Source organism: Muriicola sp. Z0-33 (genome assembly GCF_026126425.1).
Taxonomy (GTDB): Bacteria; Bacteroidota; Bacteroidia; order Flavobacteriales; family Flavobacteriaceae; genus JAFMPW01.
The window spans coordinates 57,672-115,342 of sequence record NZ_JAFMPW010000011.1 but is presented as its reverse complement, the minus strand read 5'-3'; the positions used below and the strand labels follow the sequence as shown (position 1 = coordinate 115,342).

Annotated in this window: 51 protein-coding genes and 1 other RNA gene (2 of these 52 cut by a window edge); 29 read left to right on the top strand and 23 right to left on the bottom strand. The window is 40.8% G+C overall.

The genetic code is table 11. From position 1 onward, the window contains the following. The 3 genes from J1G40_RS14700 to J1G40_RS14690 form a co-directional block, all read left to right on the top strand. Positions 1–1,854: the 3' portion of a TIM-barrel domain-containing protein gene (locus tag J1G40_RS14700; RefSeq protein ID WP_265243411.1), read on the top strand. It extends 546 nt beyond the left edge of the window; only the last 1,854 of its 2,400 coding nucleotides appear in the window; the start codon falls outside the window, past its left edge; it ends in the stop codon at positions 1,852–1,854. Positions 1,855–1,893: 39 nt separating this feature from the next. Then, the gene (locus tag J1G40_RS14695) at positions 1,894–2,703 is read left to right on the top strand and encodes a M48 family metallopeptidase (RefSeq protein ID WP_265243410.1); all 810 of its coding nucleotides are present in this window, start codon (positions 1,894–1,896) and stop codon (positions 2,701–2,703) included. A gap of 79 nt (positions 2,704–2,782) precedes the next feature. Continuing rightward, entirely contained in the window at positions 2,783–4,111 is a 1,329-nt protein-coding gene (locus J1G40_RS14690) for an MFS transporter (protein ID WP_265243409.1), read from the top strand. A gap of 43 nt (positions 4,112–4,154) precedes the next feature. Here J1G40_RS14690 and J1G40_RS14685 read toward each other — a convergent pair whose 3' ends face one another. Genes J1G40_RS14685 through J1G40_RS14670 form a run of 4 tightly spaced genes read right to left on the bottom strand, consistent with a single transcriptional unit; the run spans position 4,155 to position 7,096 of the window. Next, positions 4,155–4,877: a head GIN domain-containing protein gene (locus tag J1G40_RS14685; protein ID WP_265243408.1), complete on the bottom strand. Its 723-nt coding sequence runs from the start codon at positions 4,875–4,877 to the stop codon at positions 4,155–4,157. A 37-nt stretch (positions 4,878–4,914) separates the two neighbouring features. Further along, positions 4,915–6,003, bottom strand: coding sequence for a hypothetical protein (locus tag J1G40_RS14680; RefSeq protein ID WP_265243407.1), 1,089 nt, complete (start codon positions 6,001–6,003; stop codon positions 4,915–4,917). Next, entirely contained in the window at positions 5,984–6,541 is a 558-nt protein-coding gene (locus tag J1G40_RS14675; protein WP_265243406.1) for a hypothetical protein, read from the bottom strand. The genes J1G40_RS14680 and J1G40_RS14675 overlap by 20 nt, the downstream gene beginning before the upstream one ends. A 3-nt stretch (positions 6,542–6,544) precedes the next feature. Continuing rightward, positions 6,545–7,096, bottom strand: coding sequence for an RNA polymerase sigma factor (locus tag J1G40_RS14670; protein WP_265243405.1), 552 nt, complete (start codon positions 7,094–7,096; stop codon positions 6,545–6,547). 218 nt (positions 7,097–7,314) lie between these two features. Here J1G40_RS14670 and lon point away from each other — a divergent pair, with 218 nt between their 5' ends. Together lon and cmk are read left to right on the top strand one after the other, a co-directional pair. Beyond that, a complete protein-coding gene (gene lon / locus J1G40_RS14665; protein WP_265243454.1) occupies positions 7,315–9,765 on the top strand; it encodes an endopeptidase La in 2,451 nt (816 codons plus the stop codon). Between the two features lie 85 nt (positions 9,766–9,850). Continuing rightward, on the top strand, positions 9,851–10,546 hold the full coding sequence (cmk, locus tag J1G40_RS14660; RefSeq protein WP_265243404.1) for a (d)CMP kinase: 696 nt from the start codon (positions 9,851–9,853) through the stop codon (positions 10,544–10,546). 62 nt (positions 10,547–10,608) lie between these two features. On the opposite strand, the gene J1G40_RS14655 is transcribed toward cmk, so the two are convergent. Next, positions 10,609–10,989 carry a LysM peptidoglycan-binding domain-containing protein gene (locus J1G40_RS14655; protein ID WP_265243403.1) on the bottom strand — a complete coding sequence of 127 codons (381 nt, stop codon included), beginning with the start codon at positions 10,987–10,989 and terminating at the stop codon, positions 10,609–10,611. A 258-nt stretch (positions 10,990–11,247) separates the two neighbouring features. Here J1G40_RS14655 and rpsA point away from each other — a divergent pair, with 258 nt between their 5' ends. Continuing rightward, complete coding sequence (gene rpsA / locus J1G40_RS14650; protein WP_265243402.1) at positions 11,248–13,077, top strand: 30S ribosomal protein S1; 1,830 nt, start codon at positions 11,248–11,250, stop codon at positions 13,075–13,077. A 164-nt stretch (positions 13,078–13,241) separates the two neighbouring features. On the opposite strand, the gene J1G40_RS14645 is transcribed toward rpsA, so the two are convergent. Continuing rightward, complete coding sequence (locus J1G40_RS14645; protein WP_265243401.1) at positions 13,242–14,051, bottom strand: energy transducer TonB; 810 nt, start codon at positions 14,049–14,051, stop codon at positions 13,242–13,244. A 133-nt stretch (positions 14,052–14,184) separates the two neighbouring features. Here J1G40_RS14645 and J1G40_RS14640 point away from each other — a divergent pair, with 133 nt between their 5' ends. Continuing rightward, positions 14,185–15,063 (top strand): winged helix-turn-helix domain-containing protein, encoded by an 879-nt coding sequence (locus tag J1G40_RS14640; RefSeq protein WP_265243400.1) that lies wholly within the window; start codon positions 14,185–14,187, stop codon positions 15,061–15,063. An 89-nt stretch (positions 15,064–15,152) separates the two neighbouring features. On the opposite strand, the gene J1G40_RS14635 is transcribed toward J1G40_RS14640, so the two are convergent. From J1G40_RS14635 to J1G40_RS14625, 3 genes are read right to left on the bottom strand one after another with little or no spacing between them, the layout of a single operon-like run. After that, on the bottom strand, positions 15,153–16,202 hold the full coding sequence (locus J1G40_RS14635; RefSeq protein ID WP_265243399.1) for a glycosylase: 1,050 nt from the start codon (positions 16,200–16,202) through the stop codon (positions 15,153–15,155). A 56-nt stretch (positions 16,203–16,258) separates the two neighbouring features. Further along, positions 16,259–17,221, bottom strand: coding sequence for an MBL fold metallo-hydrolase (locus J1G40_RS14630; protein WP_265243398.1), 963 nt, complete (start codon positions 17,219–17,221; stop codon positions 16,259–16,261). 16 nt (positions 17,222–17,237) lie between these two features. Next, a complete protein-coding gene (locus J1G40_RS14625; protein WP_265243397.1) occupies positions 17,238–18,359 on the bottom strand; it encodes an FG-GAP repeat domain-containing protein in 1,122 nt (373 codons plus the stop codon). A 199-nt stretch (positions 18,360–18,558) separates the two neighbouring features. On the opposite strand from J1G40_RS14625, the gene J1G40_RS14620 reads away from it, so the two are divergent. Beyond that, complete coding sequence (locus J1G40_RS14620) at positions 18,559–19,401, top strand: GLPGLI family protein (protein ID WP_265243453.1); 843 nt, start codon at positions 18,559–18,561, stop codon at positions 19,399–19,401. A gap of 44 nt (positions 19,402–19,445) precedes the next feature. Beyond that, positions 19,446–22,160 (top strand): TonB-dependent receptor, encoded by a 2,715-nt coding sequence (locus J1G40_RS14615; protein WP_265243396.1) that lies wholly within the window; start codon positions 19,446–19,448, stop codon positions 22,158–22,160. Here the strand turns inward: J1G40_RS14615 and J1G40_RS14610 are convergent. The 6 genes from J1G40_RS14610 to J1G40_RS14585 all read right to left on the bottom strand — a co-directional run bounded on the left by J1G40_RS14610 (position 22,155) and on the right by J1G40_RS14585 (position 26,912). After that, complete coding sequence (locus tag J1G40_RS14610; protein ID WP_265243394.1) at positions 22,155–23,579, bottom strand: anion permease; 1,425 nt, start codon at positions 23,577–23,579, stop codon at positions 22,155–22,157. The genes J1G40_RS14615 and J1G40_RS14610 overlap by 6 nt on opposite strands. A 460-nt stretch (positions 23,580–24,039) precedes the next feature. Next, complete coding sequence (locus J1G40_RS14605; RefSeq protein WP_265243393.1) at positions 24,040–24,582, bottom strand: DUF4287 domain-containing protein; 543 nt, start codon at positions 24,580–24,582, stop codon at positions 24,040–24,042. Positions 24,583–24,585: 3 nt separating this feature from the next. Then, the gene (locus J1G40_RS14600; RefSeq protein ID WP_265243392.1) at positions 24,586–25,173 is read right to left on the bottom strand and encodes an SRPBCC domain-containing protein; all 588 of its coding nucleotides are present in this window, start codon (positions 25,171–25,173) and stop codon (positions 24,586–24,588) included. A gap of 59 nt (positions 25,174–25,232) precedes the next feature. Beyond that, complete coding sequence (locus J1G40_RS14595) at positions 25,233–26,063, bottom strand: helix-turn-helix domain-containing protein (RefSeq protein WP_265243391.1); 831 nt, start codon at positions 26,061–26,063, stop codon at positions 25,233–25,235. Further along, positions 26,053–26,481: a DoxX family protein gene (locus tag J1G40_RS14590; protein WP_265243390.1), complete on the bottom strand. Its 429-nt coding sequence runs from the start codon at positions 26,479–26,481 to the stop codon at positions 26,053–26,055. The genes J1G40_RS14595 and J1G40_RS14590 overlap by 11 nt, the downstream gene beginning before the upstream one ends. Positions 26,482–26,567: 86 nt before the next feature. Next, positions 26,568–26,912, bottom strand: coding sequence for a putative quinol monooxygenase (locus J1G40_RS14585; protein ID WP_265243389.1), 345 nt, complete (start codon positions 26,910–26,912; stop codon positions 26,568–26,570). A 518-nt stretch (positions 26,913–27,430) separates the two neighbouring features. Here J1G40_RS14585 and J1G40_RS14580 point away from each other — a divergent pair. Genes J1G40_RS14580 through J1G40_RS14570 form a run of 3 tightly spaced genes read left to right on the top strand, consistent with a single transcriptional unit; the run spans position 27,431 to position 33,853 of the window. Beyond that, on the top strand, positions 27,431–30,973 hold the full coding sequence (locus J1G40_RS14580) for a hypothetical protein (protein ID WP_265243388.1): 3,543 nt from the start codon (positions 27,431–27,433) through the stop codon (positions 30,971–30,973). Then, positions 30,966–32,714, top strand: a complete 1,749-nt coding sequence (locus tag J1G40_RS14575; RefSeq protein WP_265243387.1) for a hypothetical protein — start codon at positions 30,966–30,968, stop codon at positions 32,712–32,714. Before J1G40_RS14580 ends, J1G40_RS14575 begins: the two co-directional genes overlap by 8 nt. Then, on the top strand, positions 32,714–33,853 hold the full coding sequence (locus tag J1G40_RS14570) for a hypothetical protein (protein WP_265243386.1): 1,140 nt from the start codon (positions 32,714–32,716) through the stop codon (positions 33,851–33,853). The genes J1G40_RS14575 and J1G40_RS14570 overlap by 1 nt, the downstream gene beginning before the upstream one ends. Before the next feature lie 148 nt (positions 33,854–34,001). On the opposite strand, the gene J1G40_RS14565 is transcribed toward J1G40_RS14570, so the two are convergent. The 3 genes from J1G40_RS14565 to J1G40_RS14555 all read right to left on the bottom strand — a co-directional run bounded on the left by J1G40_RS14565 (position 34,002) and on the right by J1G40_RS14555 (position 37,468). After that, positions 34,002–34,430: a GNAT family N-acetyltransferase gene (locus tag J1G40_RS14565; protein ID WP_265243385.1), complete on the bottom strand. Its 429-nt coding sequence runs from the start codon at positions 34,428–34,430 to the stop codon at positions 34,002–34,004. Between the two features lie 154 nt (positions 34,431–34,584). Beyond that, positions 34,585–35,685, bottom strand: coding sequence for an adenylate/guanylate cyclase domain-containing protein (locus tag J1G40_RS14560; protein WP_265243384.1), 1,101 nt, complete (start codon positions 35,683–35,685; stop codon positions 34,585–34,587). 109 nt (positions 35,686–35,794) lie between these two features. Further along, the gene (locus J1G40_RS14555; protein WP_265243383.1) at positions 35,795–37,468 is read right to left on the bottom strand and encodes a serine hydrolase domain-containing protein; all 1,674 of its coding nucleotides are present in this window, start codon (positions 37,466–37,468) and stop codon (positions 35,795–35,797) included. 210 nt (positions 37,469–37,678) lie between these two features. On the opposite strand from J1G40_RS14555, the gene pyrR reads away from it, so the two are divergent. The 8 genes from pyrR to ppk1 all read left to right on the top strand — a co-directional run bounded on the left by pyrR (position 37,679) and on the right by ppk1 (position 44,519). Further along, complete coding sequence (gene pyrR / locus J1G40_RS14550) at positions 37,679–38,218, top strand: bifunctional pyr operon transcriptional regulator/uracil phosphoribosyltransferase PyrR (protein ID WP_265243382.1); 540 nt, start codon at positions 37,679–37,681, stop codon at positions 38,216–38,218. Positions 38,219–38,270: 52 nt separating this feature from the next. Further along, complete coding sequence (locus tag J1G40_RS14545) at positions 38,271–39,197, top strand: aspartate carbamoyltransferase catalytic subunit (RefSeq protein WP_265243381.1); 927 nt, start codon at positions 38,271–38,273, stop codon at positions 39,195–39,197. An 11-nt stretch (positions 39,198–39,208) separates the two neighbouring features. Continuing rightward, positions 39,209–39,541 (top strand): ribonuclease Z, encoded by a 333-nt coding sequence (locus tag J1G40_RS14540; protein ID WP_265243380.1) that lies wholly within the window; start codon positions 39,209–39,211, stop codon positions 39,539–39,541. Between the two features lie 110 nt (positions 39,542–39,651). Continuing rightward, the gene (locus J1G40_RS14535) at positions 39,652–40,116 is read left to right on the top strand and encodes a DUF3291 domain-containing protein (protein ID WP_265243379.1); all 465 of its coding nucleotides are present in this window, start codon (positions 39,652–39,654) and stop codon (positions 40,114–40,116) included. Positions 40,117–40,209: 93 nt separating this feature from the next. Further along, on the top strand, positions 40,210–41,115 hold the full coding sequence (locus tag J1G40_RS14530) for a ribonuclease Z (RefSeq protein WP_265243378.1): 906 nt from the start codon (positions 40,210–40,212) through the stop codon (positions 41,113–41,115). A gap of 74 nt (positions 41,116–41,189) precedes the next feature. Next, a complete protein-coding gene (pdxH, locus tag J1G40_RS14525) occupies positions 41,190–41,837 on the top strand; it encodes a pyridoxamine 5'-phosphate oxidase (RefSeq protein WP_265243377.1) in 648 nt (215 codons plus the stop codon). Between the two features lie 115 nt (positions 41,838–41,952). Then, positions 41,953–42,438, top strand: a complete 486-nt coding sequence (locus tag J1G40_RS14520) for a SixA phosphatase family protein (RefSeq protein WP_265243376.1) — start codon at positions 41,953–41,955, stop codon at positions 42,436–42,438. Beyond that, positions 42,438–44,519, top strand: a complete 2,082-nt coding sequence (gene ppk1 / locus J1G40_RS14515; protein WP_265243375.1) for a polyphosphate kinase 1 — start codon at positions 42,438–42,440, stop codon at positions 44,517–44,519. The genes J1G40_RS14520 and ppk1 overlap by 1 nt, the downstream gene beginning before the upstream one ends. 83 nt (positions 44,520–44,602) lie before the next feature. Here ppk1 and J1G40_RS14510 read toward each other — a convergent pair whose 3' ends face one another. Continuing rightward, positions 44,603–45,184: a tRNA-(ms[2]io[6]A)-hydroxylase gene (locus J1G40_RS14510; RefSeq protein WP_265243374.1), complete on the bottom strand. Its 582-nt coding sequence runs from the start codon at positions 45,182–45,184 to the stop codon at positions 44,603–44,605. A 211-nt stretch (positions 45,185–45,395) separates the two neighbouring features. Here J1G40_RS14510 and J1G40_RS14505 point away from each other — a divergent pair, with 211 nt between their 5' ends. From J1G40_RS14505 to J1G40_RS14475, 7 genes are read left to right on the top strand one after another with little or no spacing between them, the layout of a single operon-like run. Beyond that, a complete protein-coding gene (locus tag J1G40_RS14505) occupies positions 45,396–46,262 on the top strand; it encodes an EboA domain-containing protein (protein ID WP_265243373.1) in 867 nt (288 codons plus the stop codon). Beyond that, complete coding sequence (locus tag J1G40_RS14500; RefSeq protein WP_265243372.1) at positions 46,259–47,167, top strand: TatD family hydrolase; 909 nt, start codon at positions 46,259–46,261, stop codon at positions 47,165–47,167. Before J1G40_RS14505 ends, J1G40_RS14500 begins: the two co-directional genes overlap by 4 nt. A gap of 1 nt (position 47,168) precedes the next feature. Next, complete coding sequence (gene eboC, locus J1G40_RS14495; RefSeq protein WP_265243371.1) at positions 47,169–48,071, top strand: UbiA-like protein EboC; 903 nt, start codon at positions 47,169–47,171, stop codon at positions 48,069–48,071. Positions 48,072–48,078: 7 nt separating this feature from the next. After that, entirely contained in the window at positions 48,079–49,248 is a 1,170-nt protein-coding gene (locus J1G40_RS14490) for a 3-dehydroquinate synthase (protein WP_265243370.1), read from the top strand. A 3-nt stretch (positions 49,249–49,251) separates the two neighbouring features. Continuing rightward, positions 49,252–50,445, top strand: a complete 1,194-nt coding sequence (eboE, locus tag J1G40_RS14485) for a metabolite traffic protein EboE (protein ID WP_265243369.1) — start codon at positions 49,252–49,254, stop codon at positions 50,443–50,445. 4 nt (positions 50,446–50,449) lie between these two features. Then, a complete protein-coding gene (locus J1G40_RS14480) occupies positions 50,450–51,838 on the top strand; it encodes an alkaline phosphatase family protein (RefSeq protein ID WP_265243368.1) in 1,389 nt (462 codons plus the stop codon). Positions 51,839–51,857: 19 nt separating this feature from the next. After that, positions 51,858–52,211, top strand: a complete 354-nt coding sequence (locus J1G40_RS14475; protein ID WP_265243367.1) for a transmembrane 220 family protein — start codon at positions 51,858–51,860, stop codon at positions 52,209–52,211. Here the strand turns inward: J1G40_RS14475 and J1G40_RS14470 are convergent. Continuing rightward, positions 52,206–53,993 (bottom strand): DNA polymerase III subunit gamma/tau, encoded by a 1,788-nt coding sequence (locus tag J1G40_RS14470; protein ID WP_265243366.1) that lies wholly within the window; start codon positions 53,991–53,993, stop codon positions 52,206–52,208. The two genes, J1G40_RS14475 and J1G40_RS14470, sit on opposite strands and share 6 nt — an antisense overlap. Positions 53,994–54,126: 133 nt before the next feature. Between J1G40_RS14470 and rnpB the strand changes: the two genes are divergently transcribed. Beyond that, positions 54,127–54,446: RNase P RNA component class A (rnpB, locus tag J1G40_RS14465), an RNA gene on the top strand. 22 nt (positions 54,447–54,468) lie between these two features. On the opposite strand, the gene rsmD is transcribed toward rnpB, so the two are convergent. The 3 genes from rsmD to J1G40_RS14450 are packed head-to-tail and all read right to left on the bottom strand — an operon-like array spanning position 54,469 to position 56,472. Continuing rightward, complete coding sequence (gene rsmD / locus J1G40_RS14460; RefSeq protein ID WP_265243365.1) at positions 54,469–55,011, bottom strand: 16S rRNA (guanine(966)-N(2))-methyltransferase RsmD; 543 nt, start codon at positions 55,009–55,011, stop codon at positions 54,469–54,471. After that, positions 55,011–55,844 carry a DUF3822 family protein gene (locus tag J1G40_RS14455; RefSeq protein ID WP_265243364.1) on the bottom strand — a complete coding sequence of 278 codons (834 nt, stop codon included), beginning with the start codon at positions 55,842–55,844 and terminating at the stop codon, positions 55,011–55,013. Before J1G40_RS14455 ends, rsmD begins: the two co-directional genes overlap by 1 nt. Continuing rightward, positions 55,822–56,472, bottom strand: a complete 651-nt coding sequence (locus J1G40_RS14450) for a hypothetical protein (RefSeq protein WP_265243363.1) — start codon at positions 56,470–56,472, stop codon at positions 55,822–55,824. The genes J1G40_RS14455 and J1G40_RS14450 overlap by 23 nt, the downstream gene beginning before the upstream one ends. A gap of 103 nt (positions 56,473–56,575) precedes the next feature. On the opposite strand from J1G40_RS14450, the gene J1G40_RS14445 reads away from it, so the two are divergent. After that, positions 56,576–57,671: the 5' portion of an ATP-dependent DNA helicase gene (locus J1G40_RS14445; protein ID WP_265243362.1), read on the top strand. Its footprint extends 344 nt past the window's final position; 1,096 of the gene's 1,440 nt are visible here — the first part of the coding sequence; its start codon is at positions 56,576–56,578; its stop codon lies off the right edge, out of view.

The following is a 57,671-nucleotide window of genomic DNA, read 5'->3' as shown; positions in this document are numbered from 1 at the left end:
GCGGTGCCCTTCTATATTGGCTTGCACCATAACCAGGCGTATGGACTCTTTTTTGACAATACTTTCAGGACCTATTTTGATTTTGCCCATGAACGAAGAAATGTAACCAGCTTCTGGGCAGATGGGGGAGAGATGAATTATTATTTCTTTTATGGCCCGGAGATGTTAGAGGTGGTTAAACTCTATACCAACCTCACAGGAACACCAGAACTTCCTCCAATGTGGGCGCTGGGATATCACCAATCTAAATGGAGCTATTTTCCAGAGAGTAATGTAAAGGAAATTGCAGCTCAGTTCAGAAAACTCAAGATCCCCTGTGATGCCATTTACCTGGATATTGATTATATGGATGAGTTTCGTTGTTTTACCTGGGACAAAAAGAAATTCCCGGATCCCAAGCGGATGATAGACGAACTTAATGATGACGGGTTTAAAACGGTGGTCATGATAGATCCCGGAATTAAGATAGACCGTGATTATTGGGTGTATAATGAGGCTGTTGAAAACGATTATTTCTGCAAGCGTGGAGACGGCCCTGCAATGCGAGGCAAGGTTTGGCCAGGCCAGTGTAATTTTCCCGATTTTACCAATCCGAAAGTTAGAGAATGGTGGGCAGAACTCTATAAGGAATTCATGACCGAAACAGGCGTACATGCAGTTTGGAATGATATGAATGAACCGGCTGTGATGGAAGTACCCACAAAGACGGCACCTCTGGATACACGACACAATTTTGACGGGCATCCCTGCACCCATAGAAAGGCCCATAATATTTACGGGATGCAGATGGTTAGAGCCACTTATGAGGGCGTAAAGAAGTATGTTTACCCAAAAAGGCCTTTTGTTATTACCAGAGCGGCTTTTGCTGGTACTCAAAGGTATTCCTCTACCTGGACAGGTGATAATGTGGCCACCTGGGAACATTTATGGATAGCCAATGTGCAGGCACAAAGAATGTGTATGAGCGGGTACTCTTTTGTTGGTTCAGATATTGGAGGCTTCGCCGAACAACCCAATGGGGAACTCTTTGCCAGATGGATTCAGTTGGGGATTTTTCATCCATTTTGCCGTGTGCATTCCAGTGGCGACCACGGGGATCAGGAGCCATGGTCTTTTGGGAAAGAAGTTACAGATGTAGTCCGGAAATTTATCGAGATTCGCTATCAGTTATTGCCTTATTTATATACGATGTTCTGGAGGTATTCCAATGCCGGAACTCCAATGCTACAATCATTGTTTCATTATGATCAGGAAGATACACAGACCCATTTCAGGACGGATGAGTTTATTTTTGGAAAACAAATTTTAGTCTGCCCAATTCAGGAACCCAATTCCCAGGGGAGAAGAATGTATATCCCAAGAGGCAACTGGTTTAATTACTGGACCGAGGAAGTTGTAAATGGAGGTGTAGAAAAATGGGTGGCGGCCGACCTTGATAAAATTCCAATTTTTATAAAAGAAGGTGCAATTATTCCCAAATATCCTATTCAGCAATATGTTGGCGAAAAGGAAATTAATGAGATGATCCTGGATATATATTATAAATTGGGCGAAGAAAAATCCCTGGTATATGAAGATGCCCAGGACGGTTATGACTACAAAAAAGAAGGCTATAGTCTAAGAAGGCTTAAACTCCTTGGAAAAAAGAAGGAATTAATAATTCAGCAGTTTAAGGATGGTTCTTTTATTACCCCTTATGAAAACTTTAAAATAAAATTACACGGCCTCCCTTTTAAAATTTCTGGCATAGAAGTTGACAATGTTAAAGTAGCGCTCAAGGATGTAAAACTGAATGGCAATAACACTATTGAGGTCAAAAAGGATTTCACGGAATTGCACATAACAGGAAAATAAATTTTGTATTTTACATAGCGAAACACTAACACATTTGATATGAAAAAAATAGTATTATTACTGGCCCTGGTCCTTGTGGTATCGGCCTGTAAAGTAAACCCGTTTACCGGTAAAAAGGTGCTGAACTTTTACCCCAATAGCCAGATCTTTCCAATGGCATTTGCACAGTACGATCAATTCCTTGGAGAGAACAAAGTACTGGAAGGTACAACAGAAGCAAAAATGATCACCAACGTTGGGCAGCGCATCTCATCGGCTGCAGAACGATGGCTAACTGCCAATGGCTATCCCGGCTACTTAAAGGATTATAAATGGGAATACAACCTGGTTAAGGATACTTTGGTGAATGCCTGGTGTATGCCTGGCGGTAAAATTGTCTTTTATACAGGGATATTACCCATTACACAAACAGAAACTGGAGTGGCAGTGGTTATGGGTCATGAAGTTGCACATGCCCTTGCAGACCATGGAGCTCAGCGGATGAGCGCGGGCACATTGCAGCAATTGGGTGCCGTGGCCGGGAATGTGGCCATTCAGGATCCACAAAAACGAAATACTTTTAATCAGGCCTATGGAATAGGTTCAACGGTTGGGTTGATGTTGCCATTTAGCAGAGGGCACGAAAGTGAAGCGGACAGGATTGGGTTGCAGATAATGGCCATTGCAGGTTACAACCCCGATGAAGCTGCTGAATTATGGAAAAGGATGAAAGCAAATGCAGGGGGCAATGCCCCTCCGGAGTTTTTAAGCACTCACCCGTCTAACGATACCAGAATTCATAATCTGACCAAATGGGCGCCGCTGGCAAAGCAGGAAGCCGCTAAATTTGGTGTAACTTCATTTCAATAAAAAATTGAAAATTATCAAGAACTTTTAAAATCGTACTTTGAAAGCTGTCTGTTAACCATGGGCAGCTTTTATTTTTTATATGGCCAAAGCAATAGCAATTAAGGGAAGTAAGAAATTATTAAATGCATGGGCGTTCTACGACTGGGCAAATTCTGTTTACAGCCTTGTGATTGCCTCAGCCATCTTCCCCATTTTTTATGGTGCCTTATTCAGAGTAGCCGAAATAGATAAAGTTGCCGTGTTTGGCGGAGAAATTGCCAGGGCCCCACTAATTAGTTATGTAACTTCAGCCGCCTTCTTATTTATAGCCATTATTACACCGCTTTTGTCCGGGATTGCCGATTATTTGGGCAATAAGCGCATTTTTATGAAATTCTTCTGCTATTTGGGAGGGCTTTCCTGTATGGGCCTGTACTGGTTCTCACTAGAACATATTTATCTGGGACTTACCTGCTATTTCTTTGGCCTTGTTGGTTTCTGGGTAAGTTTTGCAATCAACAATTCATATCTGCCGGATATCGCCTTTCCTGAACAGCAAGATGGCATTAGTGCAAAGGGATTTTCGATGGGATACATCGGTAGTGTGCTGCTATTGCTATTTAACCTGGCTATGGTTCTGAACCCGGGCGCCTTTGGTATTGAATCGGATGCCGGTGAGGTGGCAGAAATTAAAGCCATGAAATACTCCTTTCTCTCCGTGGGTATCTGGTGGATTGTATTTAGCCAGTATACTTTTTATCACCTTCCTAAAGGGTTTAAAAAAGAAGGTGAGCGCAAGAACATTGTTCTCAATGGTTTTAAAGAGTTAAAGGGAGTCTGGTATCAGTTGGGTGAACAGTTGCGCCTGAAGCGATATTTAGGGGCCTTTTTTGTCTACAGTATGGCGGTGCAAACGGTTATGCTTATCGCCACTTACTTTGGTGAAGAAGAAATTAACTGGGGCTCCGATGGGGAGCGTACTACTGGCCTAATTGTAAGTATTCTTGTCATACAAATTGTCGCCATATTCGGGGCAACGTTAACGGCGAGGGCATCCAGGGCTTTTGGGAATATTAAAACCTTGATTGTTATCAACCTGCTTTGGATTTTTATCTGCATATATGCCTATTTTGTAGTAAGTCCGTTAGATTTTTATATCGCTGCAGCCTGTGTTGGGGTGGTAATGGGCGGTATTCAGGCCCTCTCCAGATCTACTTATTCCAAGTTTATCCCGGAGACAAAGGATACCACTTCCTTTTTTAGTTTTTATGATGTAGCGGAGAAAATAGGGATAGTTATTGGTACTTTTCTTTATGGTTTTGTCGCCCAATTTACGGGAAGCATGCGCAATGCCACCATCTTTCTGGGACTCTTTTTTATAATTGGGGTGCTGCTTTTGACCAGAGTGAATAAAAAAACCCTGTCCTAAAAAGAACAGGGTGCTGATTGTGCTCGTTTTTTGATGTTAATTTTTATCCTCTGGAAATATCTCCAGATCCTGAAGCTTTACTATCTATTTTAGTAGGGTTACCTCTGTAGTGAATATCCCCTGAACCAGAAACCCTGGCTTTCAATATACCGTTAACAGTTACCTTAATATCTGCAGAACCAGAAACCTGGGCTTCAACGTTTTCTGCTTCAAGCTCATATGCCTTAATATCACCCGAACCAGAAATGCTTACGTCAAAATCTCCAGCTTTTCCACTTAGTGATATATCTCCGGATCCAGACATTGAAGTAGATAAATTATCTGCTTCTACCTCAAGGGTGATATCTCCTGAGCCAGACATGCTGGTACTGAAATCATCAGCTTTCAATTTTGTTTTACCTACTATGTCGCCAGATCCTGACAGAGAGACTCCATTAATGCTTTCTACAGGCACTGTGATAAGAATACCATCTTTCCAATTAGAGGGTTGGAGGTTTTTACCTTTTTCGGCTTTAATCACCAATTTGCCATTTTTTACTTCGGTGATGATATGGTCCAGAAGGTTTTCTTCACCTTTTAATGTAAGTTCCCCTTCATTCCCATCAACCAGTTCTACATCAAAGAACCCGGATACAGCCACAGCCTCATAATCTCCTGTAGATCTTTCTATGGTTACTACATTCCCGTTTCCTTTTACTTTCTTCCACTGTGCGTTGGTTACTACTACCACCAACATTGCCACAGCTAGAGTTATTACTTTTTTCATTTTTTTCATTTTTAGGCCCAAATTTTAGGGAGGTTAATTAATATTGACTAAATGATACGCTACCGTAATCGCTGGTGATATATACCTTGTTACCACTACCAGACTTTCCGTAATAGCCTTTATAGTAACGATCACTGGATTTTTCTTTACTTATGCTCATCTCGAAGGCGTCTTTTCCGCTAACCCCGGCATGCTCTGTTGTGATCTCAAAATCAAAATGATATTGGGAATCGTATCCTATTTTAATTCCGGTATAGTCTGTGCGCAAATTGATATTGCCGGCGTCAGAAGCCATTCTTTTTATTCTAACGGATCCATAATCTGCATTCACATCCACATTGCCGTGTACTGTTCCTAATTTTACATTGATGTAATCCCCATTACCGTTAACATTCTCCACTTCTTCTACCTCCAGGTTACCATAATCGGCAGAGTATTCTAAATTTTCCATTTTCTCGATGGTAGAGTTGGTATAGTCAGCACTGACTTCTAAATTACCCGCTTTCTCTATTGTAAAACCAGAATAGTCTGCAGAGATCTTACCACTGTTGATATAACCAATAGTAGATTTAGAGGTATAGTCAAAACTCAATTGATTGTTTCTACCGTGCAACTCTCCAATATCTAATCTGCCGTAATCACAACTAATCTTGGCATGCCCGTCTATACGGTCAAGATTAATATTTCCATAATCATTGCTGAGGTGTACACTGTTTTTTACAGGGAGTTTAATAGTGTAGTTAATTTGCATATTTACATTGTTGCTCTTACCACCCCATCCCCAGCTACTTTTTTTATTATTAAAATTGGTTTTGGCAGAAACCATGCTGCTGCTGGCTTCAAAATCTATGGTAATATTATCGAGCTTTTTCTGTACTTTCTCCTCGTTATTGCCATTGGTCTTAACATGAACCTCTATTACCACTCTGTTTTCATTCCAGGAAGTAATATTGAGGTTACCATAGCTGTTACTTACCTTTAAAAGGGCATCAGAGTTCACGTTAAATTCTTTCTTTATGGTCTTTTCCTTGGTATGCTTTCCTTTTAGCTCCCCGTTATGAGCCATCATTAGCCCAGGTACGGTCAGCATCAGCATTAATGTATATTTAAATAGTAAAGTTTTCATCATTTAGAGTATTAAAGTTGTTTATATTATCAATTCTGTTCATTACATCTTGTAAAAGATCTATTCTGGTCTGGAAGTTGGTTATCATTGCGCTTAAGATCAGTTTGCTATTACCACCGCCTAAGAGGTCTTGCTCCAATTTGGTATAATTTGCTTCTAACTTTTCTAATTGAAGCATAGCATCTTCTATCATTTTTTTAGTCTCAGGGCTGCTTTTACTTTCCAACTCCTGTACTTGCTGCTCTATAAGACTTGCAAAGTAAAAATGAGATTGCGATGCCTCGGGTGAGATATCCGCTACTTGCTGTTCAATACTAGGATTAGAATTTACAATTCCCATACCCACCGCAAATAATACTGCGATAGAAGCGGCGATGGAAAGCGGTTTCCACCAGGACTTTTTCTTTTTCCCAATACTGACTACTCCAGAGGGTTGTAATTTTTCAAGGAATCTTTCCTTGTGCCCTGCGGCCGGTGTAGCCGTATCAAAATTACCTTCCAGTGCTTTAAAAAGCGCATCTATGTTTTCTTCTTTCATAATTCAGGCATTTATCATTTTCTTTCTCAAACTTTCTTTTGCTCGCGATATCGTTGTTCTGCAATTGGCATAACTGATATCCATTATCTGACTCACTTCTTCATAGTCGTATCCTTCGATTAAATGTAAGGTCAAAGAAATTCTGTAATTGTCTTTTAATCGTTTCATAGTTTCCAGCACTTTTTGAGCCTTCAGTTCTGTACCGCTATGATCCCTTCCAACTTCATCATTATCTTCGACCTTGTACATTATGTCATCAAGATTAACTTCCTGCTTCTTTTGTTGCTTTCGGTAATGGTAAATACTATTGTTGATAACAATCCTCTTTAACCAGGCTCCGAAGGTGACATCTCCTTTGAATGTGCTCAGTTTCGTAAACGCATTTAAAAACGATTCCTGCATCACATCCTCGGCTTCCGCACTGTCTTTTACAATCCTTACAGCTGTATTATACATGGCCTTGTAATAGCGATTGTAAATTTCTAATTGCGCAGTCTGCTTTCCTTCCAGACACAATTGCAACAGGTCTTCAGTATGTGTTAAACTTTGGCTCAAAAAGTAAATGGTTTGTCTTATAGATGAATCAATTTAGGGATTGTTACAGTTTTTAGGAAAATATTCCCTGAAATGGCACAACAATTGTCTAAATAGACAGAAGAAACAGGGCAAGTGGTAATTTTAAACACTGGAAACCAGCTTCTTATAAAAATTGAATTATAATTTAAAGTGATAGAATTCTGTCTGTAAATGACAGAATGACTGATAATATTGATATGGGAGATGCTAAATTTTCAAATTTTGACAATATGTCGCTAGGGGGCATTGAGGAAGATGCAGAATTAATTCCGCTTTTAACCCCTGAAGATGAAGAGGAAATGAACAATGAAGGCCTGCCCGAGACCTTACCTATCTTGCCACTGCGCAATACCGTATTGTTTCCGGGGGTGGTTATTCCAATAACCGCCGGTCGGGATAAATCTATTAACCTGATCAAGGATGCCAATAACGGTTCTAAAGTCATTGGGGTGGTTTCCCAAAAGGATGAGGAAGTTGAAAATCCGGGGATCAAAGACATCAATACTTTAGGTACCGTAGCCAGAATTCTCAGAGTTTTGCAAATGCCTGATGGTAATACCACGGTAATCATACAGGGGAAAAAGCGTTTCGAGATAGCTGAAGTGCTTACAGAACAACCCTATATGAGCGCAACCATCCGTGAGGCTGCCGAAATCAGACCAGAAAGGCAAGACAAAGAGTTTACAGCAATCATAGATTCAATTAAAGAGCTAGCCCTGCTAATTATAAAGAAAAACCCCAATATCCCATCTGAGGCTTCCTTTGCCATCAAGAATATTGAGAGTAATTCTTTCCTGGTCAATTTTGTTTCCTCTAACCTTAACTTAAGTGTTAAAGAAAAGCAGGAGTTGTTAGAAATTGGCAACCTGCAGGAGCGTGCACTAACCGCACTGAAGTATATGAATGTGGAACTTCAACAGTTAGAGTTGAAAAACGACATCCAGTCTAAGGTACGCACGGATATGGATCAACAGCAGCGTGAATACTTCTTGCATCAGCAGATGAAAACCATCCAGGAAGAACTGGGCGGGGTCTCCTATGATGAAGAGATCCAGGAAATGCAGCTCAAAGCCAAGGACAAGAAATGGGGTAAAAAGGAGAAGGAGCATTTTGAAAAGGAACTGTCCAAACTGCAGCGTATGAACCCCCAGGTAGCCGAATATTCTATTCAGCGCAATTACCTGGACCTGTTTTTGGAGCTTCCCTGGAATGCCTATTCTAAAGATAAATTTGATCTTAAGCGCGCTGAGAAAATATTAAACAGAGACCATTACGGACTAGAGGATGTCAAGCGCAGGATTATAGAATATCTGGCGGTACTAAAACTTCGCAACGATATGAAATCTCCTATTCTTTGCCTTTACGGTCCTCCTGGAGTGGGTAAGACCTCCCTGGGTAAATCTGTTGCTGAGGCTTTGGGCAGAGAATATGTTAGGGTGTCCCTAAGTGGGCTGCGCGATGAAGGTGAAATAAGAGGACACCGCAAAACTTATATTGGTGCCATGCCAGGACGAATTATTCAAAGTATCAAGAAAGCCGGGACATCTAACCCGGTATTTATACTTGATGAAATAGATAAACTAACTGCCAGTCACCAGGGAGATCCGTCTTCGGCTATGCTGGAAGTACTGGACCCTGAGCAAAACAGTGAATTTTACGATAACTTTCTGGAAATGGGCTATGACCTTTCTAAAGTAATGTTTATTGCTACGGCCAATAATTTATCTACCATACAACCCGCCTTGTTAGACAGGATGGAAATTATTAACGTGACTGGGTACACCATTGAGGAAAAGGTAGAGATTGCCAAGCGTCATTTATTGCCAAAACAATTAGAGGAACACGGGCTCACCTCCAAACATCTTAAAATTGGTAAAAGGCAACTGGAAAAGATTGTAGAGGGGTATACCCGGGAATCTGGTGTGAGGGGATTAGAAAAGCAGATCGCCAAAACAGTGAGATATGCAGCAAAATCTATAGCTACAGAAGAAGAATACAATATTACCATTACCAATGAAGATGTTGAGAAGATTCTGGGCCCTGCAAGAATGGAACGCGATAAATATGAGAATAACGATGTTGCAGGCGTAGTCACCGGACTCGCATGGACCCGCGTGGGTGGAGATATTCTTTTTATAGAGTCTATATTATCCAGAGGAAAGGGAACCCTGAACATTACCGGAAACCTTGGAAAGGTAATGAAAGAGTCGGCCACCATTGCGATGGAGTTTATCAAATCTAATGCAGAGAAATTTGGGATAGACCCGGAAGTTTTTGATAAATACAATGTGCATATCCACGTACCTGAAGGAGCAACTCCAAAAGATGGCCCCAGTGCGGGTATTACTATGCTTACTTCCCTGGTTTCCTTATTTGCCCAGAAAAAGGTAAAGAAAAGCCTTGCTATGACTGGTGAGATCACCCTTAGGGGAAAGGTACTTCCGGTAGGGGGCATCAAGGAGAAAATCCTTGCAGCCAAAAGAGCAAGGATAAAAGAGATCATCTTGTCTGAAGATAACAGGAAAGACATTATGGAGATTAAACAAGAGTACCTAAAAGGACTGAAGTTTCATTTTGTGTCTGATATGAGGGAGGTAATAGATATCGCCATAACCAATCAAAAAGTAAAAGACGCTAAACAATTATAAGGGGTAAAGACCGATTATGGGTGGATGGCAGCAATATTATCCTTAATCTATTTCCCAAACCAGCAATTCTCTCTATTTTTAACTAATGGGAAAGATTACGGTAGCTATCGATGGATTCTCTTCTACTGGTAAGAGCACATTGGCAAAGCAACTTGCTAAGGCTTTAGGCTACGTATATGTGGATACCGGCGCGATGTACCGGGCTGTTACCTTATTTGCGCTTCGAAATGGATTTATAGGCGGGAAACAAAATAATATTTCCGCCCTTATTAAATTGCTCCCAAGATTACAACTGAAGTTTATTTATAACAAAGAACTGGGCTTTTCCGAAATGTATCTTAATGATGAAAATGTGGAGAAGGAAATCAGGTCTCTGGAAGTCTCCAAGTATGTAAGCCAGATAGCCACAGTAGAACAGGTGCGTTACAAGCTGGTAGATATGCAAAAGAAAATGGGCAGGGAAAAGGGTATTGTTATGGATGGCCGGGACATTGGCACTGTGGTTTTTCCGGATGCGGAATTGAAAATATTTATGACGGCTTCTCCAGAGGTAAGGGCACATAGAAGATATAAAGAGCTACTTGAAAGAGGTGAAGAAGTAAAATATGAAGAGGTACTTAAGAATGTTCAGAACAGGGACTATATAGATTCGCATCGCGAGATATCGCCATTATTAAAAGCAGACGACGCTATTGAGTTTGATAATGGAGATATGGGCCTGGAAGAGCAATTTGAAAGGATCTACAACTTTGCACTAAGGGTGATAGCAAAGCATAAATAAAGGCCTTGAATAGCAATGTTTTATCGCTTTCAAGGCCTTCGAGTATTGTATACTATAAATGCTTATAGGTTAGGAATAACCAATACCTGATCTGGATGAATTACATCCGGATTACTAAGAATGTTGGTATTGGCAGAAAAAATCTGCTTGTATTTCATAGGATCGCCATAATAGTGCTTGGCTATTTTACTAAGCGATTCTCCACTTTGAACCACATGCCTGTGATAAACAGACTCGTCCTCAACCGTGATATTTGCTTTAATGTCTGACGGATGATCTCCTCCAATTTCTTTTATTTTATCCCAGATGAGGTTCTTTTCGTACTGGGTTCCGGCCTGTCCTTTTACTTTTAAAATGCCATTTTCTTCAGTTACATTCCCATCTTTGATCCCCAATTGTTCTCCAAGAGACAATACTGGTTGATACTTTCCTTTTACACTCATATTTGTTTATTTAATGGTTAATATTTACGGCATGGAATATACAAATTCTCATAAGATTTTACCACTTTTTAATAGAAATTGGGAAGGATGTCTGTACGAAGTAAGATTGCTATTGTTAAAACAATAATTTAATTGTATTTTTGCACTCCTTTTTTGCGAATAATCAAGAGGTAAAAGGGAAAAGACATAAACTAATAACAGCTTCTGCGGTAATCGTTTAACTCTTGTACAACTGCAGAATACAAATTAATATCAGCAATGGCTGAAGAAAAAACAACAACTGAGGTAGCAGAAACTGCCGAGGTAAAACAAGAAGTAAAAGAAACTGCACCTAAACAAGATCCTAAGGAGTTTTTGGAAAACTTTGACTGGGATAAGTATGAAGAAGGTATAGAGCGGGTTGACGAATCCAAGTTGGAAGAGTTTGAAAAACTCGTTGCCGAAAATTTTGTGGATACCGCTGATGAAGAAGTGGTTGAAGGTACAGTTACTCATCTTACAGACCGTGAGGCTATCATTGATATCAATGCAAAGTCTGAAGGGGTTATTTCTCTAAATGAATTCAGATACAATCAGGATCTTAAAATTGGTGACAAGGTTGAGGTACTTATTGATATCAGAGAGGACAAAAGTGGTCAGTTGGTACTTTCTCACAGAAAGGCCAGAACCATTATGGCATGGGACAGAGTAAATGCAGCTCATGATAATGAGGAAGTAGTTACAGGGTTTGTTAAATGCAGAACTAAAGGAGGTATGATTGTAGATGTCTTTGGCATTGAGGCCTTCCTTCCAGGTTCACAGATTGATGTTAAGCCTATTCGCGACTACGATCAATATGTTGGTAAGAACATGGAGTTTAAAGTAGTGAAGATTAATCACGAATTTAAAAACGTGGTGGTTTCACACAAAGCCCTGATCGAAGCCGATATCGAAGAACAGAAGAAAGAGATCATCAGCCAGTTAGAAAAAGGACAGGTACTGGAAGGTGTTGTGAAAAACATCACTTCTTATGGGGTATTTATAGACCTTGGAGGAGTAGACGGCCTTGTACATATTACAGACCTTAGCTGGAGTAGAATAAACCACCCTAACGAAGTTGTGGAATTAGACCAGAAACTCAATGTGGTTATTCTTGATTTTGATGATAACAAATCCAGAATTCAGCTTGGACTTAAGCAATTGGAGAAACACCCTTGGGATGCCCTTGGAGATGAGATCAAAATTGGTGATAAGGTAAAAGGAAAAGTGGTAGTCATTGCTGACTATGGTGCTTTCCTTGAAGTTGCTGAAGGAGTTGAAGGACTTATCCACGTTTCTGAAATGTCCTGGTCTACACACTTGAGATCTGCACAAGATTTTGTAAAAGTTGGAGATCAGTTAGAGGCGGTTGTATTAACACTAGACAGAGAAGATCGTAAGATGTCTCTTGGTATTAAGCAACTTACTCCTGATCCATGGACAGATATCACAACAAAATATCCTGTAGGTTCTAAACACAAAGGAATTGTAAGGAACTTTACCAATTTTGGGGTATTCGTTGAATTGGAAGAGGGTATAGACGGATTAATTTATATCTCTGACCTTTCCTGGACCAAGAAGATTAAGCACCCATCAGAATTTGTAACTGTAGGAGATACTTTAGAAGTTGAAGTACTAGAGTTAGATGTTGAAGGCCGTAAACTTAGTTTGGGTCACAAACAAACTACAGACAATCCCTGGGATAAATACGAAAAAGAATTTGCTCTTGGAACCACTCATAAAGCTGCTATTACAGAAATAGTAGATAAAGGGGCGGTGATAGATTTTAACGAAGATATTACTGCATTTGTACCACAACGTCATTTAGAAAAAGAAGATGGTAAGAAGTTGGGCAAAGGTGAAGAAGCTGAATTTAAGATCATTGAATTCAATAAGGAATTCAAGAGAGTGGTAGCGAGTCATACCGCTATCTTCAGAGAAGAGGAACAACGTAATGTAAGAGCAGCCAAGAAGAAGGCCGCTTCATCTGCCGAGGAAAACAAACCTACGTTAGGTGATGCCAATGAGCAATTGCAGGCGTTGAAAGATAAAATGGAAGGGAAGAAATAAGCCCCTTTTGTTTACATAATAAAAAGCCCTGGTATTTCTACCGGGGCTTTTTTGTTCTAAAACGGCCATTGGAGTTGACAGCTGTTTCTACCGTGTTTAAATCACAGTTAATAGCATCATATTTTCCAATCTTAAGGCCTTTAAAAATTTAAAATACGGTAGAATTAACAGCCTATTATTCCATAGAAAAAGACCAGTTTTTGAGCTACTTTTTCTCCTTTGGCATTTTCCGCTGGTTCCCATTCCCCAGGCATATTGGTGATCAGGGCTTTCATGGTTTTATCTATCACGGGATAGCCAGAAGTAGATTCTAATTCAACTGCAGAAATGGTCCCATTTTTAGAAACTGTAAAATTTAACCTCCCAGGCTGCAATTTTCCCTTTTCCACATTGGAGGTAAACTCCCGACTGTTTTCTTTGAGGTATTTGATAAGGGCATCCTTACCATCTAGATATACCGCTTGTTGTGTGGGTACAACCGTCATATGTGGGGTAAAATAATTGGAGGTTAATTCCCCGCTTTCTTCATGTTTCTCCATATAGTCCGCCCTGATTAATATATTGGTCGAGTAGTCCGCAGATTGCAAAAGTTGCAACTGGTCCTGGGTAAGTACCTCACTGGTGCCGGTAGCTCTGATTTCTGTCCGCTCATTATTTTCAATAATATTTACACTTACCTTTTTGTAAGACACTACAAAATCTGTCCAGTCATAAGGAAGAATATCTTTTATTGATTTCGCCTGTTGCAGCTTCTTTTTTGATACGGTCATTAAATATCTGGTATTGATATCATAACGGAAGTCTGGCCGATCCTTTTCCACAACAGGTCCTTCAACAGCCGCTCCGGGAGCAATTGCTTTTTTGTTTGTTATTACTTCTGCTACGGTCACCGTATTGGTGGTGTTGATAAAACCAAAAGCCGTGAGTCCCAGGGCTGCTAATACTGTACTAAAAACTAGAATGCGTTTTTTCATATCTCTGAATATTTTAAATTATTACTACCAAATGTATTGTGGATAAACGCTCTGGTTTGTAGTTCCTATGTAAAATAGTGTAAATCTTCTGTAAAACATTTCCTATTGATCCAGATTGAAATAGATTTGTAATATGAGTTTCAAACAATTCAAAATCCTGGTATTGATCCTGGCAGGATATTTAGCGGTTCCAAATCATAGCTGTGCACAATCGCCTCAGGAGGAGCAACATATAGAAGTCTCCTTAAGAATGATAGGGCATCAGCTGTTACTTAATTCAGGAGATAGTACTTCACGGGTATTGCCCATAAAAAGAGAAAATGACCGATTCAGAATTAGATTTGAAGCTCCATTCGAGTTCAGTCCTCAGCAATTGGCAGCAACTGTTGATAGTGTTATTCGGCAATCTGGAATAGCCAGAAATTATATCGTAGCGGTGGAAGAGTGTGCCAGCGAGGAGGTGGTCTACAGCTTTAAAATAGACGATTTAGAGCAATCTGACATTATACCCTGCGGAGCAAGATTACAACCAAAATCTTGTTACAGTTTATTATTTACTTTTCAGCTAGCTCAGCAGGAGGATACCGCAGCAGTTGCTGTTGCAACACAACCGACATACCTTAATCCTTATAATTCGGGTGCACTGGTCTTGCTATTACTCGTAATACTCTTTATACTTTGGAAGCGATTAGCCAGATCTAAGACAGACCCTAATTTAATCAGTATGGGTGAATACCTTTTTGACAAGCGGAATACAGAACTTATTATAAGGGATCAAAAAATAGAGCTCAGTAGTAAAGAAGCAGATCTACTCCACTTGCTATATACTGATGCAAATACCACCGTTGAAAGAGAAGTACTTCTAAATATGGTTTGGGGAGACCAGGGCGACTATGTCGGCAGAACACTAGATGTGTTTATTTCCAAGTTGAGGAAGAAACTGGAATTTGATTCTAAAGTGAAAATTGTAAATATTCGGGGGGTGGGCTACAAACTCGTATTGGATATTTAGAGAATAATACCTCCAAAATGGCCATTAAAATTTGTTTATACCCCAGGGGAAGTTTTGGGTTTTAAGTTGTACGAAAGTTTATTAAAAATTCATTTCCTCAGATCTTTTGATGTGGCCAAAGCAATTACCCTGCCCTTGTTCCCAACCGCATTATAGAAGTGGTAAACCACTCCCTTCCATTTAATTACCCAGGGTTTGTGGGCATAGGTTTTATCGTAATCTTCTGAAGGCGCCAGTAGATCTTCCCCGTCCCAGTCTGTCCAATGTATTAAATCGTAAGAGCAGGCAAACCTCTCAAAAGCACCGGGTTTCCAGAAGGCCCCAAAATAGAACATCACATAAACATCACCTATTTTTGCAATCTGCGCATCGCCACAAATGCCTTTTCCCCTGCTGATTACAGGGTTTTCTCCATATCGTTGCCAATCTTTCATATTGTCTGAAACGGCCATGGCGATACTTTCATAGTCGGCAGTAACTCCTTTGGCATTATAATACATCACAAAAGGGTGCCCTGTGTGTTTTTCTTTATCCCGAATGACCAAACTTTTATAAATCGTCTTGTTGTCAAACCAGCGCGCCTCTTCATCTTCGGGAGACAATAGGGGAGTAGTAATCCTGTTCCATTCTTCAGCCCTGGTAACATTAGAAGTATTGGCCAGGCCAATTTTTAAAGTCCCGGATTCATAGCCAGCAGTTTTGCCTCCCAGGTAGGTCAGCCAATAGTTCTTCTGATAATTTTCTACGGCATAGTCACCACCCCATTTGGTATTGACAAGGGATACGTATCCTGCTTTTTGGTTGGCATCCCAACTGTCTTCTGTAAAAGACAATATTCTTCCTTTTGTATTCCAATTTAGCAGGTCTTCACTTTTTGCCAGCCACGTTTCATAGCCCTGGCCATCATACACGATATAGGTCATATACCAGGTGTCGTTTTGGCGAAATATTGTGGGCGAGTCGACCATTTTGGTAGTATCCGGATGCCGGACCACAATGCCGTATTTAAAAGGAGTTTTAATCTCATTGTAGATATCTTCCATTACCTGCCGGGATACCTCCTTGTTTACCAAAGTATCCTTTTCTTTACAAGCGCCAAAGAGAATTGCTGCCGCAACCAAAACCAGAAAATTCTTCATCCTATAAGTAATTCATATCCTGCACTATGCTTCTTGGATACCCTGCAATAAACATTTTACATTTTATCTATCGTGATAGTTTCCAAATGTTTTGGAATAATGACCTTTATTTGAGGTGCGAGTTTTTTAACGTCTACTTTAAAAGGCATTAGCTTATCCTTAACCCCTGATTCTTGTGAAAACCCGTAGGGAAGTCTAAAATTATCCCAATGGGTAGGAATAATCACCCCGGGGTAATTGGTGCTGGCCAGTAGGCGTTCGTTGTATTTATAAAGACCCAGTTGCGACCGGTTAACCCCAGCCAATAGGATATCCGGCTCCAGTCCTTTTACTTCACTTTCAACAAAATTCATAGAGCCCATGGTGAGTACATGATGATTGGCAAAACGGGCAAGAAACATTAGCGAGCCACCTTCTATAAATTCAGATACTTTAAGTGGCGTCTTGGGCACTTCAGAATATACCCTGTTATCTATGTAGTGTTTTTCGTTTAAGGCAGAATGAATAGAAGGGATCACCCTGATGGCAAAATTATTAAACTGGTAATCTTCCCCTCCTTTTACCGGGTATAATTGCTCATCGGGGATACCATACCCTCGTAGTATATTACAAGTAGTTTCGGTGCCTATGACTTTTGCCTTGGTTTTATGAGCAATATAGGGGACATCGGCAAGATGATCGAAATGTGAATGATGCACCAGGATAAAGTCGGCTCTGGTAATTAAGCTATCTATAGAAGTAGAATCCGATACAGCAATATCTGTGCGCAGTACCGTTGCCCGTTTATCATCCGGACTAATTCCAGGACCCGTGCCCAGCTTAAAACGCGAAATATAAGGGTCTACCAGTACGGTAATCTCTCCATCGGTAATTTCCCAGCCAGCGGTGCCCAGATATTTAAGTTGTATTGGGGGGGTCTGTGCCGTTGAAAGCAGTGGTAACATTACTATGAAGGCCCCAAGTAGCTTAAACAGCATGTCTTTCCATGAGGGTAGATCAAATTTTTTTATGGTAATCATAGGTATCGGATTATATCTAATTTTTTGCACGGTTAAAATAGTAGCGGTTAATAGCATCGGAGTTGGCCTCAAGAATATCCATCAGGCCATCATTGTTTACATCTGATGAAATTATATCATATGTTATTAATTCTTCATCTGATAGTGGGGTACTTGCCCAGTTCTGGCCTTGTTCGGAATTCCAAAAAACGACATTGGGACCGCCGGCATTTCCTATTATGATATCCATGTCGCTATCTGCGTCAAGATCGGCCACGGCTACTGCATAACTCTTCTGCTCAGAAGCATCAAACGTAATAGAAGTACTATAGGGAGCGGTATTGTGGCCAAAATAGATGATATTGGGCGCACCTATATTGGCAACAGCAATATCTGCCAGGCCGTCATCATTAAAATCAGAAACACCTACAGATCTAGTATTATCACTGCCCGTTCCGAAAGGTATCTTTTTAAAAAACCCCATCTTACCATCGTTTAAGTACACATAATTGGTTTGTTCATCTCTGTTGGCCAGGACCAGATCCGGATCCCCGTCATTATTCATATCAGCAATCTCCACATCAATGGTAGCATCCGAACGATCGCCAAAACTCATATTTTCAGGAAAGCTTCCTTTACCATTATTCAAACATATTTCATTGGGTCTGCCCCGGTTGGTAATAAGGATGTCGGTGTCGCCGTCCTGGTCCAGGTCTGCCAATGTTAAGTTTCTGGTAGGGGCATAGGCCATACCAAAAGCAGTGCTCCTTGAAAAATTGCCTTTGCCATCATTGGTATAGATATAGTTGGGGGCCATGTCGTTGCCCACCGCAATGTCCAGGTCGCCATCATTGTCAAAATCGGCTAGTTCGGCTGCATAGCTGGTAGCCCTTTGCTCCCCTAAATTCTTTTCTACAGTAAATATTCCCTTGCCGTTATTTATAAAAATTCTATTCTGACCTGGCCAATGCCTGCCGTTGGCTACAATAATATCTGCATGGCCGTCACCGTCTATATCACCAACAGCTACAGATGCAGTGCGCTCCGTATAGGTGCCCAGTATTAGTCGTCCGTTAGATATCAATTCATTATTTTGGGTGTGGCCCGTTTGAAATATCAAACAAAATAAGAGGGTGGTAAATATAATTTTGGTTGGCATATAGTGTACTTGTAATCGTTGATTAGTTAATCGCTATCTCCTGCAAAGTAATAATAATAGTAATGGGTCTTGGTTATTTTACTTAATATGCCACATGTCTTAACAGGAGCATTCTGTTAATGTTTTAATAAACCAGATACAAAATGTTTAACCTTTATATATATTTGTTAAACAAAATAATCAATATCTGATGCCAACCATGAAATCTATCCTCTTTAAATTCAGTTTTCTCGCTTTTTTATTATTGATGTCTCATACGCCCAATGTACAGGAATTTCAGGGCCAGGCCATATATTTCTCCAAATCCACAATGGAGCTAGGTAATTGGGGAGCCAGAATGAGTGAAGCTCAAAAAAAACAAATACAGGCACGCCTTAAAAATAGATTGGAAAAAACCTTTGTATTGAATTTCAACAAGGAGGCATCGGTATTTAAAGAAGAAGATAAATTGGATGCCATTTCAGGAGCCACAGATTCCTGGGGCAAAAATTTCTCAAGGGGGGAACAGTATAAAAATGTGAAGGAGAATGCCCTGGTTCAGAGTCAGGAATTCTATGGAAAACAATTTTTGGTCAAGGATAATTTACAGGCCATAGATTGGAAAATGGGAGGAGAACAAAAGCAAATAGGCCAGTATATGTGTTTTAAAGCCACAGCATCTATACCTACATTGGAATTAACCTGGTACGATTTTTCCTGGAGTAATCTCAGACGGGCAAATGCTAATCAGGAGTCAGATTCCACTAATGTTGAACCCACAGTACCTGAAATACAAATGACAGAGGTAGAAGCCTGGTACACTCCCCAAATACCTGTAGGGCATGGCCCCGGTGAATATTGGGGGCTTCCTGGTCTTATATTGGAAGTAAGTGCGGGGAATACAACTATGTTATGCTCTAAAATTGTAATGAACCCCAAAGAGAAAATAAAAATAGAAGCTCCGGACAAAGGGAAGGTCATTTCCAAAAGTGAGTATCAGGTGACAATTTCCGAGAAGATGCAGGAAATGAGAGACATGCGGGGCAGAAGACGCAGTAGATAATCCCCATTTTGAACACTACGCCAAAACTGCAACTAAAAATAAACATGAAGAATATATTTTGTATTGCGCTACTTTTTGTAGCTGGCATTACCTATGCTCAGGTTAAGCTTGAGGGCGTGGTGCGAGATAGTATAAATAATCCACTGGAGTTAGCCAATGTGATCGCCATAAATCAGGAAACCAATGGCATGGAATCTTACGGTATAACCAATGAACAGGGGCAATTTCGGTTAGAGCTGGGTAAGAATGGCAGCTATCAGATCCAGATCAGCTACATAGGTATGGCCACTTTTAAAGAGCTGATTTCTACGGAAGAAAGTGATATTACCAAAGATTATACCCTTAGGCCTAACATAGTCCTGGACGAGGTAGAACTTGTTTATGAAATGCCTGTAGCCGTAAGGGGAGATACCCTGGTATACAATGCAGATTCTTTTAATAACGGAACAGAAAGAAAGTTAGAAGACGTTCTGGAAAATTTACCTGGTGTGGAGATCAATGAAGACGGGCAGATAGAGGTAGAGGGGAAAGTGGTCAATAAATTAATGGTGAATGGGAAAGATTTTTTTGATGGGGATACCAAACTGGCAACAAAAAATATTCCCTCGAAAGCAGTTGATAAAATCCAGGTATTGAGAAACTACTCCGAGGTGGGCCAATTAAGGAGTGTAACCAATAATCAGGACAATGTGGCCATGAATATTAAACTGAAAGAGGGAAAAGAGAGCTTTTGGTTTGGAAACATAACAGTTGGTGCCGGTAGCTCGCCAGATAAAGAACTCTATCTTTTGCAGCCTAAGCTGTTTTATTACAGTCCTAAATACAGCCTTAATTTTATTGGGGATCTGAACAATACCGGTGAAGTTGCTCTGACCAGACGGGACATACGTAATTTTGGAGGAGGATTCAGGGCGCCCAGCAGGAGTAGCGGAACAAATATTAATCTTGGCGATAACAATCTCAATTTCCTGACCAGCCAGGACAATGCTCTGGAAATTGAAAACAAACTGGCCACAGGAAATTTTAGTTACTCTCCAAGTCAGGTACTGGATTTAAGTGGATTCTTCATTTACAATAGTAGTCGCGTTGTATCAAAAGAAGCAAATTTTATAAGGTATACGGATCCGGCATTGGGTATCCCGGATGAAGCCACGGAGCAAACGAGCAATGAACGATCTAACCAGGGATTATTAAAACTCAGTGCCTCTTACCAGCCCGATATTAATAATCAGCTAGACTATGACCTACTGGCGCGGGTATCTAACGATTCCCAAAATCGGAATGCTTTTTCATCTGTTATCGGCAATACCACCCAATTGGATGAAGTCACGCCATATAGCCTTAATCAGAATATCAACTATTACTACACGGCAAATGCCACCAATATATTTGCCTTTGAGGCGCAGCATTTATTAAAAAACGAGGATCCCTTTTATAATGCTGTGCTAGACAATGATCCAAATGGGCAGGATGCTTTTGATACTACTGCTGAGGCCCTGGGTTTAGATACTTCTCTTACGAATTATGACCTGGGTCAGGACAGGCGGATTAAGTCTAATCAGCTAGATGCCAAACTTGACTATTACAACATCCTTAATACCAAAAGCAATATCAACTTTACCCTTGGGGCCATTTTGAGCAGGCAAGAGTTTAATTCCAATATTTTCCAGTTCCTTGGAGATGGGAATCTTTTGAATCCTGTCCCGAGTTTTAATGATGGTCTAGCCTCCAATGATACGGAGTATAATTTCAGCGATATTTACCTGGGGGTGCATTATCGGGTGAAAACAGGGAAATTTACCATCACCCCCGGTTTTTCGGTACATTCTTATGGGAATAAGAATATTCAATTCGGAGCAACCTTTAAGGATAATTTCTTCAGGTTTTTACCAGATTTTGAAACACGGATCCAGTTTAAAAAGAGTGAGGCACTTACGCTTAGGTACGAAATGCGCAATCAGTTTACTGATGTAACCAGATTAGCCGAAGGATTGGTGTTGAACAACTTCAATAGTATTCAATATGGGGAGCCAGACCTTCAGAACGCCCTGTCTCATAATGTGAGTTTATTTTACAGTAGTTTCAATCTCTTTAACTATACCAACGTTTTTGCAAGAGCTGCATATTCCAGCAATATTGATCAGATCAGAAGCTTAACCGATTTCGAAAATGTAATTCGGACGAGTACTTTCTTTAATTCAAATTTTGCAGATGAAAATGTCAATGTATTTGGCCGTGTACAACGAACTTTTGGTAAGGTCAGGGCCAGCCTGAATGCCAGTTTTAACTACAGCAAAATTAATCAGTTTATCCAGGGGCAGCAATCGCTCAATGAAGGCTATACACAAACCTATACCCCGGGTATCAGAACTAATTTTAAAGTAGCCCCGAATATTAACCTAAGATACCGATACAGTGTTACTAACAATGATCAGGGTGGGGGTAAAACCAAATTTGTCACCAATGCACCCTCTGTGGAATTCGATGCCTATATCTGGAAATCTGTGACCTTCCGGACCAACTACACCTATACAGATCAGGATTTGGGCAATGGGGACTCTCAGTCGTTCCAGAATTGGGATGCTACAATTTCCTATAGAAAGAATAAAGATGCCAAATGGGAATACGAGATCAAGGCCACCAATATTTTAGATATCGATGCACAGCTTAGGAACAGCGCCAATAATTTGTCTGTATTTACTTCTGAAACTTTTATTCAGCCCAGATTCCTGACCTTTAGATTTGTATATACCTTATAATGATGAAGCCCAGAGGATCCAGGGGGTTGCAAGAAGGAAAATGAGGGTATTTAAGACCGTGATAATGGCACCTTGTTTATAGATGTCTCCGGAGGGTAAATAGCCACTTCCGGCAAAAATTACATTGGAGCTCGAGGCCTGGGGGGTAATTACGGCAAAATAATTGGTAGCAAAAGAGAGCATAAAAGCCATAAGGGCCACCGGTACTTCCGCATTAACCGCTACTTGTAGGAAAACTGCGTATAAGGCCAGTAAATGTGCGGTCTGACTCACAAAAAGATAGTGAATAGCCACGTACAGAAGCGTTAAAAGCAGATACACCGTAACCCAATTATAATCCCCTATATAGGTCGCAATTTGGGCTCCCAGCGTTTTCATAAAGCCCAGGTCGTTCAGGGCGGCACTCATCATATATAAAATGGCAAACCATACATAAGTTTCGAGGGCATCTCCGGCACCCTCTCTGATATCTTCAAGGGTGTATACATTAGACAATATCAGAATAGATAAGCCAAGAAAGGCCACGATAGCCAGGTTTAAATTCAATACAGGGGAAAAAGCCCAAAGGAGGATCATCCCAAAGAAAGTAATGCCCATAATCCATTCTCGCCTGCTCATAGGTCCCATTTTACCCAGCGCTTCCCTGGCCATTTTGGGAGCTTCCGGGGTGTGCTTAATTTCTGGAGGGAATAGTTTATATAGTAACAGCGGAATGGTAATTAGGGCAACAATACAAGGCACTGAAGCTACAAATACCCAGTTCCCAAAATTCATATTTACTCCAAATTGAGCAGCAATACCTGCTCCTACCGGGTTGGCGGCCATACCGGTTAACCATAGGGCAGAGCTTATAGTGTGCCCCGATATGGCAGTCATCATTAGATAGCTCCCGGTTTTCTTTCTACCCTCAGGCGTAGGCTGGGATCCGGTGTCCAGGGCCAATGCATGCGTAATGGGATAAAGAATACCAGACCTTGCTGTGTTACTTGGAATGGCTGGTCCCAACAGGGTGTCTGTGGCAACAATACAGTACCCCAGGTTTAGGGTAGATTTCCCAAATTGACGAATCAGCAGAAAGGCAATCCGCCTACCCAGACCCGACTTAATAACGCCTTTGGCCACCAAAAAAGCAGCTAAAATTAAGAGGATAAAACTCTCTGAGAATCCTGAAAAGGCTTTTTCAGGCGGAAGTACCCTTAGCAGCACTACAGCAACCAATGCAAGAATAGAGGCTGTAAAAATAGACAGGGCATTAATTAAAACCCCTATGATTGCGGTAATAAAAATGGCAAACAAATGCCAGGCATCTGCAGACAGTTCCCAAGGGACCGGCAAGTGCCAGATGGTTATCCCAACCAAGAGGGTAAAAATCCGTTTTACCCAGAGAAATTTCCGAGGGCTGTTCGATGGTTTATCCACTTAAATAAATTAGAATTGGACTATTTAAGTAATTGACTCCAGAGTTTTAAAATCTTTTACATGGCTTTGCCAAGCACCCATTGGTCTCTCAGCGTATCCATAATTCGCTATTTAAAACTAAAGCTCTATTAAGATAATGAAAATCTGTTTTGTTTCACTTAATCTTAAGGGAAGGGGTACTTATTAGTAGTTAGCAACACGGCCTATTTTGCCCAATAAGACAATATATAATCCAGTAGAGCGTCCTGGCCCAAATTAAAATCGCCAAATGGGGGTGCTTTATAAATATCCGGAGCTATCCATTTGCGATGGTACCAGGAGGTGCTTCTTTGCCAATAGGCAATATTTTGTCTTCTTGGTTAAAATACCCCACCTTGGCGATTACCATTGTTTTAGAAAGCGCTACTCAAATTTAATTATTTGTATGGGGTTTATTTTCTAATTGTGGTTATAACAGCCATTATTCTGCTTTGTGATAAGCGTCTTTTAGCCAAGCTTTCAGTTCATCATCTAGCTGGCTGATATCGGTAATTCTTACCCTGTGGGTGCACATTGTTCCAAAGGGGCCAGAGTTTTCCAGGCGCGCGGTGGTTGGTTCACCTTTTAGTTTTAACCCCAGGTCTATCCTTGTTTTGGTTGCGGGCTTAATTACAGCAAATTTCCTCTTTCGGTCTATACTCACCTCGGTTTTTTTAGGGGTTACCCTAACGTCTTCCCCGAATGCGGTAACCATAGCAACCAGACTTTCGTAAATGGGACGCAGGTCTTCCTTGCCCTGGTACTGATTTTCGATGAGGTCCGTGTCGGTATTGTTTTCTTCCTTAGACAAGGAAACAATGGTATTGGCAAAGCCATGGGTTACGTTATGTTCTTTCTTAAGAAAGTTGACCGCCTCTGAGTGCTTTGCAAACGACTTTGTCTTAAGCAGGGATTTCCATTCGGGTAGTGATTTGCCTGTCTTTGCAGGCATATTATCAATCATTGTTTGTAGTGCTTTATCCATAATTTAATATTTTACTGAAGCTGTTCCTGTTTCTAAATAAGAGATAAGATTTAAGTACGATTGTTCATTGCCCTGAATAAAAAATTTCATTAAAGACATATACTTTTCATCGTGTTTATACCCTATGCCATAAGAGATTACTTTAGTCTTATTTGGGGCTATTTCCTCAAACAGAATCATATTATAAAGGTCTTTTTCATCCTCCTTCATAAAAGACGGAAAGTTTTTACTGATTTCGGCCTGAAGCGTTAGCATACGTTTGGGTACGTAGTTTATGATATGAAGAGTAATACTAGCATCGTCTCCAATTTTGCCATCTTTATTGTAGTTGGATCTAATGGTACCATTTAATTTAAAATCCATTTCTGCTAAAGGCGTTGCCCAACTTTCCCAACCTTCTTTTGTCGTATAGGCCTGCCAAACAGCATCTACCCCCTTGTGGACTACAAAATGCTGTTTTAACACCATATTTCTGGCGTCCGATGAATCTACAACAGAAGTAATTCTTTTTTCTTCAGATGATAAGGGCATTTGGCCAACAAGCAATAACGGAAAACTAAAAAGTAGCACTTCTAATAAATTGTTCTTCATAATTCTAAATTTACAAATTACAAAGTAAGCCACCCAGCGGTTACGGGGATAGTAAAAAATTAACCATTTCTATCTAACGGAAAGAAGTTGGTTTCGTCTTTATGAAACTCCAGATCTATAAATTCACTGGGGTTAAACCCTGAAAACTCCTTAAACTCTTTTATAAAATGCGATTGGTCCGAATAACCAAATTCATAGGCAATTTGCGACCATTTTATTTGTTGTTTGTTCTGTATTTGTTTTAGTATTTCATTAAACCTATAGATTCTGTGTAGCAGCTTTGGGGTTAAACCAAAGTAGTTCTTAAACTGCTGAATTAAGTGTTTTTGAGAGTTGGGGTAAGAAGCAATTATCTGGCTGCTTTCCGCAACAGGTGTTGTTTTTATGTGCAAATGCACATCTATAAGCTCTTTGGGAGCAATTTTTTTTGCATCGAACAGGTTTAAGAGCCAATGGGCTACCAGGTTGAATTTTCCGGAAGCCGTGTGTTCTGATAATATGGCCGACCTTAACTCTAAAATCTCATTTCCAAAAAGTTCCTGGGCCGGCACTACTTTGTTGTTCAGTTCATGCATGGGAGTATGTAAGAAAGGATAGGCTCCACTTGCTCTAAATTGTATCACAAGCATTTTGGAATCCTGAGGGGCAGAGATAGACAGGTAATTTTTGTGTACCCCCGATACCCATACTTTACTGTAACTACCGTTTGGTTTAAGGCTTTCATTGTCATAGGTATGTCTGGGAATATCGTCTAACTCAAAGATGATGAACAAATGCCCTGTAGGTACAACCCTTTCTATAGCATGTTCCGGTTTATACCCTTCATAGTAGAATATAGTTTCGATATGGTTGGCCAGAGTTTCTTCTAGTGTGTAAGTTTCAAATATCATTACTCAGTAGTACATCAAGTTCCAGATATTTTTCATGTAGGGTACTCAGCGCAAAGGCCCCTGCAGAAGCAGCAAAGACAGAATAATCCAAGGCGCCTTTTATTCCACTTGAGAATGCTATGGCCAAACCAAATATAAGCATCAGATAGCCACTGAGCCTGGCAAACAATTCTGTTTTAAAGCCTATGATAAGACAAATTCCGAATACAACTTCGGCTGCCGTGGCAATGATTCCTGATGTTGGGATCAACATTTTTGGAATTAGAGGATTAATCGCTTCGGTATAGTTTAAAAAATTCTCCCAATTGCCCCATGCCGAAATTTCAGCGGGCCACAATCCAAATCTGTCGGCAACTGCCGATAAAAATCCAAGACCTATTGCCAATCTTAGAAAAAGCTTAATGATTTTTTTATTCATGTTTTAATATTTTCTAAACTTGTTATCTGAGAGCAATTTCTGTCAAATTTGACGGAAGAATTTTAGTATACAATTAAATTTTACAACTACAGACCAACTCCAAATTCATAGTAGGCTACATCAAATCCTTCGAGGGCGTTTTTTAGATTTTCGGAAGGGTGGCCATAAAGCTCCAGTGAAATGGTAGCTATCGCCACCAGGCCCCCCAATAATTCGCTCACATTGGCCATATGATCCAGCGCGGCTTCGGAATCTACATAGCGTTCCTTTACAATGCATTCAGATTTACTTTCATTATAAAACCAATCGTACTGAATTGTTCCTTTATCTTTTTCTTTCACCTTGGCAACACAAGCGTTTGCCACTTCTTTAAACTCCTCCATTTTGCCAGGATTAATTTGTAATCTGGCGTTTACCTGAATGTCTTTCATGTTGTATTGTTTGGTTATCTGGATCTGGTAAATTATTAACTAGTTATAATTATTTTTCTGACATTGCTAGGGTTCTGATAATGATTTACTTCTGTTTTCACAAATAGTTTATCTCCAGCTGCGAATATTTGAGTTATCTAAAAATAATCAATTTAGGGATAGTGCATTGTAGTTATGAATCATAACCAATATTGTAAATCCATATAATCTTTAGGAAATTTCCTGCTCATATCGCAATTCTGAGGTTTAAAAAATGAGTATTTCCGAAGATCATGTTCTGATTTACACTGTTAAAAATGGCTATAACTCTTCGTTCAATCAAAATATTTAACAATTAAACATCAATAGATGTAGGATAAAGCAACTGAATAAGTAGCTGTTTAAGCTAAGTATACAAAATTTCAGACAAGCCGCACAAATCTGAATAAAAGGGAAGCAAAACGAAATTACATTTAAAAACCCCCCGGCCATATAAACAGTTTAACTGTTCAAAGTAGTAGTAACTAATATATTTCATAATGACAGAACAAAACATCAAATCCAAGACTGAGCTTTTTCGGTTTGCTACATTGCGCAAACCAAAAACCCTTGATGCGGATGCCAAGGTTATTGGTTTTGTGACCAACCTTGACCCTGCATCGAGTCATTTCCTGACCAAATTACAGGAAGCGCAAACTTTGAAAGAAGCAAGAGCTAAACTACCTTCACTGGCCAAATCGTTTAAAAGAATTCGCCGAGTTGAAGGCATCCGTAAACTTAATTCATCCCTATTTAATTTTTCTGGATGGCTGATGCAACATCGCAGTCATCTACGCGGCGAGAAACTAGATTCAATTATGCAGGGGGTAAATGTTCTTACTTCTGCTCAGCGAAGCAAGATATGGGATAACCTTTATGCAGACCTAGTAGAAAAATCGTCACCACCAATTAGGCAAACTTGTCTTCAGATGCTTGTCGCCGATCATTTCATATTAAATGAAAATTCGGCTGATCAACTTGGTAATTTTTCTAGGCAACCAGGATCACAAGAAATGAAGGAGGATAGATTAAAAGAGTTGTATCTACGTAGATTGGCTCATGCAAGTGTGGCGGTACATTATGTGTTTGGTAAAACCGCTGAGGAGACCAATGAAGAGAACAAAGATGATCGATTCCCTGAATTTCTACGAGAAGAACAAAATCGCTTTTTACTCGGCGAAGAAATACGTCACCTTGAGCAGTTGTCTTTAGATGTAAAACAGCTTTCTACTACATATGAAAGTGATAAGTTGATCATTCAGATTGATACTGAAGCGGCTCATAAGGCCGATGTTGATATAGAGTCATCTAAATACAATAAGGCAAATGGCTTGACAGGCCTCAACCTCGAAGGGCGGTTAAAAATTAATCCGGACACGCTGCCAGAATTGAAATTACCTCAGTCAAAATTCAAATTTCCCGACCCTATGTCAGAGAAATACTTCTCAGATAAGGTGCAAGTTAGCACTGGTTTTTTTCTTAAGGGTAAGGTTAGAGAAGGAAAGGATATTGACAACACCCTTAGGGATATTAATAATCGGCTCAGCGAGGCGAAGAAGGGCCTTTATCGCACTGGTTCGGGATCTAAGAAAAGGGTTAGGCTTGCAGGTAAAGTCTATGGGATTAAAGATGCTAGAGATTATATATTTACTATTGGATTCAGACAGGATCCTTCTACCGAAGAAAACCGGGATATTATCTATTTAACATTTTGTCCTGGTAACCAAAGTCTGTTTGTAAGGTCAATGCGATATGGAGTTAAAATTGAAGGATACAATGAGCGTCGTAATACTGAATTTAAGGAGAAAAAGCGCAGCAAACGGGCAATCTTTCTAAGATTGTTTCCGGATAATTCTATCCCCATTCAGGATGGAACCATTTATAAATTTCGCGCGGAAATGGAACTTTCTGATGGCAATAAATTTAAATTAGAATTGGAAAGTCAGAAAGGATTAGATACTACTTGGGGTACAGCTCAACTTATCGGACCCGATATTCAAACCTCTGATCTGATGCTTCCATTTGAAAAGGTTGATGTATATGGGGTTAACAGGGTGGGCATCGCAGATTACCGTCTGGTGGAACAGGAAGTGTGCTGCTATATACCAGGAGAAGTGTCTCATATTGAAAATATAATGGCACGCGAATACAAGGAACGCCATACGCGAAGCCTCACTAGTACGGAGACAACAATAGAGAGTGAAATTGTACTTGAAACAGAGAACCAATCGGATACGAGTACTAGCGAACGCAATGAACTTAATACGGAAATAGCATCAATCCTGGCCGAAGATAAGAGCAACTCAGCAGGAATTTCGACGGGTGTTTCCGGATCCTATATGGGTGTGGAAATGAGCCTTGACGCTGGGGTAGATTTTGCTACCTCCAATTCCTCATCAGATTCAAATACGATGGCAAAGAATTATGCGCTTGAGGTTACAAAAGCTGCTACAGAACGTGTATTGCAGAAGATCACTGAGAAACGAGTTGCCCGTGTTCTACAGGAATATGAAGAAAACAACCGCCATGGTTTCGATAACCGTTCTGGTGATCAGCATGTCACAGGTGTGTTTAGATGGGTAGATAAAGTAATGACCAATCGCTTGGTGAACTATGGTAAAAGATTGGTATATGAATTCATGATACCAGAGCCTTCAAAATTCTATAGACAGGCTATAGAGATCGAATCGGAAGAAGTAGAGACCCCCTCATCGGCCTCGGTACTCGAAGAACCTGTTCACCCTAAAAACCTCAATCCACCTATTGCATCAGCCGATGATATAGATCGTGACAATTACAAAGAAGTAGGCGCCAATTATGAATTCACCCCTGATGCACCCATGGATGATCAGGATTTTCTGGATGCAAATTATTCACAAGGTAATTTGAAAAAGAAAGAATACGGGGCAGCCCAAATGCCACCGGTAACTATACCAACAGGATATAAAGCAGTAAAAACTACGGGTACTTTAACCTATGACTGGGAGGCCAAACCGCCAATCAACGATGGCGGAGCTTATATCAATATCACATTTGGTGGTAAAACATATAACTCAGGCACTAAGGAAGGGTCGCGGTCAAGAGTCACTATTCCTAACACCTTTTCTTTGAATGGACAGACTTATGAAATTCCCGGCCTGAATTTTAATCACGGGGACAAAACAGGGACCATGACCTGTTCTGTGAGTTGCAATAAATTATTCAGTTTTAATATAGGACTTTCAATAGAAATACGACTTAAAGACGAAATTTATGAACAATGGAAGGCAGATACCTATGCGGCTATCATGTCTGCCTATGAAAGCAAGAAAACAGCTTATGATGCTAGTCTTGAACAGGAGGCAGCAGCGAATGCGATGGAAGATGAGGATCAGACGATGGAGATTGCGGCTTCCATGTATCGAGGGATAGAACAGACAGAGTTGAAAAGATTGGCTATCGAGATGTTAACCCGACCATTTGGGATTCGGCAGGGTAGAGATTTTACGGGGATTGATAATTGTGGGGTACCCAAGGTAATCCAAAATCAAAATCTTGAGAACTACTCATCACATGTAAAGTTCTTCGAACAAGCCTTTGACTGGAGCATTATGTCCTATCTATTTTACCCATATTATTGGGCCAAGAAGTGCGATTGGGTGGAACTTTTCCAGGCACAGTCGGGAAGTGACGAGATATTCAGCTCATTCCTGCAAAGTGGAATGGCCAGGATGACTGTTCCCGTAAGACTCGGCTTTGAGAAAGCATTAACCTATTACATGTCTACTGGTGAGATTTGGATGGGCGGGGATCTTGTTCTCGAAACTGACGATGACCTCTATCTGTCAATAGCAGAAGAGCTCGAAGTTATTGAGGGGCAGGTAGAAGAGGAATGGGAAACCATATTGCCTACAACATTGACCATCATTCAGGATGATTCAGCAGGTCTTGACGCTGGTGGACTTCCATGCTGCGATGACGTAGATGCAGGCAAAACCGGTCTGGTTGTTTCTGAAAGTAAGCTTAAGCGATTGGAAATTGAAAATGTAGATTCCGATGGATGATGAAGAATTATTATATACGCCGGTTCCATTTCCAAAGTTTGAAAGTAGTTTTCTTGATTCGGAGTTTAGCTATCCTTCGTCAGAGGTAGAACAGCAATTCTTCGATGGGGCCAGTCAGTCTGGGGATGTCTATAGTTCTGTAATCTATGAAAGTGACGTCGGCGATAATCTCATAACCGAATTAGAATCTGAGAAGGTCAGCTTTGGCAATGTTGTGGAAATTGGAGGTAAGACTTACGTCTTGCAGATTAGGATCTTCGTTTCCAGAGATGAAAGTTACCTGGCCCGCGTTTTTGAACGAACATCACCAAATAGAAATGAAGTATGCCTGTTTTTGGAAGATAATAGTACAGACCTTCTTTCTCCAAGAAGCTATTATATCAAAATAGGCGATATATTTCGCAGCTATCTTGAATCTCATAGCGATGACCTTGCAATCCAGGAAGTTATGCGGGATGCAACAGAATATGTGACGGATGGCCCAGATGGCGTAACAGCGAGTTTCAGCCAGGAAGAAATCCAGACGCTTATTAGAGAAGGTAGTCTTTCTGTAAATAGCGTGGTTTTGCCATTTCTAAACGTCTTTAAAACTGTGCATTCATGGTCTGCCTGGGTCAATGACGGGATTGGAGATACTATATTAAAGGCGTCAGAAGGTGTTAAGTACTATCTTAAATTTGCTGATACAAGTTGGGATCCTGAGGCCAGAAGGGAGGATGGATCAGATTTTCACCCAATTTTAGTCCCAGGCATCGCTATTTCATCGCAAGATAAGGTTCAAACTGCTTTCAAAACGGCAATCAGGGAATATGCACGCTCTGTCATAGGCAAACTTGACTCGCTTGCCGAGCTTGATTTTTCTTTTATTCCAGGTGGCATGGGAGACTTCATTGCCATTTTCCAAAAAATGGTGGCTCGCCTCAAAGAAGTTGCGCAGGAATTTGCCGATGCTCTTATCCGTAACCTGACTATGATGATGGATTTCTTCCAGGGACTTGGTAACAGGATGTTAAATGTGATTAATGCCTATTACTGTGGTTTATGGAATTCTCTGATAGACGCCTTGATGGGAATCCCTGATATACTCGGGTATATGTTCAAACTTTCTGCCTTACCCAGTAAATTAGCCCAGAATATTGATGTGTTGGCACCTAAAATCATTGAGTTAATGGATGAGGCAATGCAGATGGTTCATACTACGAATTGGACAGAATTGATATCAACTATTATAACGGAAACAGGAAAAGGATTAATGTCTATGCTTTCATCTTCAACAGGTTATCTCAGTTGGGAGCGTGTTGCTTATTTCATTGGGGCGGTCGGTGGATTTATTATCGAAAATGCCATAGGCTTTTTGTTGTCAGCCGGGGTCATTAATATCGCCAGCATTACTTCCAAATTAGGAAAGTTCGGGAAGTTCATTGACGTTATAGTAGGCCTGATCACTGGAGTTAATAAAGCGGTTGATGCAGCATCTGAAGCTGTATTCAAGGGGATAATTAGGGTTGTAGGATGGCTGTTTTCAATAATCAGGAAAGGAGCTTCTGAAGCGCGAACTCTGATTAGATCATTATTTGCTCAGTTAAAAGTTGTGACTAAAGTTGCGGATAATTTGGCTGAAGGGCTGTTAAATTTATTTGGAATGACGGCAGACCATCTTCGCAGGTTGCAGAGTGCGGGATTTGAAGTGATCGAAATAGCCGATGGGGGTGCATCAGGAATCATAAAAAAAACCTGCTGATGAAACTTAAAAGTTGCAATATCCCTTTGGAGTTGAGAAAGAGTGAGGCAGATCAATCAGTTTCTGAGCTTCTGGCAATTCAGGAACCTCATTTTCCCATAGTATTGTTTAACAAGGCTTCAGCAGATGATGTAGTCAAAGAAGGTTTTGAGGAATCTATGGAAGAGGCAGCTAAAACCGCAGCCAAAGAAGCAGAAGCAGGACGGTCATTGTTAAAGGAAGCAATAAAGAAGATGAATGGAGAATCACCGGTGACGATGGCGGCCAGACTAGGCATCCGAGTAGATGCACTTAAGAAAAATTGGGATATGTGGGCAACGACAACCGAAAAAATTAATGGAATATGGATATCTGGGTCTTTCCGAATTGCCCGAGTTTCACCAGCAGACTTGAAATTCGTACTGCTACGCCGTGCACACACCTTGGATGAACTGCATCTCTTCCTTGAACAGGCATTTGAAGCTGCTGCCGGGAATATATACAAAGTGAATGTAAACAAGGCTCAAATCGCTCTTGGTCATGGAGTTACTACAGACATTCATGGTTTAGCTATGGATTTCAATCCCACAGATGATATGTTGCGTGAGGCCGCCTACCGTGAGCTTCGTGAAACCCTAACAGAAGACCAAATAACAGAAGATATGATGGGTGAGACCATGGATCGGGTGTTACGAAATATGAACAGCTACTTATTTGGCGAAGGCCCTGAAACCGGAGCTACTATCATCAGACTTACAGGAGCAAGATCAAAGGATGAAATTGCAGCAGTCAGGGCTTTAGCCCAAGAAGCACAGATGGACGGTCTGTCAGATTGGGTTGGCATAACTAGTATGTCGTCAGATAGGGAAATTTCTGCTCTAATTAAAAAATTAAAGGATAGTGGCTTTGTTTTTCACCATTCGGGCAAGGTAAGCCTTGATGCCCAGGGATATCCAATGGTAGAGATGCAACTTATCAGGAACGAGGCACATAGAAAAATGGTGACTACTTATGAGGGAATCGAAATGAGCGATGTAGATCTTTGGCAAGAAGCTTTAGGTAATCCATCACGTGGAAATACGGTAGTAGAACAACTTCTTCAGCATGTAGGCGGGTGTAAGGTGTTTACTTTGTTCTATGGCATTAAAACCTATAAATAGGTGGTTGCCCATTTTAAATTAGAATTCGCTGAGTAGGATTAGGTACATGACAAAAATTGTACAAAGGCCCCTGATTATTTCCCTATACAATCGACCTACGTTTTTATAGTTATTTTTAAAAATATGCTTGGCAACTTGCACAACGTCTTTAAAGCCATTTCAAACTATAGATCTTGCTATTTTTAAGCTTAAACCCCAGGTCTGAATAAAGATGTATTGCAGCCTTCCGATGATCTTCTGTAAAGAGTAGGATTTCGGAAAGATGCTGTTCTTTTCCCACTTCAAGCAATTTATTAATTAGTTTTCTTCCAATACCTTTACCTCTTGATTGGGAATCTACCACCACATCTTCTATCCAACCTTTTCTCCCTGAAATGACCTTATAGATACACATTGAAGCAATTCCTACTATTGCATCCTTTTCTTCACAATATGCAAGGGTTATTTGGTTTTTGTCATCAAGTACTTCTTTCAGATCAATTTGAGTTTTAGTACCACCTAATTGTTCAAATAAAGTACTTATTTGCTCCTGACGGGTAGGGTTTAAGTCGCTTTTTATTAATATATCTATTTTCAATTCTAATTTTTAATCTTCTGTCCTGGAAGAAATTTAGCAATTGGTCAGTGGTAGGTTAACGTAACGTTTATACCCTGCAAAGCCGTAGATTCCAAATTACAAAATCCCGACTCCAAATCCTAGATAAGGAGACCAGAGGTTTATTGCCTTGCAGCTAGCTGCCAGATTTTTGTTTAACGGTGAATAATTCCATGGCCTTTAATTTTCCCCGTAGCTCCTTGTTTCCCAGGGAGGCCACCTCATAGTCTGTTTCTAGTTTTAAGATGCCATGTAAATCTCCCGAAATAAGGTTGTCTACACCGTACTGGTTGCACAGGCTTTGAATCCTGGAGGTGGCATTCAGGGTATCACCGGTAAAAATAATGACTTTCTTGACACTGCCTATTTCCCCTGTCATTACAGCACCATAATGCAATCCTGCCTTAAATTCGGGATGCAGTCCAAATTGCTTATCAAACCAATCCTGCTTGTTTTTTAAGTCGTTTTTCATCGCAAAAAAGCAACGGATACAGTTATTGTCTTTAATACCCTTAGAGCGTTTCCAGGAGATGACCATTTCGTCGCCAACGTATTGGTAGATCTCGGCAGAATATTTAATTAATGCTTTAGATAGTATAAAATAATAGGCTTTCAGGAACTCGAAATATTCGCTATGCCCAATTTTCTCTGCAATTGCAGTAGAAGACTTCATATCTAAGAACATAAAAATCCTGTTTTCTTCTTTGGGTTTATGGTATTTCCCCAGAATAAAGTTTAAAAAGACTCCGGGCCCCATATTTTCACTTATCTCCGCATAAAAAAGGGTGACAACCAAAGAGATGGTCATTTGAAAGGCGGTACTGAAGAAGGTGATACTGTATAGGTATTCAGAAAACTTGTCCCATATAACTGCATCAAAGAGGCTAGTTTTAAGCTCTAGACTGGCCGCAACCGGGTAGGTAATACAGATAATTAAGAAAAGGAAAACGGAATAAAATATAAACTTCCCCAGAATTTTTGCAAGGAAACTCCTTTTAGTAAAAAACCGATTAATAAACATCAGTTCTATTACCCCAATTAAAAGGCCCACCAGGGTAACGGCTATCATGGCAAATATGAAAATAGTATAGTTCAGCTGTATGACCCCTGCGGGGGTATCACCGGCATTTTTGGTGGCTGCATATTCTACAATGAGGAAAATTAAACCAAAGGCCAGCCAAATGATACCATAGGGCAGTATTCTGGAAACATTATTTTTAAGTTTGGATGATATCACTAATAGTTTCTAATGTTGCTTATTAAGCAGGGATAAAATTTGATCAAGGGTCTCTAACTATGCTTTGCCATTGGTTTTACCAGGCGATCTTTTACTGCCCTGGGGCTCTTTAGTCCTGTTTTTTAAACCAGACATTTCTTGCCCTGCCGTTAGATACCCGGATGCCGGTTATTTTACCGTCTGCCTGGCGCTGAAATTTAACAATGGCCATTCCCTCAATTTCCAGAATGTCCTTTTTTAGTAGGGTTATAGGCGCATCGCCATGGCGGGCATGATGTGCAAATAATCTGTCTTCTTTTATATTAATATCCAAAGTACTTTCCAGTTCCGGGCTATAGAATCGCCCGGGATATTGGGCCAAAAATGCTTCTGTGTTGGTAATGGGATCAAAATATTCAAAGATAGATGGCGTATCATCATCTACACTCACCATCATGGTTTTAGCACCTTTTTCGTCGGCCTTAAATGTTGCAATCAGTTTGGCAGAGATCCCTGTCATTTTAAAAGCATTGGCAGCAATAGGTACCAGGGCATTTTCACTATTGGACGATCGGTAATAGCGCAGCGTATCGTTTTTGATATAGATTTTCCTGGCGTAGTTTTCCTTATCGTTCCAATAAGAGCCTTCAAACTGTTTTAATTGTCCCGTGGCCATGGAAATGGGATGTAGTTCTTCTGTGATGACGGCTTCAGGGATAGTGCTGACCGACTTCTCCTCCAATAAAATATTGGCAATTTTATTTTCTAATTGACCGGGATTTGAGGATGAAAAATTGGTAAGTATTGCAATGCTCAGTTCTTCCCCGGGGTAGGTGGCTGCACTGGCCCTGAAACCCCCTATGGCCCCGCCATGACCTATTTTTTCGTAACCATTAAGGCTCCCTAAATTAACACCAAAGGCATAATTGTTTTCACTGCCATTGTTTAGTGGGTCTGTGGTTCGCAGCATCTGAAAAGCAGCTTCCCAGTCTGCCTGGGGCGTACTAAAGTTTTGGAACCAGCTAAGCAAATCCGAAGTGGTAGAGTGCATGTTTCCGGAACCCACATAGCCCCAGTATTCTACCGCTCGTGAAAAATTGTCTCCAGCCCCATAATAAGAAGTGGCGTTATTAAGAACAACACGGTTATACTGGTCTTCCACATAGGTATTGGGCATGCCTAAAGGCTCAAAGATATTGGCTTTCATCCATTGTGGGAAGTCTTTATTGGTTACTTTTTCTATAATGTTCACCATCAGCATATAGCCGGTATTGCAGTAGAGGAATTCGTCTCCAGGAATAAAGTTAAGTTCTTTTTGTTGCAGCATAAAGCGGTAGAGGTCTTCGTTGGTTCGCGAATCGTCTCCCCGCCATCCAGCCAAGCCAAGCATGGCGTGCAGGCTGCGCATGCCACTGGTGTGGTGAAGCATATGGCGTATGGTAATGGTATGCCCAAAATTAGGCAGGTCTGGTAGGTGTTTACGGATATCATCATCTACAGATAATTTGCCCTGCAGATGCAGCAACACTATCCCCATGGCGGTGAACTGTTTGGAAACAGAACCTGTATTAAATATGGTAGCGGTACTATTAGGCACCTGGTATTCTAAACTGGCCAGGCCAAAGGCTTTAGAATAGATAATTTCCCCTTTTTGCATTATACCTACGGCCCCTCCCGGGTGGTTATCTGCTGTCCAGCTAGTAAATAAACTATCAATTTTTTGTGCCTGTTCACTGGTCAACTGAGCTTTTGTATTCAGGATACAGAAGAAAAATAGAAGGATAAAAAAATGCTTCGGTTGCATAGGGAGATATTTTGGATTTGGTTTTAAATGTAAAGAAAATTGTTGGGTTTGGAGGGAAGTAGTTAAGGCGTTCAAGTATTACTGTCAATTGTTAAATTTCTATATGGATTATTTGACTATCTATTAAGCTTTTTCTATTTGCAACGGCTTTTACGCTACATTCCGCAGAAATCCTTATTTTTGCCATACAAAAGTGCCGGTCACCAGCTCATGAGTCAAAAAGTACTACTTTCCTCAAAAGAGATACATATAATTCTGCACCGCCTGGCTTGCCAGCTTTTAGAAAACCATTTAGATTTTTCCAATACCGTACTAATAGGGCTGCAGCCAAGAGGCAGTTTTCTGGCTACACGGCTTACTAAAATTTTAAAGGAAGACTATAAAGTAAAGCAGATTAACCTGGGTCTTTTGGATATCACCTTCTATAGAGATGATTTCCGCAGGGGAGATAAACCGCTGGAAGCCAGCAGCACCCAGTTAGATTTTCTGGTGGAAGGCAAAAAAGTAGTGCTTATAGACGATGTGCTCTATACTGGTAGAAGTATCCGTGCCGCCCTGACCGCCATACAATCTTTTGGCAGGCCAAAAGAGATAGAACTCCTTACGCTAATAGACCGCAGGTTTAGCAGGCATTTACCCATACAACCTAATTACCGGGGCAGGCAGGTAGACGCCATTAACGAGGAAAAGGTAAAAGTGCTCTGGGAAGAAAATGACGGGAAGGATGTTATATATTTGATTGATCGATGATATATCAATTAGCAATTTATATTAAACAATTAACAATAAGTAAGAAAACGGGATGAGTGAACTAAGTGTAAATCACTTACTGGGAATAAAATATCTTAATGAAAAGGATATCCAGCTCATTTTTGAAACCGCAGACCATTTTAAAGAGGTCATCAACAGGTCTATTAAAAAAGTACCCTCGCTTAGAGATATCACTATAGCCAACATCTTCTTTGAAAACAGCACCCGTACCAAGCTCTCTTTTGAACTGGCCGAAAAAAGATTGTCTGCAGATGTGATTAACTTTTCTGCCGCCCAATCCTCCGTTAAAAAAGGTGAAACCCTCATAGATACCGTAAACAATATTCTGTCTATGAAAGTAGATATGGTGGTAATGCGCCATCCCAACCCGGGGGCAGGGATCTTCTTATCAAAAAACGTTAAGGCGGCCATCATCAATGCAGGAGATGGGGCACATGAACACCCTACCCAGGCGCTATTAGATTCTTTCTCTATCCGCGAAAAACTGGGAGACGTAACGGGCAAAAAAGTGGTTATTGTAGGAGACATATTGCACTCGCGTGTAGCCCTGTCTAATATATTTGCCCTAAAACTACAGGGGGCTACCGTAAAGGTATGCGGACCAAAAACCCTGTTGCCAAAACATATAGAATCTCTGGGGGTAACCGTGGAATCAGACCTAAGAAAGGCGCTTAACTGGTGCGATGTTGCCAATATGCTACGTGTACAGAACGAACGGATGGATATGAGCTATTTCCCTACTACAAGGGAATATGCCCAGCAGTTCGGGATCAACAAGACGCTCCTGGACAGCCTGGATAAAGAAATTGTAATCATGCACCCGGGGCCTATCAACCGGGGGGTAGAGATAAGCAGCGATGTGGCAGATTCCAAACAATCTATCATCCTTAATCAGGTAGAGAACGGAGTGGCCATCCGAATGGCTGTGATATACTTATTAGCATCACAAATAAAATAAAAAGTAATCCAATGATTTTTGATAAAGATGGCAATACCACCATTGTACTTCAGGAAGATGCGTCGCTACAGACCTTTATAAGCAACCTGAACGGGGCTTATGACAAGATTAAAAATGACCATATCATTCTAAACCTCTTTTCCTTTACCCGGCTTACTGCCGGGGATATTTTGGAGTTCCTCAACATCTCTAATGCCCACAGGGCATCGGGCAAGTCGTTTGTACTGGTTACCAACAAGGTGAGCTATGATGAACTCCCCGAAGAAATCAGCGTGGTACCCAGCATTCAGGAAGCCAAAGACATCATTGAAATGGAGGAGATAGAACGGGATCTCGGTATTTAGCAGTAAGCACGAGAGCTTTTTTGATCATCCTGTGGATGATTGAAAAAGGCTGCGAGATGATGCCGCTGGATAAAGTAATCAATAAACAATAATCAATAAACAATTAGGATTTGATTTATCATTTAGCCCAGATAAATATCGCAAAAATGCTTGCTCCGATGGATAGTCCTATTATGGCCGATTTTGTGGCTAACCTGGACAGAATAAATGCTCTGGCCGATGATAGCCCCGGCTTTATCTGGAGGTTACAGGGGGAGGAAGAAAATGCCACTGCCCTCAGGGTTTTTGAAGACAATTATCTTATTGTAAACATGTCTGTCTGGAGTTCAATAGATGCGCTCTTTGCTTTCACCTACCAGTCTGCCCACAAAGAAATATTTAAAAGAAAAAAAGAGTGGTTCTCTAAGATGAAAGAGATGCACATGGCCTGTTGGTATGTTCCTCAAGAGCATGAGCCTACTACTGAAGAGGCTAAAGAGCGCCTGGCCTTTCTCAATGCCAATGGTGAAACTCCTTATGCATTTACTTTTAAAAGCAAGTTTGTAGCAGCAGATGCTGCTAAATTCAGACCCTGAAAAATTTGAAAATTTAGAACAAAAAAGGGGGAATAGTGAGGGAGATATGCTCCTTACACTCTCAAATCAATTTTAATTTATAATTTAATAGTTGTGAAACTCACTATCCTCGGTTGCTATGCTGCCACACCAACTACCAGGTTTAATCCCAGCGCACAGCTGCTGGAAATAAAGAACCATTTGTTCTTAATAGACTGCGGGGAGGGGACCCAGGTACAATTGCGCAAACACAAAATAAAATTCACCAGGATCAACCATATATTTATTTCCCACCTGCATGGGGATCATTTCTTTGGCTTACCGGGTTTAATTTCCAGTTTCAGGTTGTTGGGCAGGGAAAGGGCATTGCATATTTATGGCCCAGTAGGCCTTAAGGAAGCCATTACCCTTTTACTAAAGCTGGGGGACTCATGGACCAATTATCCGCTTATATTTCACGAACTGAGCTCGGACAACAGTGAAAAAATCTATGAAGACGATAAAGTAAAAGTGACCACCCTGCCTTTGGACCACCGGGTATATACCAATGGCTTTTTATTTAAGGAAAAAGAAGGTGATCGTAAGTTAGATGTTGAAGCGGCCAGAAAGTATAAAATAGACAAGAGCCAGTTTCAAAACATAAAAAAGGGCGCCGGTGTTACCCTGGATGATGGCACCTATTTACCCAACGAGCAAGTAAGTCTTCCGCCTCCAAAACCAAAAACCTATGCCTATTGTAGCGATACAATGTACCAACCTGCATTGGCGGGTCGAGTTACCGGGGTAGATGTGTTGTATCATGAAGCTACTTTTCTGCATACCGAAGCTCACCTGGCCAAAAAAACAAAACATACCACTGCCAAACAGGCTGCACAGCTGGCCCAGAAAGCCAATGTTGGATGTCTTATCCTGGGACATTACTCTACCAGGTACAAGTCGCTCCGTCTTTTTAAGGAAGAAGCAACCAGGGTATTTCCATATGTAGAATTGGCTGAAGATGGCAAGGTGTTTAATTTTTAGTGTACAAATAAATGGATGCTTTTAGGGTAGTTTCCTTCTCCAAAATCTCGTAAATTGCAGTTTAAATTGGGACTATGGAGAAAGACCTGAGTAACTACAGAAGAGCATATAAGAAGAGCGATCTTACAGAAGACCATCTTTCCGATAATCCCATGCAACTTTTTCAGTCGTGGTTCTATGAAGTGGAAGCCACCGATGGTATTGAGGAGCCCAACGCCATGACCGTGGCCACCACTGGCCTGGACGGTTTCCCGAAAAGCAGGGTCGTGCTGCTCAAGAAATACACCTTCGAAGGTTTTATTTTTTATTCTAACTACGAGAGCGAGAAAGGGCTGGCTATTGCCAAAGACCCAAGGGTGTGCCTCTCGTTTTTCTGGCCGGTGCTAGAGCGGCAGATCATCATAAAAGGCAAAGCCGAGAAGCTGGCGGAAAACCTTTCGGACGGGTATTTTGAATCGCGTCCGGATGGCAGCAAACTAGGGGCTATTGTGTCCGAGCAAAGCAAGGTGATCCCCTCCAGGGAATTTCTGGAAGAGGCCCTCGGAAAATTGGAAAAGGAATATCAGGATAAAGAAATACCACGGCCAGCCAATTGGGGAGGATACCTGGTTAGGCCCTCATGTATAGAATTCTGGCAGGGAAGGCCCAACAGACTGCACGATCGTATACGCTATTCCCTTCAGAAAGATTACAATTGGAAAATAGAACGATTGGCACCCTGATGGGGTAGAACGGGGTAGTAATCATAATTTTCAGAATTGTTGAATATGTAAGCGCAATGGCTTAAATTTAATGTTGCGCCCAGGGATAACCATTTTTAAAGAACAACGAAGGCCAATGAAAGAATTGATATTAATAAGACACGGAAAATCTTCATGGGAATACGCTGTGGGTGACAAGGACCGCCCCCTGCTCAAAAGAGGTATTAATGACGGGCATTTGGTAGCCAATGCCTTTGCAGCTAAACATATAAAAATTGACGCTGCTTTCTCTAGCCCTGCTAACAGGGCCCTGCATACCTGCATGATAGTAGTTAGGGTATTGAACTATCCGCTGGCTAATTGTAAAATCACAGAGGCTTTGTACGATTTCTCAGGGGGTAGTGTCATGAGCTTTGTCCGTGGCCTGGACGATAATTTGGATACGGTCATGATTTTTGGTCATAACCATGCCTTTACCGAAGTAGCTAATGATTGGGGCAACCAGGCTATAAGTAATGTACCCACCTCAGGATTGGTGCATTTAAAATTTAATGTAGAGCGCTGGGCGGACATAAATCACGGGATAACTGCTAATACTATCTTTCCAAAACACCTCAAATAATGGTTAAACCAAAATATGAATACATAAACAGGGAGATAAGCTGGCTCAGTTTTAATGAACGGGTGTTACAGGAAAGTGCAGACCCCAATGTGCCACTGATAGAGCGGTTGAGGTTCCTGGGGATATTCTCTAACAACCTGGACGAATTTTTTAAGGTGCGCTACGCCACGGTCAAGAGAATTGTGGTGGCCGGGAAAAAAGGAAAAAGTGCCCTTGGGGGCGAAAAAGCCAAGGACTTGCTAGACGAGATCACCAAAATAGTAATTGAGCAACAGGCAGAGAGTCAGATACTATTAAAAAACATCGTCAATGAACTAGAGCAGCAGAACATTTTTATTATTGATGAGACCCAGGTAAGCGAGTCTCAGGAAGAGTTTTTAAAGGAATATTTTATACAGAATGTAAGTCCGGTCTTAATGACCATCATCCTCAACGATCTGGCTGAATTTCCATTGTTGAAAGACACGGCTGCCTACCTGGCGGTGAAGATGACATTGGTAGACGAAGAGGTGGCAAAAGGGATTAAAGAAAAGGAGGTGAGGTATGCGCTTATTGAGATCCCGAGAAGGATTGGCCGTTTTATAGAATTGCCAAAGGAAGGCGATAAGCACTATATCATGATCCTGGACGACCTTATCCGCTATTCACTCCGCAGCATTTTTAATATGTTTTCGTACGAGTCTGTTTCTGCACATATGGTAAAGATTTCGAGGGACGCAGAGTTGGATATAGACAATGACCTTTCTAAAAGTTTTATAGAGAAGATATCCTCTAGTGTGGAGCACAGGAAAATTGGCGATCCGGTGCGTTTTGTTTACGATAAAAATATTGCTCCCGATACCCTGGCCTTTCTGAAAGAAAAAATGAATATAGCGGATACCGATAGCGTAATCCCCGGAGGCCGGTACCATAACAGGAGAGATTATATGGGCTTCCCGAGTCTGGGGAGAAATGAGCTGCTCTATAAAAAAATTACCCCTTTATTAATTAAAGGACTTAGCCTGGAGGGAAGTCTGTTAGAGGCCATAGCTAAGAAAGACTATCTTTTATATGCCCCCTACCAGACCTTTGCCTATGTCATAAAATTTCTCCGAGAAGCGGCACTAGATCCTAAGGTCAGGAGCATTAAAATAACGGTGTATAGATTAGCCAATGACTCTCAGGTGGCTTCAACATTAATTAATGCCGTTAAGAACGGTAAACAGGTAACGGTACAGATAGAATTACAGGCCCGTTTTGACGAGCAGGCAAATATTGAGTATGCAGAGCAGCTGCAGGCCGAAGGTGTAAAACTGATTTTTGGGGTCCCTGGTCTTAAGGTGCACAGTAAAATTTGTTTAATAGAACGTGAAGAGGAAACGGGATTAAAGCGTTATGGCTTTATCAGTACCGGTAATTTTAATGAGTCTACGGCCAAGATTTACACGGATTATACCTTGTTTACAGCCCATGCACCAATTCTGAAGGAGTTAAATAAGGTTTTTGCCTTTTTTGAAACTACCTATAAAATTAACAAATACAAGCACCTGGTGGTTTCTCCGCATTACACCAGAAATGTTTTTAACAGGCTGATAGATAAGGAAATAGAAAATGCAAAGGCAGGGCAGGAGGCCTATATAAAAATTAAAATGAACAGCCTTACCTCTTATAAGATGATAGACAAGCTGTACGAGGCCAGTAATGCAGGGGTTAAGATACAGTTGATTATCAGGGGCATTTGCTGCCTTATCCCCGGAATGCAAGGGATGAGTGAGAATATTGAAGCCATTAGTGTGGTAGACAAATTCTTAGAGCACCCCAGGGTTTTTATTTTCTGCAATCTGGGAGATCCTAAAATCCATATCAGTTCGGCAGACTGGATGACCAGGAACCTGGACAACAGGGTAGAGGTAGGATGCCCTATTTATGATGAAGATATTAAACAGGAATTTATAGATACTTTCAATATTTCCTGGGCAGACAATGTAAAAGCCAGGGTGTTTAATAAGGAGCAGGACAATGCGTATAGAAAAAATGGAAATGAAAAAATAAGATCTCAGTTTGCGATGTACGACTATTATAAGGCCAAACTGGAGCAATAGTTTTAATTTTGCTAATTGCTAATTGCTAATTGCTAATTGCTAATTGCTAATTGCTAATTGCTAATTGCTAATTGCTAATTGAATTAACCGTGTATGCTTTCCTTTTTACCCAGTTCGGCCATAATCCCGGCCTCATAATCTAGCAGTTCCTGCCATTTTTTGTCGACGGTTTTCCGGTCGCCATACTTTCGGGCAAATTTTAAGAACATGGTATAATGGCTGGCTTCGCTTACCATAAGCTTGTGGTAAAAAGCCGCCAGTTTTTTGTCTTTTAATTCTTCAGAGAGTAACCTGAACCGCTCACAACTTCTGGCTTCAATTAACGCGGCATACAAAAGACGGTGAACCAATTGGGTAGTTCTGCTGCCTCCCTTGGGAAAGAATTTAAGCAGAGCCAGAACATATTCATCTTTTCTATCTCTACCCAAGGTTTTACCCCGGGCAAGGATAAGATCATGTACCATTTTAAAATGCCCCATTTCTTCTCTGGATAAGGCAATCATCTCCTGGATAAGTTCCGGGTATTCGGGGAAGGAGACAATTAATGAAATTGCCGTACTGGCGGCCTTCTGCTCACAATAGGCATGGTCTGTAAGGATTTCGTCAATATTCTTTTCTGCGATATTCACCCAACGTGGGTCTGTTGGTAACTTTAAGCCTAACATCTTCTGTTTTTTACAAAATTAAGAAGATGAATTTATTCTACCCCATCAAGAGAAGCTATATTGAGGATAATAATTGATGTAGTTTGCTGTTATCTTAATATATTTGATGGCCCTGACCAGTACAGACCATCTAAGACCAGGGGCAAAGCTCTTTTTTAATTTACAAACAAGGAATTTTGTCCTTTATATACCCTAGAATCAAAGCTGTAATATGCAATTAAAAAATACGGGAGATACATTAGAAGCAATTATTAAACATAATGCATCTGCTGAGGAAATAGAATGGATTGCGGAAAAATTGAATAAGATTATTTCCGCCAAATCTGCCAAAGATCTTTATTTGTCTTATAGCTTGCTTTCCGGAAAGGTAAGTACAGCAAAAGAAGTTAATTTTCCCAACCAGGAAGAGCAGCTCAGTAGTTATATGGCTGCACAACAGGCAAACTTGTTGCAAATAAGCAGGATTTACCTCCTGGTAAAGGTTTTGGAGGAAGATGCGGATTATTTCCTTCCAAAAGTAGCCAGGCTGATTCAGTTGGCAGACACGGGAGAGCTGGAAACCTTCTTAAAATTTCTAATACTGCTACCCCATGCAGAGGAGTATAAGAATGTGGCGGTTGAAGCCTTGCGTACTAACATAGCCACAGTTTTCGATGCCATTGCTCTTAATAACCCATATCCGACCAAATACTTTAATGACCAGCAATGGAATCAGATGTATTTAAAGGCGGCCTTTATGCAGCGAAATCTGAATGAGATTATGGATGTGGAAAAAAGGGCCAACAAAGACCTGACAAGGATAATATCGGATTATGCTCATGAAAGGTGGGCCGCATCCAGGGATATAGACCCGCTCTTTTGGAGACCGGTGAGTAATTTTATCGAAGGGGTACTACTAGAGGATATGCAACGTTTATTAGAAAGTAGTCATCCCCAGGAGGCAGCTGTTGCTGCTCTTTGCTGTTTTTATTCTGAGCAACCCTCCGCCAGGGCATTATTAGATAAATATCCCGAACTAAAGGAAAAAGTTAAAGCTGATAGTATAAGCTGGAAAAATTTAAAAAGCACTAATTTATGAACGACAATTTAATTTATATAGATCCTCATGTTCACATGACTTCACGTACCACAGACGATTATGAAGCCATGGCTGCTGCCGGAGTGGTAGCGGTGATAGAGCCATCGTTCTGGCTGGGACAACCCCGGACTCAGGTAGGTTCTTTCCAGGATTACTTTAGTAGTCTGGTGGGTTGGGAACCCTTCAGGGCCAGTCAGTTTGGTATTAAACACTACTGTACTATTGGGCTCAACTCCAAGGAGGCCAATAACGAGGCTTTGGCAGAAGAGGTAATGGAATTGTTACCACTTTATCTGCATAAGGAAAATGTAGTGGCCGTTGGTGAAATAGGTTACGACGACCAAACCCCGGCTGAAGACAAATATTTCCGGGCGCAATTAGAATTGGCAAAAGAATTGGATATGACGGTGCAGGTACATACCCCGCACAGGGATAAAAAAGCAGGAACTATTAAAAGCATGGAAGTCTGTATTGAGCATGGCTTAGACCCGGCTAACGTCATAATAGATCACAACAATGAAGAAACAGTACAGGAGGTATTAGACAGAGGATTTATTGCTGCCTTTACCATCTATCCCAAGACCAAAATGGGAAATGAAAGAATGGTAGAAGTGGTTCGTAGGTTTGGCAGTAATAACATCATTGTAGATAGTTCGGCAGACTGGGGTGTAAGCGACCCTCTTGCGGTTCCTAAAACAGCTTCTTTAATGATAAAAAGAGGGATAGCCAGAGAAGATGTCATTAAAACCTGCTATTCTAACGCCTTACAGGCCTTTGGAAAAAATGGGAAGATGCGCGAAGAACACTGGCTAAAACCACAAGGCATTAACCAGACCCAATTATTTAATGATAATAGTGTGCTAAGAGGGCAGGAGCCCAGGGTAGATGACGATAAAATAGCTTAGGATGCATCCTGTTATTTTAGCCTTAGCCAGATTAACAAGACCTGCCAATTTACCTACTGCAGCAGCAGATATACTGGCCGGAGCTTCCATTGCAGGGATTATCCCCGCAGCCATCCAGTCCTTGCCTATTGCCGTAACCGACACCTATAATTTACTTTTCCTGGTTTTGGCTTCTGTGTTCTTATATGCGGGGGGAGTCACTTTAAATGATGTTTTCGACGCCGAATTGGATAAAACAGAAAGGCCGGAACGCCCTATTCCATCAGGGATCATCTCAATAAGATCGGCCGCTACTTTTGGAGGATTGCTTCTATTGGCAGGGGTTATTATGGGGTTTTTAAGCAGCAATGCCAGTGGGATAATTGCGTGTATTTTAGCGGTTAGTATTTTGCTTTATGATTCATTTTCCAAGAAATTTGGTTTTTTAGGTCCTTTAAATATGGGTATTTGCAGAGGACTCAATCTGGTATTGGGGATGTCTGTGCTCGGAGAAATAAACTGGTTTTGGTATGCCATTATACCGCTGGTGTATATCTTTGCAATTACAATGATCAGCAGGGGGGAAGTACACGGGTCTAATAAACGGCATATTGTACTGGCTGCAATACTTTATATCTGTGTAATAATTTCCATTTTGACCATTGTACTGCTCAGCTCAGCGAATAATTATACGGGTATCCTCTATTTGTTGTTCTTTAGCGTAGTGATATTCAGGCCTTTAACCAAAGCTTATACGGTAAATTCTCCGGAAAATATCAAAAAGGCAGTGGTTGCCGGGATTTTATCATTGATAATAATGGATGCTTCCCTGGCTGTAGCTTTTAGTGGCTGGTGGTACGGATTATTGGTAATATTATTACTGCCCTTGTCTGTTTGGTTATCACGAATATTTGCCGTTACATAATAGATTTATGATGGAATTAAAACCTATACAACAGTCTTTTTCAGTGGCCTATGCCTATAAATTGTATTTTACAAATGGACTGTTTGATACTGAAAATACGCTGTTCAGAGATATCATGGCCACCTATAAGCCCAACTCAACAAGTAAAGTACTGTTTATTGTTGATGACGGAGTGGTAAAAAAGCACAAAGATCTTCTCGCAAAAATAGATCGCTATTGCAATACCCATAAAAAGACCATTCAACTTACCCAGAGTATCATTGTGAAGGGTGGAGAGCAGACCAAAAATTCTGAAAAGAGCCTTAATAAAGTGCTCAAAGGGGTCAACGAAAATGGTATTTGCAGGCATTCTTTTGTTGTTGTGATAGGTGGTGGGGCTGTTATTGATATGGCGGGTTATGCCGCTGCAATTGCCCATAGAGGGGTTAAACTCATCAGAATACCCACAACAGTACTGTCGCAAAACGACTCTGCAGTAGGGGTAAAGAACAGCATAAATATATTTGGCAAGAAAAACTTTATTGGCACATTTGCGCCCCCTTATGCCATAATAAATGACAACAATTTCCTGACCACTTTGCAGCAGCGCGATTGGATTGCAGGAATCGCGGAGGCCATAAAAGTGGCGCTGATTAAAGACGCTTCCTTCTTTGATTATGTACGTAAACACACCAGAGAACTTAGGGAGAGGGAAATGGAGCCCATGCAGTATACCATTTACCGCTGTGCCGAAATGCATATGCAACATATTGCCGGTGGAGGAGATCCCTTCGAAAACGGATCCTCCAGGCCGCTTGATTTTGGACATTGGGCAGCCCACAAATTAGAACATATGTCTAATTATAAAATCAGGCATGGCGAAGCCGTTGCCAAGGGTATGGCCTTAGATGTTACTTACGCCCATCTTACAGGGCTTATCCCGGCTCAGGTACTGGATCAAATCATCACGGTGATGCAGCAGATTGGTTTTGATCTCCAGATTCCGGTAAAAACAGATTCCGAGATTAATGAGCTCTTAAATGGCATACAGGAATTCAGGGAGCACCTTGGCGGGGAACTTACCATTACCCTTATCAATGGAATAGGCAAAAAATACGATGTACACCAAATTGATATGGAGGTGATGAAAGAGGCAATTACCCACCTCAACAACAGATCTAAACTAAATGTGGCTTAGCCGATGCTGATAAAGGGCAAACATCACGTTACCTATTGCACCAATATACATCCGGGTCAGGATTGGGACAATACCTTTAAACATATAAAAAAATACGTTCCTGAAATAAAAAAGCAGGTGGCTCCAAATATTCCTTTTGGTTTGGGCCTTCGGCTCTCGAATAAAGCAAGTGAACAGCTCAATGAAAAGGACCATCTTTCGCAGTTTAAAAAGTGGCTCGATACTGAAGACGTCTATGTCTTTACTATGAACGGTTTTCCTTATGGCAACTTTCATGATGAGCGGGTAAAAGATAAAGTACACGCGCCAGACTGGACCACCCCGAAGCGGCTAAGCTATACAAAAAGGCTGTTTCAACAATTGGCTATTTTGCTGCCCGCAGGTATTTCAGGCGGCATCTCTACCTCACCAATTACTTACAGGCACTGGCATACTTCCGAGGAAGATATTAATTCGGCTTTTGAAACCGGAGCCAAACACTTTACGGAAATTATCTCCCATCTTTATCAAATTGAAGAACAAACAGGGAAGTATTTACATTTAGATATAGAGCCAGAGCCCGATGGCTTATTGGAGAACAGCGATGAGGTGATCCGTTTTTTTGAAGATTATCTCATACCCATCGCCACTACCCAATTGAAGTCTAAGCATGCCTGGGATCAAGAAGAATCCCGGAAATATATTCTCAGGTATATAACCTTATGTTATGATATCTGCCATTTTTCCCTTGCCTATGAGGAACCAATGGCGACGTTTAAGAAGCTGGCAGGTAAGGGCATTGGTATAGGAAAAATACAGGTGAGTGCAGCTTTGAAGATCTTGTCAGACCAACAACAAAACAATGCTATTTGGGAAACGCTTTCCCGTTTTGATGAACCTACCTATTTGCATCAGGTTACAGAAAAAATTGGAGACCAGGTAAGAACTTATAATGATCTGCCTGCTTTGCTCAAGGCTAAACCCAACTTTAAAGAACTGAGGGCACATTTTCATGTTCCTATTTTTTTAGAACAGTTTGAAGCCCTTTATTCTACTCAAGATCACATTCTAAAGGTTATTGAGGTACTTAAAGAGGAACAAATTTCAGATCATCTTGAGATAGAAACCTATACCTGGGATGTTTTGCCAGCCGCTTTAAAAAAAGACCTCGTTGCATCTGTAGTGAGGGAGATCAACTGGCTCAAAGAAAGACTTTAAAAAAATGAAGAAAACGATAGTCATAAATGTAGTAGGGCTTACAAACAGACTAATAGGCGAGCATACCCCATTTATTAAATCGTTCCTTGATAAAGGGCAGGCTACTGTTATACAACCCATGTTACCGGCAGTGACCTGTGCTGTGCAAAGCACCTATCTTACAGGCAAATGGCCTGCTGAACATGGCATTGTAGGGAATGGCTGGTACTTTAAAGACGAATGTGAAGTAAAGTTCTGGAGGCAAAGTAATCGGCTGGTGACCGCAGAGAAAATTTGGGACAGATTGAAACAAAAAGATGCTGGTTTTACTGCAGCCAACCTGTTCTGGTGGTACAATATGTATTCTAATGCAGATTACAGCGTTACCCCAAGGCCAAACTATTTGGCCGATGGGAGAAAAATTCCAGATGTATATTCAGAGCCTTCCAATTTAAGAGATTCGTTACAGGAAAAGCTGGGTACCTTTCCGCTCTTCCATTTCTGGGGCCCTAAGACCAGCATAAAATCCAGTCGGTGGATTGCAGACGCTACTATCGCAACAGATGAACTTCACCAGCCTACATTAACTTTGGTATATTTACCTCACCTGGATTATAACCTGCAGCGGCATGGGCTGAATTTTGATAAAATAGCCGTAGATTTAAGGGAGATAGACGAAGTAGTTAAACATCTGGTTAGTTACTATGAAAAGCAGGATTGTGAAATAATACTCCTTTCCGAATACGGAATTACCAATGTTAGTCATCCCGTACATTTGAACAGGATATTAAGAGAGCATGGATATATTGCCATCCGCGAAGAAAGGGGGCTAGAATTATTAGATGCGGGTGCCAGCAGGGCTTTTGCGGTTGCAGATCATCAAATGGCGCATATTTATCTGAACGATAAATCCCTAAAAGATGAGGTACGTCTATTGCTCCAGGGTGTTGAAGGCGTTCAGCAGGTATTGGGGCCGGAAGAAATTGCTCAGCAACATTTGCAGCACGACAGAGCTGGAGATTTAGTGGTAGTTGCCGATAAAGATTCCTGGTTTACGTATTACTTTTGGTTAGACGATGCCAGGGCGCCAGATTATGCTCGCATGGTTGATATTCATAAAAAACCCGGTTACGACCCGGTGGAAATGCTGACAGACCCCTCAGATAAGTTGGTAGTGCCTAAGGTAATAGGGAAATTGCTAAAGAAAAAGATGGGTTTTAGGACCGTCATGAACATTATTCCGCTTAAGGCAGAATTGGTGAAGGGCTCTCATGGCAGAATACCGGAAGATACGGATGATTTCCCGGTGTTTATTTCAACAAGAAAAAACAGCCTGCCAGTATCGCCTCTTTCACCGGTAGATATATGTTCCCTGATAGAGGAACATGTTTTGGACGATAACAGCACTGATTAATAATTAAAACCGAGAACCAATGAAGACCTTATTCAAAATTCTTTCCCTAGTTTTTTCGATCATGTTTATTTATGGAGCCGTGGTACAATACAATGACCCGGATGCCTTAATATGGTATCTAATTTATGGAGTAGCGGCCCTGGCATCTATACTCTTCTTTATGGGCAAATTAAATTATAACCTGGCGGCACTATTATGTGTTCTTTACCTTATAGGAACTTTCTGGAATTGGCCGGAGCAATTTGAAGGAGTTACTATTGGTGAAGGAGATATTGTAAACATAGAAAAAGGAAGGGAAGCCCTGGGCACCTTAATTATTTCTGTGGTGATGCTTGTATATGCCATGAGAATACGGTTTGGATCTAAATCATAGGTCCAGGTCGAATGTCTTTCTCAAAACATCTATAGTGGCGTTTTTCTCCCGAAGTTTGTTGTATTTCTCTTCCGGGGTAAAGGCAAACTTTTTGGCTGTTTCTTCATTGACCGTCACCTTGAGGGTGATAGCATAATTATTGAGATTCTTCTTTAGGTACATCATCAGATCGTGCTGTTCTCGCTCAATTTCCTTTTTCATGGTATAATTGGGAAGTACAATTCCAATGGTGGTTTCGTCTATTAATTTAGGCAGGTCTACATTTAAGTTTGAGGCCAGGATCTTTCTGCCCTGGTCATCCAGTTTCTTAACAAATTCTTCCCAATACTGCTGCATTTCTTCTTCCTTAAATGGCGCCGTAGGATAATCTGCTTCGTCTATCTCATTTTCCTTTTTAATTTTCTCGTGTTCCTTTTTGGCTTTAAGACTAGAAAGTGATAAGCCGGAAACTCTTTTGGTCCTTTCCTTTATACTTATTTTTTTTGGAGGTTCTGAGACCAAAACATCATCATCATTGGGTTCAGCCACAGGCAATTGTTCCTTGAGCTCCTCTTGTTCTTCCGAGATTTTCTCGCCTACCTCGCTAATAGGTACCCCGGCTACTGAGGGCGATATTGTATCGATAGTAACTTTTGGTTGCTCCGGATCTTGTATTTGGCTAAAATAGGAGGCGGGAATTAAGCTAGTTTTACCCTCAACTAAGGAATTAGGATTTTTTTTTTGCTCGTCAAAATTAATTGAGGCGAGTTTCATTAAGGTGAGCTCTACCAATAATCTTTGGTTTTTGCTGGTCTTGTACTTCAGATCACAATCGTTGGCAATGTCAATGGCCTTAAGGAGAAAATCTTCAGAAGTTTTAGCAGACTGCTCTAAATATTGTTTTTTGGCCGTTTCACCAACTTCTAGCAAAGGCACGGTGTTCTCGTGTTTGCATACCATCAGATCTCTGAAATGAGAGGCAAGTCCGTTAATAAAATGATGCCCTTCAAACCCCTTGGCGAGGGTATTGTTTAAAAGAAGTAGCAATTCCGGGATATTGTGCTCAAGAATAAGGTTGGTGGTAGCGAAATAGGTGTCATAATCCAGAACATTCAGATTCTCTGTTACGGCTTTTCGCGTTAATGTCTTACCAGAAAAACTAACTACCCTGTCAAAAATAGAGAGGGCATCGCGCATGGCTCCATCGGCTTTTTGCGCAATAATATGCAGTGCATCATCCTCTGCTTCCACGCCTTGTTGCTCCGCTATATATTTTAAATATTCAGCAGCGTCTTTCACGGTAATTCGCTTAAAATCGAATATTTGACACCTGGACAGTATAGTGGGAATAATTTTGTGCTTCTCTGTGGTGGCCAGTATAAAGATGGCGTGCTTTGGAGGCTCTTCGAGGGTCTTTAAAAAGGCATTAAATGCCGATTGTGAAAGCATGTGTACCTCATCTATAATATACACCTTATACTTGCCTACCTGGGGAGGAATCCTCACCTGATCTATAAGACTTCGAATATCATCTACAGAGTTGTTGGAGGCCGCATCGAGTTCAAAAATATTAAAAGCAAAATCTTCATCTTCCGCCTCAGAACCGTCAGAATTTATCTGCTTTGCCAGGATTCGTGCACAGCTGGTTTTGCCAACTCCCCTGGGGCCGGTAAAAAGCAGGGCCTGCGCCAGGTGGTTATTTTCAATGGCGTTGGTAAGTGTATTGGTAATAGCCTCTTGCCCAACAACATCTTTAAATGTCTGGGGTCTGTACTTCCTGGCCGATACAATAAAAGGTTCCAAATAAACTAGATTACAACATAATCCTCAGGCACCCCCTGAGGTCTTATACAAATATAGAAATAGCAATGGTTTGTGCCTTTTTTTTAAGATATATTAAACTCTTTTTTATCAACAATTAGACTAATTTTGTATTTCGGCAGGTCACCTTATCGCTATCCGCCATTCAGGCGGGGAGAGGAAAGTCCGGACACCACAGTGCAACATAGCGGGTAACACCCGTCACTCGCCATTGGCGAGGCGGACAAGTGCAACAGAAAGCAAGTACAGGTAATGCTGTAGTGAAATCAGGTAAACTCTATGTGGTGCAACGTCATGTATATCAGTGTTTGAGGGTTGCACGCCCGAGCTGAAGGGTAGACGGCTAGAGCTTTTGGGCAACCAAAGGTCCAGATAAATGATAAGGAGCCTCACTTTGGTGGGGATACAGGATCCGGCTTATGACCTGCTTTTTTTTATACCAACCCTATAAAAGTATTTATGGTGCTGCTTCAAAAAAACTGAATACACTACCTCCGTATTTCCGTTGTTGAGTAAAATGATGCAGATGGGAGAGATCGGTGTGTTTAGAGTGTTCTATAACAAGCACCCCCCCTTCTTGTAACAATGCTCTATCAAATGTGAGTTTAGGAATTTCAGCAAATTTATCGGGAGACAGATCGTATGGAGGGTCTGCAAAAATGATGTCAAATTTAGATGTGGTCTTTTCCAGGTAGGCAAATACATCGCTCTTAACCGCTTCTATTTCTAATTCTAATGCAGTTGCTGTGGCCGAAATAAACTTAATACAACGAAAATTGGCATCAACACTCACTATTTTTGTAGCGCCTCTTGAGCCAAATTCATAACTAATATTCCCCGACCCGGCAAAAAGATCCAAAACTTCAAGATCTTCGAAGTAATAAGAATTATTTAAAATATTAAACAATGCTTCTTTGGCCATATCCGTTGTAGGCCTTATTGGTAACTTTTTAGGTGCTGTGATACGCCTGCCCTTATATTTGCCAGATATTATGCGCATTACAAAGCGTTGATTACAGTAAAGTCTATGGCGTCATTGGCCATGCCTTCTATAGGATAGCTAGAACTTGGAGGAATAAAAATAGATAAATGTTGTATATACTCATAACAAATGCCATAGATCTCATCGGTCTCTTCAACGGCTCCAAAAAGGCGTAGCTTCACCGCTGCTGTATCCAGGCTTAATTGTTCAAGGGTAAATAGCAAGTAATATATAAAGTCTTCTTTGGTAGTGAACTTAAAGCTATTGTAGAAGAGTAATTTCTTTTGTGAGAGTACCGTAATATCCATTTGCTGTTCCGAGACATGAACATAACAAATAGGTTCTTTTCCATTAGAGTGGGTATTTAACAAGGCCTCTATAAGCACTGTACCATTGTGTTTGTATTCAAATTCCCCGAACAGATCGTAAATGAAATTATTAATGTTTACAAAGGGAACATATACATTAACCATGTCATAACTTTCAATCTCATCATAAGCTATTAAATCATTGGCTAGTATTTTGGTATTAAATTTAAGGTAGTTAGGTAGTTCCTCCTTATTAAATAATGCTTTGGGTACCAGCCCAAAAAGATTGTTTCTGTGAATTACCACTACCTCGGAAAAGCGGTAGTCCTCTATATTACTGGCATCAACCAGCTCTTTGAGTTCCTTTTGAACCTCGTATGGAGATAGCTCTTTCCCAAAATCTATATGCTTGCTCACCGGAATACTATTGGCAATAGTATCAAAAACGCAAAAAGAAAGTCCATTCAGGCTAACCTGAATGGACAATTTATGATAACTATTATCCAGGGAATTCTCCGGATTATTGGTCTCCTTTTTTGTCATAGATTGGTGGCCAGTTCCCACTAGTACTCACTTCTGTTAGCGAACCTACTTTTATTTCGCTACCATTGACTTCTTCCACACTAATTTGTGCATTTTCCCTGGTTAGCAGATCTGCAGGTTGATCTCCCAAAATAACGTTCTTAGCAACTTTTGCTTCAAATACAGGTGCCCTGTATCCACTTTTATCAATCACATCTGCTTTCATTGTAAATTTCTCACCTCCTTGTGCACCTGGCACATTCATCATGGATTTGTAGCGGTCGTCATTTTTGAATAAGGAATCTTTTACAGAAACAAAGCCCAGGGTATCAATTATTTTAACTTCTCTAAGAAGGTCTATCTGATACACTTTATCAAATTCCATATAAGAAGAGTCTCTTTGTTGGGTAATGGTATATTTTCCGGTATCCACAAAACTTATAAGCGAGTTAAAATCATTGGCGTATTTACCAGTAACAGTTTTATATGCCTCCTGAGAATTTCTAATATCCTTAAGCTTTGCAATAACCTGCGAATAACGCTCTTGTTTTACCTTGGCAAATTCAATAGGTCCTGTTACAGATCCATAGATAAGGTAACCTAGAACAATACATACTATCCAAAGAACAATTTGAATTACGACTTTCATTTCTTAGTTGAGTTAATTATTTTGAGTGCTAATCACAAATCTACAATTTTTTTTTAATCGTAAAAGCTTTTCCCCCAAAAATCCTGATTATCTTTGAGGCCCTATGACTACGCTTACAGCCCCTTCTTTTTATAAGATTCTCAAGGAAAAATTTCCTCACCTTCCAACTATAAAACAAGAAGTGGCATTAGAAAAATTGGCCAATTTTGTTCTATCAGATACCAGGGATGAAATCTTTTTGTTAAAAGGATTTGCTGGTACAGGTAAGACGACCATCGTAGGAGATATTGTAACTAACCTCTGGAAGACAAAAAGGAAAGCGGTGCTTTTGGCTCCTACCGGGAGGGCGGCCAAAGTGATGTCCAATTATTCCAATACCAAAGCTTTTACCATCCATAAAAAGATCTACTTCCCTAAAAAGGAAAAGGGGGGTGCCGTAAAATTTGTGATGGCACCTAACAAACACAGAGATACTATCTTCATTGTTGATGAGGCCTCTATGATCCCGGATACCCCTGCAGATTCCAAACTTTTTGAGAACGGTTCTCTTTTAGACGATTTGCTGCAGTATGTATATTCCGGACACAACTGCAAATTAATACTCATAGGGGATACCGCTCAATTACCCCCGGTGCATTTAGATTTAAGTCCGGCCCTGGATGAGGCTAAACTGGCTAGAAATTACAACAAGGAGGTAGTTTTTATGGAATTGGATGAGGTGGTAAGACAATCTGAAGATTCGGGGATATTAATGAATGCCACCAATCTCAGGGAACAACTTCAGGGGAATTTTTATGATGCTTTTCAGTTCGATGTAGATCCCTATACAGATATAATAAGGTTGGTAGAAGGTTTTGATATTCAAGAAGCCATAGAGGAGGCCTATCAGCTTCATGGCCGTGAAGAGACCGCTTTTATAGTGCGTTCCAATAAGCGCGCAAATCTTTATAATAAGAATATCAGGGAGAGAATCCTTTTTCTGGAGAACGATTTGGCGGTGGGAGATTATATGATGGTGGTTAAAAACAACTATTTCTGGCTTCGGCCCAATTCTGAAGCCGGGTTTATTGCCAATGGCGATATCATTGAGATATTAGAAATATTTGCATTTAAGGAATTATACGGGTTTAAATTTGCGGAGGTAAAAGTGCAGATGGTAGATTATCCTAACCAGAGACCCTTTGAGACCGTACTGATAT

Coding starts and splice junctions, on each gene's coding strand:
- J1G40_RS14635 (WP_265243399.1), bottom strand. CDS start 16,202: ATGAAGAATTTTCTGGTTTTGGTTGCGGCAGCAATTCTCTTTGGCGCT.
- J1G40_RS14580 (WP_265243388.1), top strand. CDS start 27,431: ATGACAGAACAAAACATCAAATCCAAGACTGAGCTTTTTCGGTTTGCT.
- J1G40_RS14570 (WP_265243386.1), top strand. CDS start 32,714: ATGAAACTTAAAAGTTGCAATATCCCTTTGGAGTTGAGAAAGAGTGAG.
- J1G40_RS14595 (WP_265243391.1), bottom strand. CDS start 26,063: ATGATATTTGAAACTTACACACTAGAAGAAACTCTGGCCAACCATATC.
- cmk (WP_265243404.1), top strand. CDS start 9,851: ATGGGAAAGATTACGGTAGCTATCGATGGATTCTCTTCTACTGGTAAG.
- J1G40_RS14605 (WP_265243393.1), bottom strand. CDS start 24,582: ATGGATAAAGCACTACAAACAATGATTGATAATATGCCTGCAAAGACA.
- J1G40_RS14630 (WP_265243398.1), bottom strand. CDS start 17,221: ATGATTACCATAAAAAAATTTGATCTACCCTCATGGAAAGACATGCTG.
- J1G40_RS14545 (WP_265243381.1), top strand. CDS start 38,271: ATGAGTGAACTAAGTGTAAATCACTTACTGGGAATAAAATATCTTAAT.
- J1G40_RS14505 (WP_265243373.1), top strand. CDS start 45,396: ATGCAATTAAAAAATACGGGAGATACATTAGAAGCAATTATTAAACAT.
- J1G40_RS14475 (WP_265243367.1), top strand. CDS start 51,858: ATGAAGACCTTATTCAAAATTCTTTCCCTAGTTTTTTCGATCATGTTT.
- J1G40_RS14695 (WP_265243410.1), top strand. CDS start 1,894: ATGAAAAAAATAGTATTATTACTGGCCCTGGTCCTTGTGGTATCGGCC.
- J1G40_RS14480 (WP_265243368.1), top strand. CDS start 50,450: ATGAAGAAAACGATAGTCATAAATGTAGTAGGGCTTACAAACAGACTA.
- eboC (WP_265243371.1), top strand. CDS start 47,169: ATGCATCCTGTTATTTTAGCCTTAGCCAGATTAACAAGACCTGCCAAT.
- J1G40_RS14645 (WP_265243401.1), bottom strand. CDS start 14,051: ATGAAAAAACGCATTCTAGTTTTTAGTACAGTATTAGCAGCCCTGGGA.
- J1G40_RS14625 (WP_265243397.1), bottom strand. CDS start 18,359: ATGCCAACCAAAATTATATTTACCACCCTCTTATTTTGTTTGATATTT.
- pyrR (WP_265243382.1), top strand. CDS start 37,679: ATGAGTCAAAAAGTACTACTTTCCTCAAAAGAGATACATATAATTCTG.
- J1G40_RS14675 (WP_265243406.1), bottom strand. CDS start 6,541: ATGAAAGAAGAAAACATAGATGCGCTTTTTAAAGCACTGGAAGGTAAT.
- lon (WP_265243454.1), top strand. CDS start 7,315: ATGGGAGATGCTAAATTTTCAAATTTTGACAATATGTCGCTAGGGGGC.
- J1G40_RS14615 (WP_265243396.1), top strand. CDS start 19,446: ATGAAGAATATATTTTGTATTGCGCTACTTTTTGTAGCTGGCATTACC.
- J1G40_RS14555 (WP_265243383.1), bottom strand. CDS start 37,468: ATGCAACCGAAGCATTTTTTTATCCTTCTATTTTTCTTCTGTATCCTG.
- J1G40_RS14690 (WP_265243409.1), top strand. CDS start 2,783: ATGGCCAAAGCAATAGCAATTAAGGGAAGTAAGAAATTATTAAATGCA.
- rpsA (WP_265243402.1), top strand. CDS start 11,248: ATGGCTGAAGAAAAAACAACAACTGAGGTAGCAGAAACTGCCGAGGTA.
- J1G40_RS14510 (WP_265243374.1), bottom strand. CDS start 45,184: ATGTTAGGCTTAAAGTTACCAACAGACCCACGTTGGGTGAATATCGCA.
- J1G40_RS14585 (WP_265243389.1), bottom strand. CDS start 26,912: ATGAAAGACATTCAGGTAAACGCCAGATTACAAATTAATCCTGGCAAA.
- pdxH (WP_265243377.1), top strand. CDS start 41,190: ATGGAGAAAGACCTGAGTAACTACAGAAGAGCATATAAGAAGAGCGAT.
- J1G40_RS14680 (WP_265243407.1), bottom strand. CDS start 6,003: ATGAAAACTTTACTATTTAAATATACATTAATGCTGATGCTGACCGTA.
- J1G40_RS14540 (WP_265243380.1), top strand. CDS start 39,209: ATGATTTTTGATAAAGATGGCAATACCACCATTGTACTTCAGGAAGAT.
- J1G40_RS14450 (WP_265243363.1), bottom strand. CDS start 56,472: ATGAAAGTCGTAATTCAAATTGTTCTTTGGATAGTATGTATTGTTCTA.
- rsmD (WP_265243365.1), bottom strand. CDS start 55,011: ATGCGCATAATATCTGGCAAATATAAGGGCAGGCGTATCACAGCACCT.
- J1G40_RS14640 (WP_265243400.1), top strand. CDS start 14,185: ATGAGTTTCAAACAATTCAAAATCCTGGTATTGATCCTGGCAGGATAT.
- J1G40_RS14655 (WP_265243403.1), bottom strand. CDS start 10,989: ATGAGTGTAAAAGGAAAGTATCAACCAGTATTGTCTCTTGGAGAACAA.
- J1G40_RS14685 (WP_265243408.1), bottom strand. CDS start 4,877: ATGAAAAAAGTAATAACTCTAGCTGTGGCAATGTTGGTGGTAGTAGTA.
- J1G40_RS14490 (WP_265243370.1), top strand. CDS start 48,079: ATGATGGAATTAAAACCTATACAACAGTCTTTTTCAGTGGCCTATGCC.
- J1G40_RS14590 (WP_265243390.1), bottom strand. CDS start 26,481: ATGAATAAAAAAATCATTAAGCTTTTTCTAAGATTGGCAATAGGTCTT.
- ppk1 (WP_265243375.1), top strand. CDS start 42,438: ATGGTTAAACCAAAATATGAATACATAAACAGGGAGATAAGCTGGCTC.
- J1G40_RS14520 (WP_265243376.1), top strand. CDS start 41,953: ATGAAAGAATTGATATTAATAAGACACGGAAAATCTTCATGGGAATAC.
- J1G40_RS14575 (WP_265243387.1), top strand. CDS start 30,966: ATGGATGATGAAGAATTATTATATACGCCGGTTCCATTTCCAAAGTTT.
- J1G40_RS14500 (WP_265243372.1), top strand. CDS start 46,259: ATGAACGACAATTTAATTTATATAGATCCTCATGTTCACATGACTTCA.
- J1G40_RS14620 (WP_265243453.1), top strand. CDS start 18,559: ATGAAATCTATCCTCTTTAAATTCAGTTTTCTCGCTTTTTTATTATTG.
- J1G40_RS14455 (WP_265243364.1), bottom strand. CDS start 55,844: ATGACAAAAAAGGAGACCAATAATCCGGAGAATTCCCTGGATAATAGT.
- eboE (WP_265243369.1), top strand. CDS start 49,252: ATGCTGATAAAGGGCAAACATCACGTTACCTATTGCACCAATATACAT.
- J1G40_RS14600 (WP_265243392.1), bottom strand. CDS start 25,173: ATGAAGAACAATTTATTAGAAGTGCTACTTTTTAGTTTTCCGTTATTG.